The following is a 54,766-nucleotide window of genomic DNA, read 5'->3' on the forward strand; positions in this document are numbered from 1 at the left end:
TTTACGCGCAACGAAGGTGGAAATTATTCAGAAAAAACAATAAACGACTGTCTTAAAATGCAAAAAGACAGCCGTCTACACAGCCCGATGAGGGCGCCTTTTTAAATTGATATCCACCGAGCGTTATTCCGCCTGGGCTTCGATTGCTTCCATGTCGTCGTCCGACAGGCCGAAGTGATGGCCTATCTCGTGAATAAGCACATGGGTGATAATATCGCCCAGCGTTTCCTCATTTTCGGACCAGTAATCGAGAATGGCGCGCCGATAGAGCGTGATGCGGTTCGGACCTTCGCCAGTTTGCAAGCTGAAACGCTCGCCTATGCCCCGACCTTCAAAAAGGCCGAGCAGGTCGAAGGGCGTATCCAGCCCCATATCCTCGATAATCTGGTCTTCAGGAAAATCGGCGATCTGAATGACAATGTCGCCGCACAACGCGCGAAACTCCTGCGGCAGATGCGCAAGAGCTTCAATCGCGATGGATTCAACTTCGTCCAGCGAGGGCGAGAAACGTCCCGCCCAGTCGCCGCTTTGATCTTCTCGGGCCATTCCAGCCAATCGTGTCCTATTCAATTGCTCAGGCCACCGGGCTTAAAGGCCGCGTAAAACGCAGTGTTTGTCATCAGGCCCAGGGACGCAGTTCGGCGCGCTTGGCTTCGAACGTGTCGATGCTCTTCGCCTTTTCCATGGTCAGGCCGATATCGTCCAGACCGTTGAGCAGGCAGTGGCGCTTGAAATCGTCGAGGTCGAAGGAAATCGTGCCGCCGTCAGGGCCATGGATTTCCTTTGCGTCGAGATCGACGGTGAGGGTGGCATTGGCGCCGCGCGAAGCGTCGTCCATCAGCTTGTCGAGATCTTCCTGGCTGACCTTGATCGGCAGAATGCCGTTCTTGAAGCAGTTATTGTAGAAGATGTCGGCGAAGGAGGTCGAGATCACGCAACGGATGCCGAAATCGAGCAGAGCCCAAGGGGCGTGCTCGCGCGAGGAACCGCAGCCAAAATTATCGCCAGCGACCAGGATCTGGGCGTTGCGATAGCCAGGCTTGTTCAGAACGAAATCAGGGTTTTCGGAACCGTCTTCGTTGAAGCGCATTTCCGCAAACAGACCCTTGCTCAGGCCCGTGCGCTTGATCGTCTTCAGGTAATCCTTCGGAATGATCATATCCGTGTCGATGTTGACGATCGGCAGGGGAGCGGCGACGCCGGTGAGCTTGGTGAACTTATCCATGTCCTGAACCTGTCGGTTGGCTATTAGCTATATTGCGAACTGGTTTACATCAGCATTGCCGAGAGTCAACGTTTCAGGCCAAAACTGCCCAATAGGTCGCAACCTCCGGCGGATTTATCGAACCATCCAGACCGTTTCAAGGCGGTGCAGATGGTTCGATTGTTGATTGATGCGCATAATCCTGTCGGAAAAGCGCGTCAACCTTTCTGAATCATGCGCTGCAAATGCCGCATCCGCAATTATTGGACGTTCAATACCACGCCGCCACTCTCGCTGCCGGTCAAACGGCGGGATTTTCCGTCGCTGCCGACAACAATCGTAAAGCGTCTGCGGCGCATCGACATGTTCGGGGAAACGGCGACATCGATCACCGGGTCGAACTGCAATGTGATCCGCCAAAGATCGGGCTTGATGGTTTCCTCAACGCCGATAATGCGAGCGTCGAAGGGCGTGGTGTGAAACATGCCGGATGTGCGCTGGCCGACACGATAGGGGGCGGTGTCGTCCTGCACGGCAACCGGCGCGACTTCCGCCTTGCCGCCGGTGGCGGCAAGTGTATTCCAGTCGCGCGTGCCCGACTGACGGGCCACGAGATCAAGCGCCTTGCCGTGGCTGATGGTGATGCCTTCCTCACTCAAAGCTTGCCGCAAGCGGCGAGCCTGATGCTTGAAGTCAATAGTAGTGTGCCCAGCGGTCATAGCTGTGGTCATTGTTTTCGCTCCTGATTGTGAGCGGCGTTTTCATGAACGGGTGCCCGCATTGCCGTTTCTGCCGTCACTGGACAGGAACGTGTAGTCTGAATGCTTTACCGTGGCTTGAAACCTGCGGGCGGCTGGCGCATTCAACCGAAGGCTGGAAAATAGGCGGGCAGCGCCCGGATTTCAAGTCCCTGCTTTGGAGGGGTGTTTAAGCGGTGTCCGAGGCTTGCACCGTGCCGCGGTTCCGTGCACAAATCGGCTATGAAAACAATCGCTCGTCCTCGTCGTTCCGTTCTGTTTGTCCCGGCTGCCAATCCGCGCGCGCTGGAAAAATCGCTGATGCTCGCAGCCGATTGCGTGATCTATGATCTGGAAGATTCCGTTGCGCCAGAGGCAAAGCAATCCGCGCGCGAGGCGTTGGCTGCGCATTTTGCTGCCCATCCGAAACCAACGTTCGAGCGGATCATCCGCGTCAATTCCGGCGAGACTCCTTGGGGCAAGGATGATGTAGCCGCTGCTGCCGGCATGGGGGCTGACGCCATTCTCCTGCCGAAAGTGGAGCGTCCGCAAGACATTATCGATGCGGCCAACCGGCTTGATCGCAAGGATGCCGATCCATCTGTCGGCGTTTGGGCAATGATCGAAACCCCACGCGGCATTCTCAATGCAGATGAGATTGCCATGCTGGGCCATCGTTCGGCAGTGCGGCTCGCCTGTTTCGTTGTCGGCCCAAACGATATTGCGCGCGCAACCGGCGTTCGTCCGCAGGCCGGGCGTCCTTATCTTGTGCCGTGGCTGATGCAGATCATTCTGGCGGCACGGGCGGGCGGGTTTACCGTGCTTGATGGCGTCTTCAATGATTTCCGCGATCAGGTTGGGTTCGAAGCCGAGTGTTTGCAGGGTGCCGCGATGGGCTTCGACGGCAAGACGCTGATTCATCCGGGCCAGATCGAGGCTGCCAATCGCGCCTTCTCGCCAACGGATGAGGAAGTGGCGCATGCGCGGGCCGTCGTGGAGCTGTTTGCGCAACCGGAAAATGCGGATAAGGGCGTTGTGTCACTCGATGGCCACATGGTTGAACGCCTGCATCTGGAAATGGCCGAACGGCTGCTCGCGAAAGCATTTCCAGCAAAAACGTGAAACGATTTTGCGTTTGGAAATGCGTGATAACAAAGAACTAAAGCGGGCTTGAACGCTTAACAAAGGAAGACTGACTATGAAGCTCTATCGTTTCATCACCGGACCGGATGATTCCGCATTTTGTCATCGTGTTACGGCGGCGCTCAACAAGGGTTGGCAGCTCTATGGCTCGCCGACTTATGCTTTCAACGCGGCAACAGGCGTGATGCAGTGCGGCCAGCCGGTCGTGAAGGAAGTCGACGGCGTTGACTACACGCCGGATATCAAACTCGGCGAATACTGATGGCTGTCCGCCGCATCGTTGCCAATATCGCCACGGACGACCCGGCTGAGGCCAAGCGGTTCTATGGCGAGGTTCTGGGCCTCGATGTGGTGATGGATCACGGCTGGATCATTACCTATGCAGCCGATGCGCAAGCGCGCGTGCAGATCGCATTCGCGACCGAAGGCGGCTCGGGTACGCCGGTGCCCGATCTCTCTATTGAGGTGGACGATGTGGACGCCACGCTGGAGCGTTGCGTTAAAGCCGGGTTTGCAATCGAATACGGTCCGGCTGACGAGGAATGGGGCATGCGCCGTTTCTTCGTCCGCGATCCCTATGGTCGGTTGGTCAATATTCTCAGCCATAGGCAATAAAAAAAGGCCGGTTTCCCGGCCTTTTTCTTTAGTTCAATCCGCGCTTTTCAATCATCGCATCCGGTGTCGGCATCTTGCCCCGGAAAGCTTTGTACAGGTCTTCCGGGTCGCGACTGCCGCCAGCGGCATAGATGTGCTGCTTCAGCTTGGCTGCGAGTTCCGGATTGAAGGCGTCGCCGGTTTCCTCGAAGGCCGAGAACGCATCCGCATCCAGCACTTCCGACCACATGTAGGAATAGTAACCGGCGGAGTAGCCGTCGCCGGAGAACACATGCGTGAAATGCGGCGTGCGGTGGCGCATGATGATCGCATCAGGCATGGACAGCTTTTCGAGCGTCTTTGCCTCGAAGGAAAGCGGGTCGGCGATTTTCTCATTGCCGGTATGGAAAGCCATATCGACCAGTGCAGACGCGGTGAACTCAACCGTGTTGAAACCGGCATTGAACGAACGCGCTGCCAGAACCTTATCGAGCAGAGCCTTGGGCATTGCTTCGCCAGTGCGGTAATGCACGGCATATTTTTCCAGAACGGCAGGTACGGTCAGCCAGTGTTCGTAAAGCTGAGACGGCAGTTCCACGAAGTCGCGTGATACGGCGGTGCCGGAAACGGCAGGCCATGTCACATCCGACAGGAGTCCGTGCAGCGCATGGCCGAACTCGTGGAACAGCGTGCGGGCATCGTCGAGCGACAGAAGAGCCGGTTCGCCTGCCTTGGGCTTGGCGAAATTCATCACATTGTAGATGATTGGCTTCTGGCCGCCGTCGAGCTTGTGGCTGGATTGCAGCGCGCTCATCCACGCGCCGGAACGCTTCGATGTCCGGGCGAAATAATCGCCGAGGAACAGACCGCGTTCGCTGCCATCCGGGTTGAAAACCTGAAACACGCGCACGTCGGGATGCCATGCGGCAATGCCCTTCTTTTCTTCGAAGCGAACGCCGAACAGACGGGTGGCGACATCGAAGCAAGCTTCGATGATCTTTTCCAGTTGCAGGTAAGGCTTCAGTTCGGCCTCATCGAAAGCAAAGCGTTCGGCACGCAGCTTCTCAGCGTAAAAACGCCAGTCCCATGGCGCGACCTTGTGATTGCTGCCATCGGCGGCGATCAGGCGCTCAAGCTCGGCCTGTTCTTCGGCGGCCTTTGCGCGCGCCTTGTCCCAAACCGGTTCCAGCAGGTCCATGACGGCCTTTGGCGTTTTGGCCATGGTGTCATCCAGCTTGTAGGCTGCGAAATTGGCATAGCCGAGCAGATGGGCTTTGCGCTCGCGCAGTTCGACCATCTCGCGCACGATCTCGCGATTATCGGACTCATTGCCGTTTTCGCCACGTTTGGCCCAGGCGTTGAAGGCCTGTTCACGCAAGGCGCGGTTTTGCGAGAAGGTGAGGAACGGTTCGACGATGGAGCGCGACAGCGTGACCGCATAAGCATCCGGCTTGCCGCGTTCGCTTGCGGCACTCTGCATCGCGTTTTTCAGAAAATCCGGCAGTCCGGCAAGATCGGCTTCATCAGTGATGAATAGCGCCCAGCTCGACTCGTCTTTCAGCACATTCTGGCCGAAGCGCGCACCAAGACCGGCCAGCTTTTCGTTGATGCCAGCCAGTTCAGCCTTGCCCGTATCATCGAGCTTTGCGCCGGACCGAACAAAGCCCTTCCAGGTCTTTTCCAGAACGCGTTTGGTTTCCGTGTCGAGATCCAGCATGTCGCGATTGTCGTAGAGCGCGTCGATGCGGGCGAACAATGCCGGGTCCATCATGATGCGCGAATAATGGCGCGACATTTTCGGCGCGATTTCACGCTCCAGCGCCTGTATTGCATCGTTGCTATGCGCGCCAGCACGCATCCAGAAAATGGCCGACACGTGGTCTAGCGCCTTGCCCGTTAACTGCAGGGCTTTCAGTGTGTTTTCAATCGTCGCTTCGCCAGTTGCCTGGGTGATGGCTTCCACTTCGGCAAGGTCGGAAACAAGAGTCGCATCAAAAGCAGGCGCGAAATCCTCGTCTTTGAAGGCGGTGAAATCCGGCAGGCCCAGCGGTCCGTTCCAGTCTGTGAGCGCGTGATTATAGGTGGACTTGTCGGACATCATGTAACTCCGGATCAAAATGAATTCGATCATCCAGACTTAAGGTCTCACTGCCGGGCGGGCAAGGGTGTTCGACCGGCTTTTGCGGTTCAGGCGGGAGATGACAACGTTTGTCGCTTTGCCTGCAAAAACCTTTCGACTTCGTCTGTGTGGGGCTTGACTTTAGGGGCGACCAAGCGCACATCACGCTGGCTGTCCGAAATCTCTTTACGGCAGCAATCTTCAACCGGAGTTTTATTCTCTTATGCCCAGCGACAGTCACAGTCGATTGTGTCAGCCGTCAAGGTAGCCGTGTACTGATCGCTTGAGGTCAGCTTGCACGATCTGCCTTTGACGGCGGATCGACGGAAAGGCAAGCTTATGACCGACAACAACTTCTCTCCGGAAGTGCTCGATGTCGCCGACCTCCCGGCGGCTGCAATTGCTGCACGTATCGCCGATATGCATACGGGCGATGCCGTTGAGCTATTGAACGAGCTCGAAGATGATGACGCAATCTCCGTCTTCGGACAGCTCACCCATGAAGATGCCATCCGCCTGCTTGATCAGCCGGAACTGCATCGTACTGCCGAAATCGTAGCGGCGCTTGCGCCGGGGCTTGCGAGCCTCCTTTTGGACGGCATGTCAGCCGACCGCTCGACGGACGTGTTTCAGGAACTCGACGAGAGTGACCGTGCGCGGCTGTTCGCCATTCTGGCCCCGGAAACCAAGACCAATCTGAAAAAACTCATGGGCTACCCGCCGAATACGGCCGGTTCGCTCATGACGACCGAGTTCATCGCTGTGCCGTCGAACTGGAATGTGGCCGAGACGCTCGATCACATTCGCAAGGTCGAACGCACGCGCGAAACCGTTTACGCCATTTATGTCGTCGATCCGAAGACGCGCGCTCTGGAAGGCGTGGTCAGCTTGCGCCGCCTGATCATCCGTCAGCCGGAAGAGCCGATTCTGTCGATTGTCCGCGACGAAGAGCCGATCACCATTTCGCCGCTTACCAGCCGCGAAGATGTCGCGCGTCTGTTCCGCAAGCACGACCTTCTGGCCGTGCCTGTCGTGGATGAAAGCCGCCATATCATCGGCATTGTGACCGTTGACGACGTGCTCGACGCCATCACCGAAGATGCCAGTGAAGACGCCTATCGTTTCGGTGGTATGGAGGCGCTGGACAAGCCCTATATGCGCATCGGCTTTGGCGAGATGCTGAAGAAGCGCGCTGGCTGGCTGGGTGTTCTGTTTCTGGGCGAGATGCTGACGGCAAGCGCCATGCAGCATTTCGAAATGGAACTGGAAAAGGCGCTCGTTCTGACGCTGTTCATACCGCTCATCATGTCGTCGGGTGGCAACTCCGGTTCGCAGGCAACCTCGCTGATCATCCGTGCGCTTGCGTTGCAGGAAGTGAAGCTCAAGGATTGGTGGCGCGTCGCGCTGCGCGAACTGCCTACGGGCCTCGCTCTCGGCAGTTTCCTCGGCTTCATCGGCATTGTCCGCATCGCTGTCTGGCAGATGATCGGCATTTATGATTACGGCGAACACTGGATGCTCGTCGCTCTGACGGTTGGCATGGCGCTTGTCTGTATCGTGATGTTCGGTTCTTTGACCGGTTCAATGCTGCCCTTTGCGCTAAAACGGCTTGGATTCGATCCGGCCAGCGCGTCAGCGCCTTTCGTGGCGACATTGGTCGATGTGACGGGTCTGGTCATCTATTTCAGCGTCGCCATCGTCATTCTTTCCGGCACTTTGTTGTGACGCCCAGCGCCAACATGGCGCTGATACTGACAAAAAACTGACAGAATGACGGTGTAAAAACGCCGCTAAACAACGGTTTTTCGCGAGAAATAAGGGGCAGTGTCGCGCTGCCCCTTTCTAAAACGCAAAAAAACCTGTAAGAGCGCCGCATTGATTTTCCGCGCGGGTCTGTTGGCGCGGCTCCCAACTCATATAGAAGTGATCTCCATATGGAATTGCGTAATATCGCTATTATCGCACACGTCGATCATGGCAAAACAACACTGGTCGATGAACTCCTGAAGCAGTCTGGCTCGTTCCGCGACAACCAGCGCGTTGCAGAACGCATGATGGATTCCAACGACATCGAAAAGGAACGCGGGATCACCATTCTCGCCAAGGCGACCTCGGTTGTCTGGAAGAATACCCGTATCAACATCGTCGACACGCCGGGCCACGCCGACTTCGGCGGTGAAGTTGAGCGTATCCTCTCGATGGTGGACGGCGCTATCGTTCTCGTTGACGCCGCTGAAGGCCCGATGCCGCAGACGAAGTTCGTCGTTGGCAAGGCGCTGAAGGTTGGTCTGCGTCCGATCGTAGCGATCAACAAGATCGACCGTCCGGATGGCCGCCATGAAGAAGTCATCAACGAAGTCTTCGACCTTTTCGCCAATCTCGACGCGACCGACGAACAGCTTGACTTCCCGATCCTGTACGGCTCTGGCCGTAACGGCTGGATGGCGCTGAACCCGGAAGGTCCGAAGGACGAAGGTCTGGCTCCGCTGTTCGATCTCGTGCTCAAGCATGTTCCGGCGCCGAAGGTTGCTGAGGGCCCGTTCCGCATGATCGGTACGATCCTCGAAGCTGACCCGTTCCTGGGCCGCATCATCACCGGTCGTATTCATTCCGGCTCGATCAAGTCTAACCAGGCCGTCAAGGTTCTGGGTCAGGACGGTTCTCTGCTCGAAACCGGCCGTATCTCCAAGATTCTCGCATTCCGCGGCATCGAGCGTCAGCCGATTGATGAAGCACAGGCAGGTGACATCGTCGCTATTGCCGGTCTTTCCAAGGGCACCGTCGCCGACACGTTCTGCGATCCTTCGGTCAGCGAGCCTCTGGCTGCTCAGCCAATCGATCCGCCAACCGTGACCATGTCCTTCATCGTCAACGACAGCCCGTATGCGGGCACCGAAGGCGACAAGGTGACGAGCCGCGTCATTCGTGACCGTCTGCTCAAGGAAGCTGAAGGCAACGTTGCGCTCAAGATCGAAGAATCGAACGAAAAAGATTCGTTCTTCGTTTCCGGTCGTGGTGAATTGCAGCTCGCAGTTCTGATCGAAAATATGCGTCGTGAAGGCTTCGAGCTTGGCGTTTCGCGTCCGCGCGTCGTCATGAAAGACGGCGAAAACGGCGAAAAGCTTGAGCCGGTCGAAGAAGTCGTCATCGACGTCGATGAAGAATATTCGGGCACCGTTGTTCAGAAGATGTCTGAACGCAAGGCCGAAATGGTCGAGCTGCGCCCTTCGGGCGGCAACCGCGTTCGTATGGTGTTCTACGCTCCGACCCGTGGCCTGATCGGCTACCAGTCGGAACTGCTGACCGATACGCGCGGCACGGCGATCATGAACCGTCTGTTCCACGACTATCAGCCATATAAGGGCGAAATCTCCGGCCGTAACAACGGTGTTCTGATTTCCAACGACCAGGGTGAAGCTGTTGCTTACGCACTGTTCAACCTGGAAGATCGCGGGCCGATGATCATCGACGCTGGCGTCAAGGTCTATCAGGGCATGCTGATCGGTATCCATAGCCGCGACAACGATCTCGAAGTCAACGTGCTCAAGGGCAAGAAGCTCACCAACATCCGCGCCGCTGGCAAGGATGAAGCTGTGAAGCTCACCCCACCGATCAAGATGACGCTGGAACGCGCTCTGTCGTGGATTCAGGACGACGAGCTGGTCGAAGTGACGCCGAAGTCGATCCGCCTTCGCAAGCTCTATCTCGACCCGAATGAGCGTAAGCGCTTCGAAAAGAGCGGCAAGGCAAGCGTTGCCTGATTGCTCTCGATATTAAGTTGAAAACGGCGCCTTCGGGCGCCGTTTTTGTTTGCACGTTTAACGTGAATTTCAGCTCTTTTGCCGATCATGTCGTTTGATTGGGGGGCTGATGATATTCTCGCGTTATGAGCGTTTTGTTCTGACCGTCGTTGCGGCTCTCGGCGCAATCGATCTCGTACTCATTGCGGCAAAGGGTATTCGCGTCGACTGGGCAGGCTACTGCATGCTCAGCCTGATCGGCTTTGGCACCATCATGCTTGGCCTGTTCTATCGTCTGGTCAGACATGATGCGCGTATTTCAGAAACGCTCATTCTGACAGCGGGTTTCATATTGTTCACTCTGGTCGGTTCGGTCTTCAACTATATGTTGCTGCCGATCCATTTCCCGCGAATTGACGATTTCTGGGTGAGTGTTGACCAGCTGATGGGCTATCACTGGCCAAGTCTGGTCCTGTTCTTTTCCGAACGGCCCGGCTTCGCGAAGCTTCTGAAGATCGTTTATTTCACGTCTCTGCCGCAACTGGTCATCGTGGTGCTTCTGGTCGGCTTTACCGGACAATCCCGCAAGCTCGCGCATTTTCTCATCACCGGAATGATTGGCGCGCTAATCTGCATGGCGATATGGGCGTTTTTCCCGTCATTCGGAGCATCCGCCGTCTCGACGCTGCCCGCGAATGTCGAGGCAAAGCTTGGTCTTCCCGTTGGCCCGACCTACGCCGCAGAACTTGTTCGTCTTTCGATACAAGGTGTCGACTATCTGTCTCCAGCCAATGTGCTTGGCCTCATAGGCTTCCCGTCATTCCATACTGTGATGGCTGTGATGTCGGTGTTCTTCACATGGCAGATCGTGTGGCTGCGCTTGCCCGTACTGGCCCTGAATATGCTGATGGTGCCCGCTTTGCTTTTGCATGGCGGACACCATTTGAGCGACTTCCTCGGCGGGGTGGCTGTATTCGCCGTCGCCTGCCTTGCCGCCCGTTATGTGATCAACGCTCTCCGCGACGATAAGGCTGCATCAGCGCCTGCGGAACACGTGCGCGTCGCGCCATGACGATCAGCGCGATAATCGACATGATGTAAGGTATCATGAGGAAAAGCTGGTAGGGCACAGCCTTGCCATAAACCGTTTGCAGGCGAAGCTGAAACGCATCGAACAGTGCGAACAGCAATGCGCCCAGCAGCGCGCGGGCAGGCTTCCACGATGCGAAGACGACAAGCGCGATACAGACCCAGCCGCGTCCCTGCATCATGGTCGGGAAGAACGAGTTGAACGCCGAAAGCGTCAGAAATGCTCCACCCACCGCCATCAATGCGCTGCCGAACATGATCGTGAAAATACGCACGCGGATCGGGTTGATACCCTGCGCTTCCGCAGCATGGGGGTTCTCGCCCGTCATGCGGATGGCAAGGCCAAGCGGCGTACGGAAAAGCACATAGCCAAGCAGCAAAGCGAGCGGAATGGCGAGCCACGTCAGTGCGGTCTGTGTGCCCAATACCTGCCCGAGGAAAGGCACATCGGCAAGGAAGGACGGGTTCACCGGCTGGAATGGCGTGATTGTCGGCGGCGTTGAAGAAAGCGGCACCAGCAGACGGAACAGGAAATAGCTGAGGCTGGAGGCAAACAGCGTGATGCCAAGGCCGACCACGTGCTGCGACAGGCCAAGCGGAACGGTGAGAGCTGCGTGAAGCAGGCCGAACAATGCGCCGGAAGCGGCAGCCGCAAGAACGCCCACCCACAGGTCCGCCCCGTTAAAGACGGTCAGCCAGCCGATCATCGCGCCAAAGGTCATGATACCTTCGATGCCGAGGTTAAGCACACCAGCGCGTTCGCAATAGAGCGCGCCCAGCGTGCCGAAGATCAGCGGCGTTGCAATACGTAGGACCGAGACCCAGAGGCCCGCGGAGAGCAGGATATCCATCAACTCGTTCATCGGGCGATCCTGTATTGGGTGAAGAACAAGGCGACGAGCATCGTCAGAAGCGACAGCGCCACAGTCACATCGGCAATGAAGCTCGGAATGCCGATGGCGCGGCTCATGCTGTCTGCGCCAACGAACATGGCGGCGGCGAAAAGCGCCGAGAAGATCGCGCCAATCGGGTTCAGATTGGCAAGCATGGCGACAATGATGCCGGAATAGCCGAAGCCGGGTGAAAGGTCGGTCGTGACGTAGCCTTTCACGCCCATGACCTGAATTGCGCCCGCAAGGCCTGCCAGTCCGCCGGAAATGCAGGCAACCTTGATGAGTGTGCGACCGAGCGGAACGCCTGCAAAGCGTGCCGCGCCCGGATTGATACCGGCGGCCTTGGTTTCGAGACCGAACACGGTGCGCTTCTGCACATAGGCGATGATCAGCGCCAGCGCGATGGCAATCAGGATGCCGATATGCAGCCGCATACCCGTCATGATTTTCGGTAGTACGGCGGCATCCGGTACCGGTTCAGACTGCGGCCAGCCAAAGGCGAGCGGGTCTTTCATCGGACCTTCGATCATCATGGAAACGAACAGCACCGCGACGAAGTTGAGAAGCAGGGTTGTCACCACTTCATCAACGCCGAAGCGCAGGCGAAGCCCGAGAGGAATAAGCAGGAAAATCATGCCCGCAATCGCGCCGACAATCAGCAGCAGCGGAATGAGGAGAGGAGCAGGCAGTTGCAATTGCGTGCCCATGGCCACAACCGCCAGTGCGCCCATATAGAACTGCCCTTCGGCGCCGATGTTCCAGAGCTTGGAGCGAAAGGCGACGGCTGCGGCAAGGCCGGTCAGCATCAGCGGCGTGGCGCGTGTCAGCGTTTCACTGATCGAAAGCTTGTTGCCAAATGCGCCGATGGCAATCTGGCGGAAGGACTCCAGAACCGGTGCGCCGGCGGCGGCAATCAACAGGCCTGCCAGCACGAATGCAGTCAGAACCGCGACGACTGGTGCAGTGGCGACCAACGCCATGGGCCGGGTTTCGCGTCGTTCAATACGCATCAATTCAGCCCCTTCGTGGTATTTGTCTGCCATTCGCCGGCCATCATGAGGCCCAGTCTTTGCGCATTGGCTTCTTCTGCATCGATGGGTGGGGAGAGGCGACCTTTAACAATCGCTTGAACACGATCCGCCAAGCCGATGATTTCATCCAGATCTTCAGAAATCAGCAGAACGGCAGCACCCTTGGCGCGTGCTTCCAGAATGCGGGTGTGGATTGCCGCGACAGCACCTTCATCCAGTCCACGTGTCGGCTGCGCTGCAATGAGAATGCGTGGGGCAGTCTCCAGATTGCGGCCCAGAATGAGCTTCTGCATATTGCCGCCAGAAAGGAGGCGAATACGACTGTCCGGCGTGCCGCCGCGCACATCGAAATCCTTGATGATGCGATCAGTGAATTCGCGGGCCGCAGTGCGATTGACAAGAAGGCCGTTCGAGAATTCTGGATCGCGCACGCGCTCCAGAATGGCATTTTCCCACAAGGTCAGGTCGCCAATCGCGCCTTCGGCATTTCGGTCTTCCGGGATGCGCCCGACGCCTTCCGCCACAAAGCGGCGGGGATCGAATTTGGTGACGGTTTGCCCGAACATGACAAGCGCGCCGCTTGCTGGCTGGCTCAGCCCCGAAACGAGCCGTCCGAGCGCTGCTTGCCCATTGCCGGACACACCGATGATGCCCAATGTTTCACCGGCACGAACCTGAAAATTCAGTTCTGAAAGGCGAGCAATTCCGTCTTCCACAACTGTGACATTGCTGGCTTCCAGCAACGTCTCGCCGGGCGTTGCAGCCGCGCGGGCAGGGCGCGAAACGCGCCGCCCCACCATCAGTTCTGCCAGTTCTTCCTTGGAAGTTTCGGAAGCCTTGCGCTCGGCGACAAGTTTGCCACCGCGCAGCACGATCACCCGGTCGGCAGCCGACATAACTTCATGCAGCTTATGCGAAATGAAGATCAGCGACAGGCCTTGCCGCGCCATTTCTTTCAGTGTCGCGAACAGGCCTTCGGCTTCCTGTGTCGTCAGAACGGCGGTCGGTTCATCGAGGATCAGCACATCCGCATCGTTATAGAGCGCTTTCAGAATTTCCACGCGCTGCTGTTCGCCGACCGAAAGATCACCAAGCCGCACATCCGGATCGACCTTGAGGCCGAAACGCTCTGCAATCTGCGCGATCTTGGCCCGTGCTGCGCCATGCGAGGATTTGAGCTTCCACAGGCTTTCGGTTCCGGTGATGATGTTTTCCAGAACCGTGAGGTTGGGCGCGAGCGTGAAATGCTGGTGCACCATGCCGACGCCCGCATCAATGGCCGCACGCGGCTTGCCTTGCGGGATTTCAACGCCTTTCACGAAAACGCGCCCCTCATCCGGCACGTAATGGCCGAACAGGATGTTCATCAATGTGGTTTTGCCTGCGCCGTTTTCGCCGAGAAAAGCGAGGATTTCGCCGCGCTCCAGTTTCAGCGAAATATCGTCATTCGCGGTCAGTGCACCAAAGCGCTTGGTGATGTTTTGCAGTTCAAGAACTGTTGTCGTCGTCATTGGTTCAACCCCGCAACGGGAAATTTATGCTGCCAGCGACCATCCTCCTCCAGCCGCTGACCGGCGTTCAGAAGAAGCCTGTCAGCGCCCATCGGCGCGATAAGCTGCACAGCGACCGGTATCCCGTCAGCATCTTCTCCGAATGGCAGAGAAAGCGCCGGGAAACCCGAAATATTGGCAAGCGCCGCATAGGGTGCAAACTCGTTCATCTTCCGCCATTGCATGTCCACATCGCTATGGTTCATCGGAAACGAGCCCAATGGCAAGGGTGCACCGGAAAGCATAGGGGTTATCAGCACATCAATATCGCGGAAAATTTGCCATAGCATATGCGAAGCGCTGACAGCGCCGTTCATCGCACGATAGAGTGCGGTCGCGTCTAGCGCGCGTCCACGCTCCGCAACGGCGCGGGTCAAAGGTTCCAGCTTCTCCTGATCGATCGCCAGAAAGTCGATTGCTGCGGCAAGATTGACGGAAATGATACGGTCAAACGCCCGCGCACTCGAAGCCACAAGCGGGCTTAAATCCTGCGCTGGGATTTCGCGGATTGCATGGCCTTGCGCCTCCAGAAAACGGGCGGCATCGGTCACAGCCTGCATACGTTCCGGCGTAACGGGATAGGCTGCAAGGTCTTCGGTGACAAAGCCGATGCGCAGGCGCTCAGGCATATCCCCTGCGCTCATTGCTGGATCTGGCAGGAAGCCTTCGGTTTTGCCTTCGATGTGTGGAAGCAGTGTCCTGGCATCGCGGATCGAGCGGCACAGCGCGAACTCGCTGGCAATGCCCGCGAGATAATTGCCGAAATGCGGTCCAGCAGGAATCGCGCCACGGCTCGGTTTCAGGCCGATCAGACCGCAAGTAGCGGCTGGAACACGGATCGAGCCGCCTGCATCGGTCGCATGCGCAATGCTGACAATCCCGGCTGCGACGGCTGCGGCCGCGCCACCGGATGAGCCAGCAGGCGAAAGCGCTTTATCGAATGGGTGGCGGGCCTGAGGGCCGCTTGCCGGTTCGCTGGCGAGCGCAAGGCCAAATTCGGGCACGGTGGTTGTGCCGAAGAAGTTGAGACCGGCTTTGCGGAGGCGGCCGCCAAGCTCGGAATCCATTTGCGGCGATGCATTTTCGAAAGCGCGCGAGCCAAGCCGGATTGGCAGACCGGCGCAGGGGCCGCCTAGATCCTTGAACAGCGACGGAACACCTGCAAAAGGCGCTTTGTCCGTACTGGCGTCAAACGCCGCTGCGTTGGTGCGGCCAAGTTCAGGGTCGAGATATGCGATGGCGCCCAGAGGGCGCCATTTATCTGCGGCTTCAAGGGCGGCATCCATGGCCTCTCGTGCGCTTAAAACGCCTCCGGCAATCGCTTGCGCGAGCGCTGTTGCGTCCTGTTGCTTGCTATCGAATGCCACTTTATGCCGCCCTGTTATGCTGCTGTCTTACTTTGGTTCAGCCGGGTTCGGCTCGACCTTGAAGGTGCCAGCCTTGATCTCGGCGCGGCGCGCTTCCATCTTGGCTTCGGCTTCTGCCGGTGCGACGCCCTTGACGTAGACGATGTCGTTGCCGCCTTCCTTCATCAGGCTGAACGGCGTGTAGTCCTTGCCGGTCGGCTGCGCAGCCTTCACATCTGCAATCGCAGCATTAAGGATCGGGCGGAAGTACCACATTGCATTGGCAAAAACCGTATCCGGGTAGCGAGGCGTATAGTCGATCAGCGAGCCGATTGCCTTGATGCCGCGTTCCTTGGCGGCGTCGGCGGTGCCGATGCGTTCGCCGAACAGAATGTCCGCGCCGGAATCGATGGCTGCGAGACCTGCTTCACGGGCCTTCGGCGGATCGAAGAAGGTGCCGATGAAGGACGCGATGAATTTTGCATCCGGGCGGGTTTCCTTCACGCCTTCCTGGAAGGCGTTGATCAGCATGTTGACTTCCGGGATCGGCACAGCGCCGACCGAGCCGAAGGTGCCCGACTTGCTCATCGAGCCTGCGAGCATGCCTGCAAGATAGGCTGCTTCGAAGTTCCAGGTACCGAACACGCCAAAATTGTCGCCCTGCGGCTTGCCGGAGGAGCCCATGATGAAAGTCGTCTGCGGATAATCGCCCGCAACCTGACGCGCTTCGCGTTCGACGGCATAGGATTCACCGACAATAAGCTTGATGCCCTGTTCGGCATATTCACGCATGGCGCGCGGGTAGTCGCTCGCCGAAACTCCTTCGGAGAAGACATATTCGATGATGCCTTCGTCATTGGCCTGCTTCAGCGCTTCGTGCAGGCGCGAGTTCCAGGCGTTTTCAACTGGCGAGGCGTGAATGCCTGCAACCTTCAGCTTTTCGTCGGCTGCGAACACACGGGTGGAAATCGCAGTTGCGCCGAGAGCCGCAGACATCGCAAGAATGTCGCGGCGGGTAAAGTTCGATAATTTGGCCATTTGGACCCCTCATTAAGGTGGTGTTTGTGCGTGCATTCCATGCGCGACGGATTGCCCTGCGCCCCGATCAGGAGGAGCATGAGCAATGTCTCGTATTTCCGACTTATCTGCCTTTAATTCAAGCGCTTTTATCGGTCGCTTGAAAAACAGGCACTGGTTTGTCGTTACTTCGTGTTTAATCAGCCGATCGGTGCGTAATCGGCCCCATCGACCGAAGAAGGACGGCCTTCGAGATTGAGCGCGCTGACACGCTGGGGCGTTTCCGCAATGATCTTGCCGCGCTTCACGACCGTCAGGCGGTTTGCCTTGAGGCGCAGCGCTTCCAGCGGGTCGCGCGCCTGCAGGACGACGAAGTCTGCATTGCAGCCCTTTTCAAGGCCGTAGCCTTCCAGACCGAGCGCCTTGGCCGAATTGATGGTGAGGGAATTGAAGACCTGCTTCTTGCCTTCGATGGACGTCATCTGTGCAACATGGACCGCCATATGCCCCACTTCCAGCATGTCGCCGGAGCCCATCGAGTACCATGGGTCCATAACGCAATCATGACCGAAGGCGACGTTGACGCCAGCTGCCATTAGCTCCGGCACGCGGGTCATGCCGCGACGCTTCGGATAGGTGTCGGCGCGGCCCTGCAACGTGATGTTGATGAGCGGGTTCGGTATTGCGTTCATCTGCGCTTCCGCGATCAGCGGAATGAGTTTGGAAACGTAGTAATTGTCCATGGAATGCATGGATGTCAGATGCGAACCGGAGACGCGGCCCTGAAGGCCGAAACGCACAGTCTGGGCGGCCAGCGTTTCCACATGACGCGACATTGGATCGTCGGTTTCGTCGCAGTGAATATCGACCGGCAGGCCACGCTCGGCGGCAATGCGGCACAGCTCTTCCAGCGATGCCGCGCCGTCAGCCATGGTGCGCTCGAAATGCGGAATGCCGCCGACGATATCGAGGCCCATATCGAGCGAGCGGTTGACAAGATCGACCGCGCCCGGAGAGCGATAATAGCCGTCCTGCGGAAAGGCGACGAGTTGCAGATCGATGTAAGGCTTTACCTTCTCGCGAACTTCGATCATCGCCTCGGCGGTGAGAAGACGCGGATCGCTGACATCGACGTGGCTGCGAATGGCCAGCAGGCCCTGGCTGACGGCCAGGTCGCAATAGCGCAAGGCGCGCTCGACCATGGCTTCAACGGTCAGCATCGGCTTCAGCTCGCCCCAAAGTGCAATCCCTTCCAGAAGCGTGCCGGAACGGTTGAGACGCGGCAGACCGAGCGACAGGGTTGCATCCATGTGGAAATGCGGGTCGACGAAAGGCGGCGTCACGAGACGGTTGGAAGCGTCGATTTCCTTGGCAGCCTGATGTTCGCCCTTTGACGGTACGATATCGGCAATCTTGCCGTCCTTGACCAGAATGTCCTGCTTCTCGCGACCATCAGGGAGATTAGCGTTTCTCACAATCAAATCGAACATCGGCAGGCCTCTTAAGTCATTGCGGGAAGATCAAGGCTGTTAAAAAACAGCACATTTCTAAAATGCCTTATACCCTCCGCGCTGTGGGCGCAATGGTGAGCAACGCGTAAGGGGTCGTCATCTACACAGGAACATGATAGGCCGCAAAATCATAGTTGCAGGATTGCCATGTTCACGATCAGTCGCGTCGAAACCTATAGTCAGGAAATCAAGAAAAGTCGGTTTCTGGCCATTGCTGCGCCTGTTGCAAGCGAGCAGGCGGCGAAGGATTTTCTGAGCGAGCATTCGGACCTTGCAGCCAACCATAATTGCTGGGCATGGCGTATGGGGCAGAACTATCGTTTCAGCGATGACGGCGAGCCGAGCGGCACGGCGGGCAAGCCGATCCTGCAAGCGATTGACGGTCAGCAGCTCGACAATATTGCGGTGGTGGTGACGCGTTGGTTCGGCGGTATTCTGCTTGGCAGCGGCGGCTTGATGCGCGCCTATGGCGGCACTGCCGCGACCTGTCTGCGGCAGGCAGAAAAGACCGAGGTGATCCCGATGATCGGCTTTGCCTTCGCCTGCGATTTTTCTGACCATGCGCTTTTGAAGGCACGGCTGACTGCTGTGGACCATGTTGCAATAGCGCAGGAGAATTTTACCGGCAACGGCGTGGAAATAACGGGCGCAATGCCCATCGCCGCGCAGGATGATCTCTCGCGGCTTGTAACGGATCTGACGCGCGGCAAATCCGTGATCAAATTCGACGATTAAAAAGCAAAATGGCCGATCACAGGATCGGCCATTTTATCGTTGTTAAAGCAATCCGCCCTTGGACGAATATTGCTGGCGCTTGTTTTCGTACATCAGAAGATCGGCGCGCTTGGCAACAGCTTCGAGCGTTTCGCCCGGCGTGGTGGTTGCCGTGCCGATGGAAAGGTTGAGCTGCAGCTGCGAATAATACTGGTTGTTGATTTCGACCAGCCGCTTGATGTCTTCCACCATGGCTTCCGCGCCGCGCTCATCCACATAAGGCAGCACGATTGCGAACTCGTCGCCGCCGATACGTGCGGCATGGCCGGGCAGCTTGACGGCTTCGTTCAGCACTTCGCCGATACGGCGCAGCAATCCGTCGCCCGACGCATGTCCCCACAGATCATTGGCCGACTTGAGGCCATTCAGATCGATGATGATGATGGAGACGGGCAGGTGGCCCTTGCGTTCCAGCCGGTTGAGTTCATCCACGTAGAATGCGCGGTTGTGCAGCTTTGTCAGCACGTCGTGCTTGCCGAGATATTCCAGATAGGCTTCCGCCTTCTTGCGCGCGGTGATGTCCGTCAGCGCGACCTGCACCAGTGACCAGTCGTTTTCATGGCCGGGCAGGACGGAGAATTGCAACAGAACGTGGCGTTCGGTGCCATCCAGCGCGTAGTTGATCACTTCGCGACGCTGGAACAGGATACCGTTCCAAAGGTCAATCAGCTGTTCGCGGAAATGCGCTTCCATTTCACCGCGCAGAATCTGCGGTAGCGATTGCAGCAGTGTCGGCTTGTCGGGAGCCAGGAACAGCTCAAGCGTTTCATTGTTGATTTCCAGCACGCGAATTTCGCTCATGCACTGACGCACGAATTCGGGGTGAACATCGGTGAAGACACGGAAATCGACAATGCCGCGCTGGCGCACATCGTCCATCAGTTCCTTGATGCGGCTGAAATCTTCAACCCACAGCGAAACCGGCGAATGCTCGAACAGGCCTTGCGCATGGCGCTTGTGACGATCCTGCTCACGCATCGCGTTTTCGCGGGTCGTCACATCCTCGATCGACAGCAGGACACGGTCCCAGCTGTGCTCATGACCGGGCAGAATGCGGCCCTTGAGCTGGATATCGATGCGTCGGCCTTCCAGCGAATAGTTGATCGTGTTGCTGTAGAACGTATCGGAACCGTTCCAGAGCTGCACCATCTCATCGATATGCGGCTCCAGCATATCTTCACGGAACACGCGTTCCAGATTCGCGACCAGATGGTCGATGTCGTTTGCTTCAAAGAGCGAGAGGGTTTTGCGATTGACCGCCAGAACCCGGATATGGCTTGTGCAGATGCGAAGACGACTGGTGTCTTCCGTCAGAAAAGCCTTGAGGTCAGTAATGCCTTCTGACCGCCATGTGTCGAACTGCTTGCGAAGACCGCTATAGTCTTCAAGCCAAAGGGAAATAGGAGCCAGATCGAAGATGCTGGCTTTGTCGTTCACGGCGGTCTCGATATTCATTAGGTTCCCGCTTTTAACGCCACGCTTTTGAGTGAGGCGGCAATAAAATATCAGGGGCGCCTTATATTATGAAAGAGTTGTCTAGACCAGCGGCTTTCAAGACACAGCGAAGCAATATTTATGACATCAAATAAGAAAATGCCGTTCCTTTGTGAATGGAGGTGGTTTTGTCTTCTGGCTGTCTTTTCGATGGGAAGAGCGCCATCTGCTTAAAAGACGTGCGGTTTGTGCATTGGCGCTTATTGAAATTCACTATCGCCATCACCATTCTGGCTTTTGCGCATTACTCCACGCAAAGCGTGACCAATATCCTTGGCGGCGAGCAAAGTTTTTATAAGGTGTCTTGAATGAAGACCTGGAAACGGATCCATGAAACGTATTGAATTGATCATTGAGAACATCATTCTGGCCTCGCGCTGGCTATTGGTGGTTTTCTATCTGGGCCTTGCCATTGCGCTGGCGATTTACGCTGTATCCTTCGCGGGTAAGCTGTTCGACTTCGCCACCAAAGTCACGTCGTTGAACGACACCGATACGATCCTGAAAATACTGGGGTTGATCGATGCTGCGCTGATTGCCAGCCTTTTGGTGATGGTCGTCATCTCCGGTTATGAGAATTTTGTCAGCCGCTTTGATCAGGCGGGCGACGAGGTGCACTGGCTGGGCACGATCGATGCCGGTTCGCTGAAGATCAAGGTCGCATCGACAATCGTGGCCATCTCGTCGATCCATCTGTTGCAAATATTCCTGAATGCCACGACCTACACGTCGAACCAGCTGATGTGGTTCACGATCATCCATCTGGCCTTCGTCGTGTCGGCGCTGTTTTTAGCCTATATCGACAAGCTCACGGCCAAGGACAAGAACAAGGGTGATGCCAAAGGCAAGATTGAGCCCAATATCTAACCAGTCCTTGCGGCTATCAAAGAATTGGAAAAGCCCGGCATTGCCGGGCTTTCTATTTTTCTCTGCTCTAATAAAGGGAATTTGATCCCAATCAATGAAATCAAGCCGCTGGCATGGGTTGATAGCGCCGGGACGTGTTCCATATCGCCATTGGGATGCGTTGCATTGCCATTCATCAATCACTCAGGAAAGGATGAATCATGTCGGCTAACACCAAGGTTGCGCTCGTTACCGGTGCGGCACAGGGCATCGGTCGGGGTATTGCCCTTCGGCTGGCCAAGGACGGTTTCGATATCGCTCTGGTTGACCTCAAGGTGGACAAGCTCGCCGCTGTCAAACAAGAGGTTGAAGCTTTGGGTCGCAAGGCGTCCACGTTCTCGGCCGATGTCAGCAAGCGCGACGATGTTTACGCCGCTATCGATCATGCGGAAAAGGAACTGGGCGGCTTTGACGTGATCGTCAACAATGCCGGTATCGCGCAGGTTCAGCCGATTGCAGATGTGAAGCCGGAAGAAGTTGAGCGTATTTTCCGCATCAATGTCGACGGCGTGCTCTGAGGTATTCAGGCTGCGGCCGCCAAGTTCAAGGCGCGCAAGCAGAAGGGCAAGATCATCAACGCCTCGTCCATTGCTGGTCACGACGGCTTTGCCATGCTCGGCGTTTATTCCGCGACGAAATTCGCCGTGCGTGCGCTGACGCAGGCTGCGGCCAAGGAATATGCAAGTGCGGGCATTACCGTGAACGCTTATTGCCCCGGCATCGTCGGCACCGATATGTGGGTGGAAATCGACGAGCGGTTCTCGGAGATTACCGGCGCGCCGAAAGGTGAAACCTACAAGAAATATGTCGACGGCATTGCGCTCGGTCGCGCCCAGACGCCGGACGATGTGGCATCCCTCGTTTCCTTCCTGGCGAGTGCAGATTCGGATTACATCACGGGTCAGGCCATCCTGACGGACGGCGGTATCGTTTACCGCTGATCACAACGACCGAGGATATCCCGCGCTCGTCTGCGCGGGGTATCTGTCATTTACCCGAATGCGGCCTGTGTTAGACTGATCGTCCTCAAAGGAAAGGGCTGACCATGACACGTCTGACGGCAAAGGACTTCCCGCAGGAACTGCTCGAACTTTACGATTACTACGCGCACGGCAAGATCAGCAAACGCGAGTTTCTTGACCGGGCTGCAAAGTTTGCCATCGGTACGATGACGGCAACCGCCATTCTGGCTTCGCTTAGCCCCAATTACGCCATGGCGCAGCAGGTCGAGTTCACCGATCCCGATATTCTGCCTGAATATATCACCTATCCCTCGCCAGAGGGGAATGGCAATGTGCGCGCCTATCTCGTGCGTCCGGCCAATGTCCAAGGCAAGGTTCCGGCAGTCGTGGTGGTGCACGAGAATCGTGGTCTCAATCCCTATATTGAGGATGTGGCGCGCCGCGTTGCAAAGGCTGGCTTCATTGCGCTCGCGCCGGATGGCCTCACATCGGTTGGCGGCTATCCCGGCAATGACGAAAAGGGTCGCGAGTTACAACAGCAGGTTGATCCAACCAAGCTGATGAACGACTTTTTCGCCGCCGTTGACTTCATGATGAAAAGCGATCTGACCACCGGCAAGGTCGGCATCACCGGCTTCTGCTATGGCGGTGGTGTTGCAAATGCGGCTGCGGTCGCATTTCCGGAACTGGCTGCCGCCGTGCCGTTCTATGGTCGCCAGCCGCCGGTTAGCGAGGTTCCGCGCATCAAGGCGCCGCTTCTGCTTCATTATGCAGAGCTGGATAAGGGGATCAATGAAGGCTGGCCCGCTTATGAAGAAGCGTTGAAAAAGAACGGCAAGACTTACGAGGCCTATATCTATCCGGGCGTCAATCACGGCTTCCACAATGATTCCACGCCGCGTTATGACGAGGCTGCGGCCAAGCTTGCCTGGGACAGAACAATCGCCTGGTTCAAGCGCTATCTGGCGTGATCAGGATTTGGACCTGATTGCCTTGACGGCATGGACGATGCCGACAATGACGATCCCGATCAGAATGGCGAGCACGGCCTGCAGGAAAGAGGTTGCGATCCATTCGAGCACACCGGCAAAGCTGCTGCCTTCGGTCGGCAGATGGGCGACGATATTGTGGATGAATTCCTCGACGCTGTGAATGCCGATTGATGCCAGTCCGTGCACGATAATGCTGCCGCCAACCCAGAGCATGGCGACAGTGCCAACGGTGCTCAGCACCTTGAGCACGACCGGCATGCCCGCAACCAAGCCCTTTCCGAGACGTTTGCCGAACCCGGTATGGGCATTGCGGGCAAGCGCAACACCCATATCATCGATTTTGACGATAAAACCGACAACGCCATAGACGGCAAAGGTGATCAGCACCGCGACACAGGCAAGGATTGCTGCTTGTGTGTAGATATTCGAAGGGGGCAGACCTGCGAGCGTGAGGGCCATGATTTCGGCCGACAGGATGAAGTCCGTCCTGATTGCGCCGCTCACGGTCGTTGCTTCAATTTCCTTCGGGGTGGAGGCCTTGGTTTCGGTGTTTTCCTCATCCTTATGGGGAATGAAGAACTCAACCAGCTTTTCAGTGCCTTCGAAGGCAAGATAGGCGCCGCCGATCATCAGAAGTGGCATGATGAGACCGGGTGCGAAATAGCTGAGGATCAGCGCCAGCGGCAGCAGAAAAATCAGCTTGTTGCGCAGCGATCCTTTGGTGATTTTCCAGATGACCGGCAATTCGCGTTCCGGCTTAAGGCCGACAACATATTTCGGGGTCACTGCCGTATCGTCGATCACAATGCCTGCGGCCTTGGCGCTGGCCTTAGCGGTTTGTCCTGCCACATCATCCAAAGAGGCCGCCGCCATTTTTGCGATTGCTGCCACGTCATCGAGAAGTGCAAACAAGCCGGACGCCATGGAGGGCCTTTCTTTGTCATTGCGATAGAGACTAGAGTGGTTCCGGTCAAAACGGAATCGTGGAACCGCTCTATCTATTTGTTTTTACGCATTGTCCTACGCAAAACCGCTACGCACTTTTGCTGGAAATGCTCTAGCTAAACTTTCTAACGCCCCGGCGTCCATACCCTAATAGTCGGGGCTGTCTATTGTATTCTATCTGGAAACAATCTGTGTATGATTGTCAATATATCCAGATGCATTTCGATCATTATATCTTGCTGCAACACAACAGGAGAGATCGCCATGCTTAATCAGATCAAAGGCCTCCATCACGTCACATCGCTGGCAGCAGATGCCCGTTCGAACAACAAGTTCTTTACGGATGTACTGGGACTGCGCCGCGTCAAGAAAACCGTGAACTTCGATGATCCGAGTGTTTATCACCTTTATTACGGCGATGAAGTCGGCACACCGGGTACGGTCATGACCTATTTCCCGTTCCCCGGTATCCAGCGCGGTCGCGATGGTACGGGTGAGGTGGGTACGACTGTGTTTGCTGTACCGCAAGGTTCGCTGGGCTTCTGGAAAGATCGCTTCGCGCAGTCTGCCGTCAAGGTCGAATCGGAAGATGAAGCTTTTGGAGAAAAGCGCGTCTTTTTCCGCGGTCCGGATGGCGATAGTTTCGCTCTGGTTGAGGTGAAGGATGATCCGCGTGAGCCTTGGGTGCATGAAGGCATCGACGCCGATCACGCCATTCGCGGCTTTCATTCGGTCTCGATGCGTTTGCGTGACGAGGGTGCAACTTCGGAACTGCTCAAATATATGGGCTATCAGAAGCTGGATGCGAAGGACGGCATTACCCGCCTCATCATGCCGGACGGCAACGGGGCTGGCGTAATCGATCTTCAGACCTTGCCTTCTGTCGGACGCAACCAGCAGGGCGCCGGTTCGGTTCATCACGTCGCCTTCGCGGTCGAAAACCGCGAAAAGCAGCTCGAAGTCCGCAAGGCGCTGATGGATACCGGCTATAATGTTACGCCGGTGATCGACCGCGATTACTTCTGGGCGATCTACTTCCGGACCCCGGGCGGTGTCTTGTTCGAAGTGGCAACCAACGAACCCGGTTTTGATCGCGACGAGGATACCGCACATCTGGGCGAAGCTCTGAAGCTGCCGTCGCAGCACCAGCATCTTCGTGCTTATCTCGAAGAACATCTCGACAAGATTTAAGCACGCTTGAGGAGACCAATAATGACCAATCAGACCTACGTGCACCGGCTGAAGGCCGGTGCGGTTGGAGCGCCGCTGTTCATTGTCTTTCATGGCACGGGCGGCGATGAAAACCAGTTTTTCGGTTTGGCTGAACAGCTTTTGCCGGAGGCGACCATCGTATCTCCGCGCGGTGACGTGTCGGAATTTGGTGCGGCCCGCTTTTTCCGTCGGACGGGCGAGGGCGTCTACGATATGCAGGATCTTGCCCGCGCCACGGACAAGATGGCCGGGTATATCGCTGCTCTGGTCGAAGAATATAAGCCGTCGGAAGTGATTGCATTGGGCTATTCCAACGGGGCCAATATCATGGCCAATCTCCTGATCGAGAAGGGCAGGATATTTGACAAGGCGGTGCTTCTGCATCCGCTGATCCCGTTTGAACCGGCGGATAATCCGGGTTTGGAAGGCACGCAAATCCTGATAACGGCTGGCCGTATGGACCCCATCTGCCCGCCGGATTTCACAGAGGCGCTGGCGCGCTATTTTGAAAGCCAGAAGGCAGGCGTCAATCTTGTCTGGCATCCGGGCGGTCATGAACTGCGCCAGACCGAACTGACCGCTGTTCAGGAATTCCTCGGCTGATATCGATCACCGCCATTCGTCAGGATGGCGGTGATTTTTGCATTCATGCAACTCCAGATGCCGCACTTGATTTTATCAATATACATTATATGTAAGTGTATATTGATTTTGGATTTGCCTGATGAATATGGTCACGGACACCAGTCCCGGCATGTCGCGCCAGCAGATGGAAGATCGCGCAGGGGAAGTCGCCGAATTGCTGCGCACCCTGTCGCATCCGGCCCGTCTGATGCTGGCCTGTGCGCTGGCAGAAAAAGAATATTCGGTCGGCGAACTGGAACAAGGGTTGGGCATTCGTCAGCCAACCTTGTCGCAGCAACTCGGCGTGCTGCGTGAATCCGGCATCGTCGAGACCAGGCGTGAAGCCAAGCAGATTTTCTATCGCCTGACGGAAACCAAGGCGGCGCAGCTCATCGAGGCGCTGTATGGCATCTTCTGTCATGACGCGCCGAAGGGAGCTTTGTCATGATGACCTATCTCCAGTCGCTGGCGGGCGGCATGCTGCTTGGTGCAGCCGCAATTTTCCTTCTGATCTTCAACGGCCGTATCGCTGGTATCAGCGGTATCGTCGGCCGATTGCTGAACGGAAGCCAAGCCGCGCTCAATGCAGCATTCGTTCTTGGCCTCATTCTTGGGCCTGTGGTCTATGCCGCCTTTTTCGGGAGCTTTCCTGCCACAACCATCGTGGCTTCCTGGCCGGTCATCATCGTGGCGGGTCTTCTGGTTGGTGTCGGAACGCGTATGGGTTCCGGCTGTACATCCGGCCACGGTATCCTCGGTATGGCGCGCTTTTCCAAACGCTCTATCGCTGCAACGATCACGTTCCTAATTACAGGTGTGGCGGCGGCAACCATCGCGGGAGTTCTGCTATGAACAGGTTGGCTTACTACCGCCTCGCGGCAGCGCTTTTTGCAGGCGCATTGTTCGGGTTCGGATTGTCTCTATCAGGCATGATCGACCCGTCACGCGTGCAGGGCTTTCTGAACATAGCGAGCGGTCACTGGGACCCCAGCCTTGCATTCGTGCTCGGCGGTGCGCTGCTGGTCGCCATTCCGGGCGTAATGCTGCAACGCAAGCTGGCAAAGCCGGTGCTGGACGACAGTTTTCATCTGCCTGAAAAGACGCAGATCGACCGACCTCTGGTGGTCGGCTCGGCGCTGTTCGGTCTTGGTTGGGGATTGGCGGGGTTCTGCCCCGGACCTGCGGTCTCAGCCTTGTCTATCGGCTTGCCGCAGGTCTGGTTATTTGTGGCTGCCATGGCGGCAGGCATGATCATTCACGACAAGGTATTGAAGAGCTAAAGCCCGCGCGCGATTACCAGTCGCTGAACTTCGCTGGTGCCTTCATAAATCTGGCAGACGCGCACATCGCGATAGATGCGCTCAACCGGATAGTCGGCAAGGTAGCCATAACCGCCGTGAATCTGGATTGCGGCAGAACAGACTTCCTCCGCCATTTCCGACGCCACAAGCTTGGCCATAGACGCTTCTGTCAGGCAAGGCTTGCCCGCTTCGCGCAAGGCTGCGGCGTGCAGAACCATCTGGCGCGCCGTTTCAATCTTCGTCGCCATATCGGCAAGACGGAACGCAATGGCCTGATGCTCGGCAATCGGCTTGCCGAACGTGATGCGCTCCTTAGCATAGTCACGGGCGATCTCGAAAGCGGCGCGCGCCATGCCGACTGCCTGCGCGGCAATGCCGATGCGTCCGCCTTCAAGATTGGCAAGTGCGATTTTATAGCCTTCGCCTTCGGCCCCCAGCCTGTTTTCCACCGGCACCCACATATTGGTGAAAGCCAGTGCGCAGGTGTCGGACGAATGCTGGCCGAGCTTGTGTTCGACCGACATGACCTCGTAGCCGGGCGTATCGGTTGGCACGATAAAGGCCGAAATGCCCTTTTTGCCTGCCGCCGGGTCGGTAACCGCAAAAACAATCACCACACTGCCATTCTTGCCGGACGTGATGAATTGCTTGGAGCCGTCGATCACATAATGATCGCCATCGAGCCGCGCGCGGGTTTTCAGGGCCGACGCGTCGGACCCGGCCTGCGGCTCTGTCAACGCAAAGCCGCCGATCCATTCACCCGATGCCATCTTGGGCAGGAAGCGGCGCTTCTGGTCCTCTGTGCCAAAACGCAGGATTGGCGCGCAGCCGACCGAGGAATGCACCGAAACGATGGTCGAGCAAGCGCCGTCGCCTGCCGCGATTTCTTCCAGAGCCAGCGCATAAGCCACCATGCCAAGGTCTGAGCCGCCCCATTCTTCGGGCACAAGCATGCCGAGAAAGCCAAGTTCGCCCATTTCGGTCAGTTCCGCGCGCGGGAAAGCATGTTCCCGGTCACGCTGGGCAGCACCCGGCGCAAGACGCTCTTGCGCGAAATCGCGGACTGCGTCGCGGATCTGCTCCTGCGTATCGGTCAGAAGCATCACACAATCCTTTCAATGCCGATGGAAGTGGCTTCGCCGCCGCCAAGGCAGATGCCAGCCACGCCGCGCTTCAATCCATGTGTCTCCAGTGCGGCAAGCAGCGTCACCAGAATGCGCGCGCCGGAAGCGCCGATGGGGTGGCCGAGCGCGCAAGCGCCGCCATGGATATTGACCTTGTCATGCGGCAGGTCGAGATCGCGCATGGCCGCCATGGCGACAACCGCGAAAGCCTCGTTGATCTCGAACAGATCGACATCCTTGAGGTTCCAGCCGATCTTTTCCGAAAGCTTGTTGATTGCACCAATAGGCGCAGTGGCAAAAAGGTTCGGCTTGTCGGCATAGGTCGCATGGCCAACCAGCACCGCGCGTGGGGTCAGGCCGCGTTTTTCCGCTTCCGACGCGCGCATCAGCACGAGTGCCGCAGCGCCATCGGAAATCGATGACGAATTGGCCGCTGTTACCGTGCCGCCGTCGCGGAAGGCAGGGCGTAGAGAAGGGATCTTGTCGATCTTCGCCTTGCCTGGTTGTTCATCAACTGAGACCTGCACCTCAGCGCGACCTGATTTCACCGTGACGGGGGTGATCTCTGCCGCAAACAGACCGTCCTTGATGGCCTTCTGGGCACGGGTCAGCGAGGCAATGGCGAATTCGTCCTGCGCTTCACGGGTGAACTGGTAGGCTTCTGCACAATCTTCCGCAAAAGTGCCCATCAGGCGGCCCTTGTCATAGGCGTCTTCAAGCCCGTCGAGGAACATATGATCCAGAATCTGGCCATGTCCCATGCGATAGCCGCCACGAGCCTTGGGCAGCAGATAGGGCGCATTGGTCATGCTTTCCATGCCGCCCGAAACGATTACATCTGCCGAACCAGCCAGCAGAAGATCATGCGCCAGCATGGTGGCCTTCATGCCCGAGCTACACATTTTGTTGACGGTGGTGGCACCGGTCGACAGGGGCAGTCCGGCCTTGATTGAAGCCTGACGCGCCGGGGCCTGTCCCTGACCGGCAGGCAGGACGCAACCCATGAACACTTCTTCGACGGCTTCCGCGGCGAGACCGGCACCTGCCAGCGCACCGCTGACGGCGGCAGCGCCGAGATCGGTCGCCTGTGCGCCGGAAAAGTCGCCCTGAAAGCCGCCCATGGGCGTACGGGTTGCGCCGACAATGACAATAGGATCGCTGTTGGACATGATCGTTCCTCGCTTCCTGATGATTGGTTTACTTCGCAGCCATGCGCAGCGCGCCATCAAGACGGATGACTTCGCCGTTGAGCATCTGGTTTTCCGCAATGTGGCGCACAAGTGCTGCATATTCCGCAGGGCGTCCAAGACGCGACGGGAACGGCACCGATGCGCCGAGCGCGTCCTGCACTTCCTGCGGCATGCCTGCCATCATTGGCGTTTCGAAGATGCCAGGCGCAATCGTCATGACACGGATGCCATGGCGCGCCAGCTCGCGTGCGACGGGCAGGGTCATCGCTGCAACGCCGCCTTTCGAGGCGGAATAGGCCGCTTGTCCGATCTGGCCGTCAAAGGCGGCAACCGAGGCGGTGTTGATGATCAACCCGCGTTCGCCGCCATCGCCCGGTTCATTCTTCGCCATGGCTTCGGCTGCAAGCCGCAGCATGTTGAACGTGCCGATCAGATTAATCGAAATGGTGCGTGCGAAACTGTCGAATTTGTGCGGCCCTTCGCGGCCCAGCACCTTTTCGCCTGGCGCAACGCCTGCGCAATTGACGAGCGCATCGATACGGCCAAAGGCCTTGAGAGCGGCGGCGATGGCTGCCTGTCCATCCGCTTCGCTCGTAACGTCGGTGCGCTGGAAAAGTGCGGATGCGCCAAGCGCTTTCGCCGCCGCTTCACCGGCCTCAGCATTGACATCGAGAAGCGCGACCTTGCCGCCAGCTTCGACAACCATCTTGGCCACAGCCGCGCCGAGGCCGGAACCCGCGCCGGTGATCAGAAATACCCGATCTTGAATCTGCATAATTTTACCTCAGGCTTTTGTCTGTTGCTGTTTGTCGATTTCCGCCTTGCGCAGCAGAAAGCGCTGGATTTTCCCGCTTGGCGTCTTCGGCAGTTCGCTGACGAAATCGATCTCGCGCGGATAGGCATGGGCGGACAGCCGCTTCTTCACATGTTGCGCCAGCTCTTCGGCAAGTGCTGGCGTGCCCTCATGGCCGGGTGCAAGAATGACGAATGCCTTGACGATTTCCGTGCGCTGCGGATCGGGAACACCGACGACCGCCGCCTCGTTGACCGCCGGGTGCTCAAGCAGGGCGCTTTCCACGTCGAACGGTCCGATGCGATAACCGGATGAGGTGATGACATCATCGGCACGGCCAATGAAGCTGACAGAACCGTCGTCTTCGAACTCCACTGTATCGCCGGTGCGATAATAGCCGCCCGCAATGGCTGGTGTTTCCTGTTTGTAGTAGCCGGAAAACCAGAGTAGTGGCGATTTTGCAATGTCGATGGACAGAATACCCGGCTGGTTGGGGCCGAGTTCATTTCCGGCTTCATCCAGAACAGCGACGCGATAGCCCGGCATGGCATAACCCGCCGAACCCTGACGAACCGAATGTTCAAGGCCGTGATGGTTGTTGACCACCATGCCGAGTTCGGTCTGGCCGTAATGATCGTGGATAGGCGCACCGAGATTGGCATCAAACCAGCGGATCACTTCCGGATTGAGTGGCTCGCCTGCACTGGAAACCACGCGCAGACGTCCCTTGATGCGGGCGGCCGCTTCCGGGCCTGCCGCCATCAGCAGACGAAATGCGGTTGGCGAACCGGCCAGACTGGTCACGCCCAGACGTTCGATGATGTCGTAGGTGCTTTCGGCGTTAAAGCCGCCTTCGTAAAGCGTGGTGGCAATGCCAAGTTGCAGCGGACCTGTCACGGCATAGTAAAGCCCATAAGCCCAGCCGGGATCGGCAATATTCCAGAAGATGTCGTCGGACCGCAGGCCCACGGCTTCGCGCATATAGGCGCCGAAAGCGAGCAGCGCGAAAAGCGGAACCGGCACGCCCTTTGGCAAGCCCGCCGTCCCGGAGGTCGACATCATCATGAACAGATCATCGCCCTTGCGCATGACGGGCGGGCGATCGGTGGTGGCGGCAGCAAGGGCTGCGCGGAAATCGATATCGCCAGCAGGTGCCGTCTCGCCGGGGGCGAGTATCGTTGCGACCTGCGGGCAATTTTCGACTTCATCCAGCTTGCTGCGATTGGCAAGATTGGTGACGACCAGTTTCGCGTCGCTTGTCTTGAGACGATGGTCGATGGCCTTGGGGCCGAAAGCGGTGAAGAGCGGCTGATAAACGGCACCGATGCGCCATGCGCCGAGAATGGTTGCAATCAGTTCCGGTGTGCGATGCAGCAGCCCCGCAACGACATCCCCTGCGCCGATACCTGCGTCTTTCAGGACATTGCCGACCTTTGCGGAGAGATCGCGCAGTTCTTCAAAGGTGAGTTCGGTCAACTGGCCGTCAGCGGAAATCGCGCGCAGCGCTATGCGGTTCTCGCCGACGTAACGGTCGCAGCATTCGATGCAGCCATTAAGGCCGGTGTTGGGATTGCCCACGAGCTGTGTGATGGCATGATCGAGTTCAAACTTAGCCACGGCGTCATCATAACGCACACGCTGCGTGACAGCAGACGCTTCAGTCATTCCGGTATTCCTCCCAGACTTCTCACCGCAACGCCAACTCCTCTTGGAACGCTGCTATAGTGAGGTTAATCGCTCAATCATTGCAAACAATGACATTAGAGGTCTTAATTGCTGATCGTTTTTGCAATATAGATCAGTTCATGGAACGCCATAATATCACACCCGGCTTCGTCGAGGACGCTCTGGAAAGCGTGCGCCAGCGGGGCATCGATACAGCGCCATTGATGGCGGCAGTCGGCTTGCCGGACAGGTTGGCCGAGCCGGTCACGAATATCCAATATGGCCGCCTGTGGTGGCTGATTGCCGAGACCATCGATGATGAGTTCTTTGGTCTTGCTGCGCGTCCGATGCGGCCCGGTAGCTTCAATCTGCTTTGTCATGCCGTTCTGCATGCGGGCACTCTGGAGCGCGCCATGCGCCGTGCCTTGCAGTTTCTGAATGTCGTGCTGGATGATCCGCGTGGCGAATTGCGTATACGCGACGGCATGGCACATGTGGTGCTGACGGATGCGGGCTCGCCACGACCGGCCTTTGCCTATCGCGCTTACTGGCTGATCCTGATGGGCGTGGCTTGCTGGCTGGTGGGGCGGCGCATCCCTTTGCGAACGCTGGACTTTGCCTGCCCGGCACCAGAGGACCGGCAGGATTATCGTAAATTCTTCGGCGCACCGGTGCTATTCGATCAGCCGACAACGCGGCTGGTGTTCGATTCATCCTATCTCGCTTTGCCGATCATTCGCAGCGATGTGGCGTTGGAAAGTTTTCTGCGCGAGGCTCCGGCCAATATCCTGATCCGCTATCGTCACGACCACGATATCTCCTCACGGGTTCGCGCGCAGCTGAGCCACACTTCCGCGCAGGAATGGCCTTCATTCGAGGAGATGGCCGGTCAACTGAAAATGTCCGTACCGACGCTGCGGCGCAGGCTGAAAGCCGAAGGCCAAAGCTTCGGGACAATCAAGGATGAGTTGCGCTTCGTGACGGCACAACAGCTTTTGACAGAGGACAGGCTGACTGTTGCGGAAGTGGCCGCCGAACTCGGCTATAGCGAGCCCAGCGCATTTTATCGCGCCTTTCAGAAATGGATGGGACGCAGCCCCGGCACTTTCCGGAAAATAGAGCCGTCCGAATGAGGACTGGCTGATGCAGGCTTATCAGCATTAACTTTTTTGCGAGCGGAAGCGTTAATATCTGTACCCGGCGGTTCTCCGGTGTTAAAGCACCCGCGCAACAAGAACTGGCGGCCTCCCACCGCGCAAGCAGCTGACGTGCGTGAAAATATCGTATTGACGACAGATTTGCCTTCATTCATGTCGTAATCCGTCCGTTTGCTGTTCCAGCCTGGAAACCTTGACAATGACCGAACGTCTTTCTTTCGCCCGTGATCGCATCAATGTTCTTCTTCTCGAAGGCATCAACCAGACCGCCGTCGAGTATTTCAAATCCTCCGGCTACACCAATGTCACGCATCTGCCCAAAGCACTGGACAAAGCCGATCTGATCGAAGCGATTTCGCACGCGCATATTATCGGCATCCGCTCGCGCACGCAGCTGACCGAAGAGATCTTCGCTGCGGCGAACCGCCTGGTGGCTGTCGGCTGCTTTTCCGTTGGTACCAATCAGGTCGATCTGAAAGCCGCCCGCAAGCGCGGTATCCCGGTTTTCAATGCACCGTTCTCCAACACACGCTCGGTTGCTGAGCTGGTGATCGGCGAGATCATCATGCTGATGCGCCGCATTTTCCCGCGTTCCGTATCGGCCCATGCCGGCGGCTGGGACAAGACGGCGACGGGCAGCCGCGAAGTGCGTGGCAAGACGCTCGGCATTATCGGCTATGGCAATATCGGCTCGCAGGTCGGCAATCTGGCTGAAAGCCTTGGCATGACTGTTCGCTACTACGATACGTCTGACAAGCTGCAATATGGCAATGTGAAGCCTACGGCGAGCCTTGATGAGCTGCTGAAGATTTCCGATGTCGTCAGCCTGCATGTTCCGTCGAACAAGTCCACGTCCAAGCTGATTACCGAAGCCAAGCTGCGCAAGATGAAGAAGGGCGCCTTCCTCATCAACAATGCACGCGGCACGGTTGTCGATCTGGAGGCACTGGCCAAGGTTCTTCAGGAAGGCCACCTTGCTGGTGCCGCCATCGACGTTTTCCCGGTCGAGCCTGCATCGAACAATGACAAGTTCGTTTCGCCTATTCAGAATATCGAAAATGTCATTCTGACGCCGCATATCGGCGGTTCGACGGAAGAAGCGCAGGAGCGCATCGGCATCGAAGTCACGCGTAAGCTGATTGAATATTCCGATGTTGGTTCGACGCTCGGCGCTGTAAACTTCCCACAGGTTCAGCTGCCGCCACGTCCGACCGGCACACGCTTTATGCATGTGCACGAAAACCGTCCGGGCATCCTCAACAGCCTGATGAACATTTTCTCCACGCACGGCATCAACATCGCCAGCCAGTTTCTTCAGACGGACGGCGAAGTCGGTTACCTTGTGATGGAAGCTGACGGTGTGGGCGAAGCCAGCGATGACATTCTGAATGCCATGCGCGAAATCCCCGGCACGATCCGCGCGCGCCTGCTGTACTAACAGTCGAGACGCACGTTTAAATTCTATGACGGCATACTCCGGTGTGCCGTCATATTCGTTTCAAGGAACTGTTATATATGCCCGGCAAATAAGGACTTTTTGCCATGCAGTTTTTGAAGACATTTGAGCTTTTTCCCTTTTTCGACACGGTCATCAGCCTGACGGCGGCATTCATTTTTGGCACGCTGATCGGTGCGGAGCGCCAGTATCGTCAGCGCACTGCCGGCCTGCGTACCAATGCTCTGGTGGCGCTCGGCGCTGCCGCTTTCGTCGATCTCGCCGTGCGGATTGCCGGTGCTCCCGAGGCTACGCGTGTCATTTCATATGTCGTTTCGGGTGTCGGTTTTCTCGGCGCGGGCGTCATCATGAAAGAGGGCATGAATGTGCGTGGTCTCAACACCGCGGCAACCCTCTGGTGTTCGGCAGCGGTGGGCGCATTTGCAGGAACCGATATGGTCGCTGAAGCCGCATTGCTCACGGCCTTTATCCTGTTCGGGAATACGCTTCTGCGTCACCTCGTCAATCTCATCAGCCGCATCCCGATCCATGAGCGGGCATTGGAACAGACCTACGAAGTGCGTGTCATCGCTTCGCATGAGGGGATGGAAGAAATACGCGAATTGCTGGTCGAAAAGCTGGAAGACGCGAAATATCCTGTCAGCGATGTGGAAATAACCGATCGCAATGCGAAAACGGTCGAGATTCTGGCAACGCTGGTCAGCACCTCCATCGAGCCTCAAGAAGTTGAGGCGGTGACCGCTTTCATGGAAAAGCAGAACGGCGTTTTCTATGCCGGTTGGGAAGGCAGTTCGAAGGACTGACCGGGGTCAAAGCTACTCGCTTACCGGTCGATACGCGTGGAAAGCACGATGGACGACATGGTGCGTTCCACGCCTTCCAGCGCGCCGATCCTGTCGAGAACCGCATCTAGTTCCTGAATGGACGGTGCTTCCACCACCACAATCATATCGAAATGGCCGCTGACGGAGTGCAGCGTCCGCACCGTCATCATGCCGCGCAACGCGGTTTCAACCTTTGGTGCGAGTTTGGGTAGTGCTGTTACCAGTACGTGCGCTCGCACGAGATCGCGCTCGAATTCCGGTGCGATTCGAACGGTATAGCCCTCGATTACCCCCTGCTTTTCCAGCTTTTCAATGCGGCTTTGCACGGTCGTTCGCGAGACGCCAAGGCGTCTTGCAAGCTCGGCTGTGGAGGCGCGAGCGTTTTCACGGAGGAGGGCGATGAGATTCAGGTCTGCATTTGTCGGCATAGTGCATAATTATTACGGCATAATGTGCAAATAAACAACGTCATATCGTCGGTTCATACGCTTCTTTTTGCGCGAGACTGTGCGATTCTTGTTCATCAAATTGCATTCCAGTGAGACCAGAAAGGCCAAGGGGAAAACATATGAAACAGATCGTTGTCGTCGGCGCAGGTAAAATCGGTGCAACCATTGCCGATCTTCTGGCTTCCACAGGCGAATATGACGTCACCGTTGTCGATCGTTCGCAGGCACAGCTCGATGCGCTGGAAGCTGGCGCTGCCGTCAAGACACAGGCGCTCGACATTGAAGACGCAAAGGCGCTTGAAGCTGCCCTTACCGGCAAGTTCGCCGTGCTCAGCGCCGCTCCTTTCCATCTGACCACCCGTATTGCCGAAGCCGCTGCCAAGGCGGGCGTTCATTATCTCGACCTGACCGAAGACGTTGCCAGCACGCGCTGCGTGAAGGAACTGGCCCAGGAAGCCAAGACGGCTTTCATTCCGCAGTGTGGTCTTGCTCCGGGCTTCATCTCCATCGTCGCCTATGATCTGGCCAAGCGTTTCGACAAGCTCGACAGCGTTCGCATGCGCGTTGGCGCTCTGCCGCAGTACCCGTCCAATGCTCTCAACTATAACCTGACCTGGAGCACCGACGGCGTTATCAATGAATATATCGAGCCTTGCGAAGCCATCGTGAATGGCGAGCTGACGGAAGTTCCTGCTCTGGAAGAACGCGAAGAATTCTCGCTCGACGGCGTGACCTATGAAGCGTTCAACACCTCCGGCGGTCTTGGCACGCTGTGTGAAACGCTCGAAGGCAAGGTGCGCACGCTCAACTACCGCACGATCCGCTATCCGGGCCACGTTGCGCTTATGAAGGCGCTTCTGAACGATCTCGGCCTGCGTCATCGCCGCGAAGTCCTCAAGGACATCTTCGAAAACGCGCTGCCGACCACGCTTCAGGACGTCGTCGTGATCTTCGTGACCGTTTCCGGCACCAAGAATGGCCGTCTGGTTCAAGAAACCTACGCAAACAAGGTCTATGCTGCTCAGGTCGGCAAGATCGTTCGTTCCGGCATTCAGATCACCACGGCTTCGGCCATTTGTGCGGTGCTCGACATGCTGGCCAAGGGCGATCTGCCGCAGAAAGGCTTCATTCGTCAGGAAGACATCACGCTGGAAGCATTCCTCGCGAACCGCTTCGGCAAGGCCTATGCACAGGACGACCATTCCACGCGTCTGGTTGCCTGATTTATTTATTGGGCTGATGGATTTGGGCCTGTCGCGTTTTGGCGTGACGGGCCCATTCGTGTATCTGGCTACAGGGGCTTGCCACCAGGGTTATGAGAAACGGGCGAGCATTCGCCTCATGCAACGGCAATCCGGTCACAGCCGGAATTGCACAGGACTATGAAACAGGGAAATCATGTTGAAATCAGTTTTGCTGGCCGGTCTGGCCACCGTCGTTATCGCCTTGCCGGTTCAGGCCAAGGAATGGAAGGAAATCCGCATCGCCAGTGAAGGCGCCTATCCTCCGTTCAATTACATGTCGCCTGAAGGCAAGCTCGTCGGCTTCGATCTCGATATCGCCAATGCTCTGTGCGAAGCCATGGAAGCCAAGTGCACGGTCGTCGCCAATGATTGGGATGGGATGATCCCCGGCCTGCAGGCCAACAAGTTCGACGCCGTGATTGCGTCGATGGCCATCACGCCGGAACGCGAACAGCAGGTTGCCTTCACCGAGCGCTATTACACGACCCCGCTTGCGGTTGTTGTGCCGAAGGATTCGGAACTCACCTCGCTTGAGCCATCTGCATTCAGCGGTAAGACCGTTGGTGCACAGGCTGGCACCACGCAGGGCAATTATGCCGATGACGTGTATGGCAAGGCTGGCGCTGACGTGAAGCTCTATCCGACCGCCGACGAAGCCAATGCCGATCTGGAAAGCGGTCGCGTCGATGCGATTGCAGCCGACAAGTTTCTCGCTGCCGACTGGCTGAAGAAGCAGGGCGCTGATTGCTGCAAGTTCCTGAGCGATATTCCGGGTTCTGAAACGAAAATCGCCGTGGCGCTGCGCAAGGGCGATGACGATCTGCGTGAGCAGTTCAATGCCGCGATCAAGAAAATTCGCGAAAACGGCACCTACGATACGATCCGTCAGAAGTACTTCCATTTCGACATCTATTGATCGCAAAATATCATCGGACGCCGTCAAAACGCCACTTGATGTTGGCGGCGTCCGGTGCTTCAGTCAGACTGAAGCGGATGGGGTTCGCACGCTGCACAAAATTGCGGATTCCCGCCGGGGCTAATTAAAGCAGTCAACAAAAATAAGCATTTAAGGGGAAACCACCATGCTGAAATCTATCCTTGCCGCTGGCCTTTTTGCCGGTCTTTCCACTGTCGTCGCGGTTCTTCCGGCACAGGCGAAGGAATGGAAGGAAATCCGCATCGCCACGGAAGGCGCATATCCGCCCTTCAACTTCGTCGCTGCTGACGGCTCTCTTCAGGGGCTGGATGTTGAGATTGGAAATGCGCTCTGCGCTGCCATGCAGGCCAAGTGCACCATCGTCGCCAATGACTGGGACGGCATGATCCCCGGCCTGAAGGCAAACAAGTTCGACGCGGTTCTCGCTTCCATGAGCATCACCGAAGAGCGCAAGAAGCAGGTTGCGTTTACGGACAAATATTATTCGACGCCGCTCGCAGTCGCTGTTCCGAAGGATAGCCCGATCAAGTCGGTCGACGTTGAAGCCATGAAGGGCAAGACGCTTGGCGCGCAGGGTTCCACGACGCAGGCGACCTATGCGGAAGACGTTTATGCCAAGGGCGGCGCCGAAGCCAAGCTTTACCCGACTGCCGACGAAGCCAATGCCGACCTCAAGAGCGGTCGTCTGGATGCGGTTGTGTCGGACAAGTTCCCGCTCGTTGATTGGCTCAAGGCTGACGGTGCTGATTGCTGCAAGCTGCTCGGCGACATTCCGGGAACCGAAACCGCAGCTGGCATTGCCGTCCGTCAGGAAGACAACGATCTGCGTGAACAGCTCAATGCAGCGATCAAGAAAATTCGCGATGACGGTACCTATGCTACCATCGTGAAGAAGTATTTCGACTTCGACATTTATTGATCTCTACACGCAGCTAGAGCGGTTCCTATTGTAACGGAATCGTCGGAACCGCTCGCACTTTTGCTGGAAATGCTTAAGTGTTGCTACGAGCAGAAACGCGCCGGCTTAGGGTCGGCGCGTATTGCAATTTGAATGCCGGAAATACCGATGCAAAATCAGGATGTTATCGTTCTAGGAGCCGGCATTGTCGGCGTTTCTGCCGCTCTTCATCTGCAGGCACGCGGGCGCTCCGTCTGTCTGGTCGACAAGGGTGAGCCGGGGCAGGGAACGAGCTTTGGCAATGCGGGCCTCATCGAACGCTCCAGCGTTATTCCCTATTCCTTTCCACAGGGCTTTGGCAAACTGCTGCGCTACGCCACGAACGTGCGCACCGATGTTCGCTATTCTCCGCTTTATGTTCCGCGCATGGCGCGCTGGCTTTTCCGTTACTGGCGGGAATCGTCGCCTGAACGTCTGGAGATTGCCACGCAAGCCATGTTGCCGCTCGTCGAAGCAAGCGTGCATGAGCATGATGCTCTGGTGGCCGAAGCGGGCTGCGAAAAACTCATTCGCAAGCAGGGCTGGATGGAAGTTTTCCGCAACCAGCCCGCCTTCGATGCCGCAGTGCGCCGTTTACCCAATTTGCAGCGTTTCAATCTTTCCTATGACATTCTGGATGCTGGCGCCTTGCGCGCACGCGAAACTGCATTGGGCGAAGTCGCAGGCGGTATTCATTGGCTCGACCCGAAAACCGTCGTCAATCCGGCTGGGCTTGTGCAGGCTTATGCCGATTTGTTTCTTCGGCGCGGTGGCAAATTTGCGCATGGCGATGCTGCAACGCTGACCCAGAACGGCGATAGCTGGCAGGTTACGACGCAGGAAGGGCCGGTCAAGACCCGTGACGTCGTCGTGGCGCTTGGACCGCAAGCGGCACCGATTTTCCGGCGCTTCGGTTATCCTATACCCCTTGGCATTAAACGTGGCCATCACCTGCATTTCGCGATGCGGAACAACACGCGGCTGGGCCATACGGTGGTGGACGAGGAAGCGGGTTACGTATTGGCGCCGATGGTGCAGGGCGTGCGCCTGACCACCGGTATCGAATTCGCATCACCTTTGGCTGCGGCCAATCGCATACAGCTCGGGAAGACGGAAAAGATTGCACGGCGTCTGGTACCGCAGCTCGGCGAGCCGGTGGATAGCACACCGTGGCTCGGTCTGCGCCCGTGCCTGCCAGACATGCGGCCAGTGATCGGCCCGGCGCCGCGCCACAAGGGACTGTGGTTCGATTTTGGTCACGCCCATCACGGGTTGACGCTGGGGCCTGCAAGCGGACGGCTTATTGCGGAAATGATGACGGGCGAGAAAACCTATATCGATCCGATGCCATATTCGGCAGAGCGCTTCCTGTAATCGTTGAATATTTTGTGACAGGGTTGTCAGGAGTGGTGAAGCGGGGCTATCACTTTACTCCTCGCATTATTCCGCATTTCTGCGGGCCAATTGATCCGGAAAATCCTCGTGAAAAAGAAGTCCTTGGGCCGTACAGGCCTCTCTGTCACCGAAATTTGCCTCGGAACCATGACCTGGGTGTGCAGAACACCGAAGCTGATGCGCATGAGCAGCTGGATATTGCTGTTGATGCGGGCATCAACTTCATCGATACGGCGGAAGGCTATGCCATTCCGATGAGCGCCGAAAGCTACGGCAAGACCGAGACCTATATCGGGAACTGGTTCAAGGCTTCGGGCAAGCGCGACAAGGTCATTCTCGCCAGCAAGATTGCAGGCGGCGGTCGTCAGGAATGGATTCGCGGCGGTGCGCGCCCAAGCCGCGGCAGCGTGCGCGAAGCGGTTGAGAACAGCCTGAAGCGCCTCCAGACCGATCACATCGATCTTTACCAGATTCACTGGCCGATGCGTTCGCATTACCATTTTGGACAGGGCTGGAATTTCGATTTCAGCAAAAACGATGCGAAGTCGGAATTGCAGCACATGCACGACACTTTGCTCGGCCTCGACGATATGGTTCGCGAAGGCAAGATCCGGCACGTCGGTCTTTCCAACGAAACCGCCTGGGGAACGATGCGCTGGCTGCGTATGGCCGAAGAAGAAGGCCTGCCGCGTATGGCGTCGATCCAGAACGAATATGGGCTTTTGCAGCGCCAGTTCGATTTCGACATGGCTGAAGTGTCGCTCGCGGAAGATGTCGGCCTGCTCGCCTATTCGACGTTGGCCGCGGGCGTGCTGACGGGCAAATATCTCGGCGGCAATGTTCCGGCGGGTTCGCGCGCAGCAGTGACTGACGGTGGCCTGTGGCGCGACAATTCCCATTCGGAACCGGTCGTTCGCGCCTATATCGACGTTGCGAAGAAACACGGCCTCGATATTGCGCAGATGGGCATTGCCTTCTCGCTGACCCATCCGTTCATGACATCGGTAATCATCGGGGCGACGACGGTCGAACAGCTGAAGACTGATATTGCCGCCCATGAGCTGAAATTGTCGGACGAGGTGCTGGCCGATATTGCGGATGTTTACCGCAACCATCCACGCCCGCTCTGATCTCATTCAGTGCTGCTGAACTTGAAAAGCCCGCCATTGAATGGCGGGCTTTTTCTTGGACTTATCCCGCCAGATAAATCTCGTTTTTGACGATCCACTGGTCGATTGGCGTCATGCTGGAAGAGCTGACGATCACCATACGGTCGAAACGCAGGCTGCGACCGGACAGTGCCTCCGAAAGCCGTTTCATCTCGTCGTGCTTTTCGGGTGTATCCGGAACGCCATAGGCGAGAGACACATGTGGGACGAAACTCGCCAGATCGTCCAGGCCCGAAATGCCGATTGTATCGCGCTTAAAATCCATCAGCGACGGTGTTTTCTCCAGCGCCGCATAGAACGAACGAAAATAGGATTCTGTTGCCGCTATGCCTTCGATCCTGACATCCAGCGGCTTGCGCCCCATTGCAAGGCTGAGGATCAAGGGCTGCAACTCTTCAGCCGAACGCTCCATATCCGGGATCAATGTTGCATGCGGTTCGAAAACCGGGGTGTTGAAGCGAAGTGCCAGATCGCGAACTATCGTTTCGAGGAACTGCAGGTCGCCCCGCGCCGGGCGCAGCCAGACGGAATGAAATGTCATGTGGTCAGGCACCCTTTGCGCCCTTGGTATTGTCTGTTTTCAGTGGCCGCACACTGCTGCGCAAAATGAGCGGCATATCCAGCACAACCGTCTGCGGCGGCTCGTTGGGTGCATTTTCCCGTTCATCGAGCAGACGAACAATCTCCGCCGAGAGGCGTTCCGCATTCTGATCAAATGTCGTCAGCCGATACGCACCCCAGCGCGCCTCGGCCACATTGTCGAAGCCGATGATCGAAAGATCATCGGGAATGCTGAGATTATAGACATCGCGCGCGCAGTCCATCAGGCCAAACGCCATCAGATCATTGACACACAACACGGCCTCGACACGGTCCTTGTCGCCAAGCAGCAGGGAACCGGCGGCAAACCCGCTGTCATAATCGGTCAGTTCACCACGCTGGATGACGACCGGCAGACCGAGATTGTTTGCCTTTGCCACAAAGGCTTGCTCGCGTTCTACAAGGCTGTAACTGCCGACATTGGACGTAATCAGGCCGAGTTTTTTGAAGCCGCGCGCCGCGAAAACATCGACGGCGGTTTCCGCCGCAAGCTTGTTATTGGCGTGGACGTGGTCTGCTCCGGCTTCTGTTCTGCCGACGAGAATGAGCGGCTGGCCGTTTCGCTGTGCCAGCTCGACAAATGATGAGGACGGCATGCCCGACAGGACCACTGTCGCTTCCGCCCGATAACGCAGCAGCGCTTCGTGGGCCGCAGAAAGGTTTTCGCCGTGCTGGCCGGTTGGGATCAGCACCGGCACATTGCCGCGGGCTGCAAGGCGTCTGGAAAGGGTTGCGATCTGACGTGCGCGGAAAGGGCTGTCGGGATCGGCGGCGATCATGCCGACGATGCGGCTGCGATGGGCGAGAAGGCCACGGGCAAGATCATTGACCTGATAGCCAAGCTTGTCCGCAGCTTTGAGAACTTTCTCGCGGGTGGCAGCTGAAACGCTCGCGCCCGGTGTGAAAGTGCGGGAAACGGCGGAACGCGAGACGCCAGCCTCCTGCGCCACTTCATGCGCGCTGATGAAGCGTGGGCCACCATTGGCATCCTGATCTTGCTGAGCCATTTCTAGCGTCCCACTTTCGAAAGAACATCGGCGCGGAGGAACCGCTCGACAACGAACATGAATGCAATCGACGGCACAAGCAGTATCAGCGCGCTGATCGATGCAATCTGATAATTGCCGCCGGAGCTTGCCGTATAGAGCAAGAGCGGCAGGGTGGAAATGTCCGGCGCGCCCACGAAATAGGTGCCGGTAAACTCGTCCAGCGATTCCAGGAAAACGAAGATCGCGCTTGCCAGCAGTCCCGGTGCCGCAATTGGCAGTGTGATGTCGAAGAAGGTTTTCAGCGCAGATGCGCCCATGGAACGCGCCGCCTCTTCAAGTTCGCTGTCGATGGCCGAGAAAGCAGCGGTTGCAATCCAGACCGCATAAACGAGCCCATGCGTGACATGCACCAGTACAACGCCGATGATCGTGCCGTTGAGGCCAAACGAATAGAACATTTGCGCGATGTTCACATAGACCGGCAGGTTCGGAAAGGCCTGCGGGATCAGAAGCGTCAGCAGGATCAGGCCACGAAACGGCAGTTTCAGCCGTGCCAGCGCATAACCGGCCGGAATGGCCAGACCAAGCGAGACAATTACGGTCAGGATTGCGATGAGGACGCTGGTTCCAAGCGAAGACAGCGCGTTGCCGCGTGGCGAAAACACATTGGCCCAGAACGAAAAGCCGTATTGCAGCGGAAGCGTGTGGGGGAAATACCAGCGCTCCGCCACAGCCCACAAGAGGAGGTTGGCCAACGGGCCGAAGATTGCGAAGGCCAGAAGGCCGAGGATGATACCGCGCGGAATCCAGCGCCAGTCGAAGGCAGTGCTCATTTGCCGTGCTCCTTCATGGTCTGGCGTAGATAGATCCACGCCACCAGACTGGTCATCAGCAGCGAAATCGTGCCGAGCGCGTTGGCGACCCCGTAATCGCCATAGGCATTGATGCGGAAGGCCATATTGGCGGTGATCATGGTGGGCGATTGCGCGTTGATCATCAGCGGTACCGACAATACCGACATCATGGTCACGAAGCTCAGAATGAGGCCCACGAGCAACGTCTGGCGTACTTGCGGCAAAACGATCTCAATCAGGATGCGAAGGCGTCCTGCACCCAGATTGCGGGCGGATTCGATGGTGCTCCTGTCGAGCGACGCCATGGCGCCTGCCAGAAGCAGGGTGACGAAGGGCGTCTGTTTCCAGACAAATGCAATGGTAATGCCACGCCAGTCGAGAAAGCTCATCGCCTGCAAAGGCGTCAATATGCCGGTTTCGAACAGGAGGCTGTTCATCAGACCATTCTTGGCGAGAAAGGTCCGCAATATCTGGCCAACGACGATAAACGGAATAAACAAAGGCCAGCGATAGAGCCACCGCAGCACGGCGACCGCGCGCGGATTGGAACCGAGCGTCAGATAACCACCGATCGCGATGGAAAGCAGCGCGATCAGTACTGAAGACAGCACGACGATCAGCAGCGTGAACAGAATGTCGCTTGAATAAAGCTCGAATGTCTTGGTGAAATTGCCGAAGCCCCATTCTCCGGAAACATAAAATGCACCGGTGAGGGCGCCGAACAACGGCACGATAAACAATACCACAACGATCGCCAATGCAGGGGCAACCAGTAGCAAACCCGTCAGTCTAGGCGACATTCGAGACCTCATGAAAACGATGGAATACCGGATGCGCCAGAGATGGCGCATCCGGCAATGCGGTTATCAGTTGCCAACCTGACGTTCGTAGGCTTCGAGAATGGCGGTGTTGTACGGAGCAATCGGGAAGGACTTGCCGAACTTGGCCAGATCGTCAGCCGTGATATCGGTGAAAAGCTTGTTCCAGGTGTCGGCATCAAGTTCCGACTTGACGTTGTCGGCGTCGATACCCGGATACCAGTTGAAACGCTTCACGATGCCTTCAGCCTGAACCTTGGGGCTGGTTGCCAGCGCCACGAACTTCTCTGCCAGTTCCTTATGCGCGCTCTTTTCCGGAATGACATAGTGCATCGGCTGGCCCGGCATGCCCGGCTCCGGCAGAACAAGCTTCATCTCCGGAGGCAGCTGGCCATTGGCCTTCCACGAATAGAACATATCCACCCAGACCGGACCCATTGCGATTTCGCCGCGGCTCAGCATGTCGAGTGTTCCGGCATTGCCCGGCGTCAGGGTTGCATTCTTGGTGAATTCCTTCAGAGACGCGAAAGCCTTGTCCCAGTTCTTGGCTTCGCCTTCTTCGAATGGTCCCTGCTGAAGCTTGTTCGCATCGCCGCCATAGGCATAGATCCAGCCCATCACGAAGCTGACGCCCGAAGCGCCGCCCTTGATGCCGTTATAGCCAAACTGCTTCGGGTTTTCCTTGGCCCAGGCGACGAGTTCGTCGTAGCTCTTCGGCGGGGTAGCGACGAGCGCCGGATTATAGGCAAGCGCGGTCTGGCTGTTGAACATCGGCATGACATAGCCATCAACATTGGTGCCGAGCGCCATCTTGGCATTGTCGCGGGTTACCAGTTTGCCGGTTTCGATCTTGCCACGATAATTTTCAAGGAATTTGCCGGTGACCATTGGTCCGACGAATTTTTCATGGACAACAGCAACGTCCGTATCCCACTTTTCGACGCCAGCCTTGGACTGGGCTTCGAAACGCTCGAGAATCTTCTGCGAGCCGGCGTCACCCGGGCCCGTGCCGACAACACGCACAGTCGTGCCCGGATTTTCCTTCTCGAACAAAGGTCCGAGATACTGGTTGACGTAATCGACCATGTTCTGGTCGCCAGCGGTAAGCACCGTCAGTTCGTCGGCAGATGCAGGGACAACGGTAAGACCGAGTACAACTGCTGCTTTCAGGGCCGTTCTCATGGAAAACTCCTGTTAAATCCGGATGGACCGGTTTTGTGGATTGCGATTGGGATGTTGAACACCCTGTTGCTTCATCGGGAATTTTAGGAGGCTGCGGGCCGTTTGATGCCCGCAGTACTGACAAAGGCCGAGCCGAAACGCTGCCCGGCAATGCGGTTGCGAGGCTATTTGTCGAAGAGAAAAAGCGCCTGTTCCGGTATGCGGATTTCGACGTCTGATCCCGGTTGATGGCTTTCCTGCGCATCGACCATGATGTGGCGGTCGCCAATACGGACCATGTGTCGCCAGAGGCCGCCGGGATAGCTGGTCTGCTCTACCGTGCCTGCAAGAACGAGCGCGGGTCCATTGCGGTTAGGGGCGGCACCCGGACTTGCGAGCTGCGCGGCTTCGCTGCGGAAACGCGCGGAGGCAATGCCATCGGAAAGATTTCTCCTTCCGGCTGGAATGGTGCTCGCCTTGTTATGTGTGCCCGCCGCGATTTCAATCTTATCCGCTTTGACGGAGACCGGCAGTTCGATCAGGTTTTCCGCGCCCATGAAGGCGGCGACAAAATCAGACGCCGGGTGATTATAGACTTCTTCAGGCGCACCGGCCTGGGCAATCTCGCCATTGTTGAGAATGACGATCCTGTCGGCCATCACCATGGCTTCTTCGCGATCATGGGTGACGTGCACAGCCGTAATGCCCAAGCGGCGTTGCAACGCGCTGATTTCATGGCGCACCGACAGGCGAATACGCGCGTCGAGATTGGAGAGGGGCTCGTCAAGAAGCAGGATATCCGGCTGGATGGCCAAGGCACGGCCAAGCGCGACGCGCTGGCGTTGGCCGCCGGACAGGGCCGTGGGCTTTCTTTCCAGCAGCGCATCGAGGCCTAGCAGACGGGCAACTTCCAGCACCTTTTGCTTGATCGTGTCTTTTGCAATGCCACGAATGCGCAAGCCATAACCGATATTTTGCGCAACGGTCATGTGAGGCCATAATGCATAAGACTGGAACACGAGCGCCATGCCGCGCTTGTCTGGCGGCAACCGGGTTACGTCCGTCCCATTGACCTTGATTGCGCCGCTACTGGGTGTATTGAAACCTGCGATTGCACGCAGCAAAGTTGTCTTTCCACAACCGGACGATCCGAGCAGAGCGACGAACTCACCCTTGCGGACTGACAGATCAACCCCTTTGAGAACCTCATTATTGCCGTAACGAACGCGCGCGCTCGCCACCTCCAGAAAAGCTGGCATAGGCGTCTCCTCCCCAGGATCGCCGGCTGTTTTTATTTTTTCTGCACAGCCGTGCAATTCAGATTGAAACATCTTTGTGAGACCTCGACAAGCGGCAAAATTGGTTCGAGTAGAGAAACAGCTACGATACGCTGCCCCAACATCGTGGATCGTTGTTTAATGGGGATTTATTACAGCGGTGTGACGCAAGGTTGTCATTGTGGACAGCTTTGCATTCTGTCCTTATCGACAGAATGCATCCCCTTAAAGTCAACGGGAAGTAGCCTTTTCATATGAGAATCCGTCGCGACAAGGGATTGCTGAGCCAGCAAAATGCAATGGCGTGCAATAATGCGGCGTCTCGCAGATTTCTAAAAATTGCGTCAAAACACTGGCCTGCGAACCACGAGTGCAACAACCAAATCAGCAATCGCGCATAAACTGTCAGGCTTCAATAATTCGGTTGCATAAACTTTCAATTACAACTAATGATTGATTTGCGGCATTCACGCGGTTTTTGAGGGAAGGCCGTTTTGATTTTCTGAAACGCAGGGGGAATACAGGTTTCGAGTCCGTTCAGTTAAACCCGTGGCGCTCCCGATATTTATTCTTTTTTCCGGTTTGATGATTGAGGATAATATGAGCATAGTCATGAAGAATAATTCAATGAATTTATCGACTTATGATCCATCGCCCGTAATCAATTCAATGCAGCTGGCATCGCTGGGTGGCGGTGAAAAGCAAAATATAGATTATGGTTTTTCAGACACCGGCGAGAGGACGTATCAGTCACTCGAAACCATAGCCATCATCGTTCTTGAAATGGTGCGCGGGCTGAAATGGAAGCCGTTCGAAGGGGCTGAGGAAATCATTAACTGTCCAGCAGGGATGACGTTCATCATTCCCGCTCATATGAGCTGCGCAGTCGTGTGGCCCAAAAATACGGCTCATCTGACAGTTACGCTTGATGATTCCTTTTTCTCCGCAGAAGAGGGGGAAGAAGCGTCTCACAATTGGACACCACTGCATTTTTCCAACAGACAATGCCTGCAACTGGCGCAAATTTTGTGGGGCGAGCTGCAAGTCTCACCGCATGTGAGCGGCGCTTATATGGATGCTTTCCGTACAGTGCTGACGGGTGTGCTGGTGCGCAACGCATCAATCGCCCGGGGCAGCAACAAGCAGCAGTTCGGGCTCAGTAACTATGCCTGTCGCCAGATCGAGAACTATCTCAAGGAACATTATCGCCAGCAGGTGTCCGTACCTGATATGGCGTCATTGATCGGTATTTCAGCGGGCCATTTTGCAACCTGCTTTCGTGCGAGCTTCGGTCTCACACCGCATCAATATCTGATGCGGCTTCGGCTGGACGAAGCCGAACGGTGCCTGCGCGAGACCGATATATCCTTGAGCGAGCTTGCCGCCACGCTGGGCTTTTCCAGTCAGAGCCACATGACGACCGCGCTGCGCAAATACCGCCATCTGACACCGGGTGAAGTCCGTCGGCGTAGTTATGCGCAGCGGCGGAAGAATCTGTCCTGAAACATCAACTGACGGACGGACTCGCAGTGGCCCGGCTTCTCGCTGGGCCATATCGCTTTTATGGAGCTGATACTGATTGTTACCGGACGTTGTTAACGAGGCAGAAAGACGTCAGCTTCCCGCACCGCCATTTGCATTCGACGAAGCGTTACGCCGAACCCATTTCCGCCAGATGTAGATTTCGCTGCGTCGACGAATGCGACGAACGCGATGAGAATCGTGAGAAAGCACAATCAATCCCAGCGGCAGCATCCAGAAGCCGAGCACCGGCAAGAAGCCAAGTGCGCCCCCAGCCACCAGAGAGCCGCCCAAAACGCGCCGCATCATCACCGATTGAGGAATCGGGATTCGCCGACCAAGAATCAAAATGACCTTGCGAGGTGCTTTTTGGTTGGTTTCTTCGTTCACTGGACCAGGTCTCTCCACGGCTGCTAGATATTTTTTACGTCTGAATGTCCCAGAGAATATAGGGTTTCGTGAGGCAGATGCAAAAAGTTGGAAAAAATTCAATTTTGCCCTTTGCAAACCTGAAATCCTTTTGCTATACGCCACCTCGCTGACGCAACGAGCACCTGTTCCCCGGTAGCTCAGTGGTAGAGCAACCGGCTGTTAACCGGTTGGTCGCTGGTTCGAATCCGGCCCGGGGAGCCACTTCAATTTCTGAAGTCGCTAAAATCTCAATCACTTACATTCCGCAGATCAAGTTTTGCTTTAGAAGCAAAGCAAGACGCAGTTGCGTTTCAACAGCTCCGATCTGGCAAAACTCATCCGTCTTCAAATTGTTATGTGGAGACTGCGAATCGGTCCGACGCGGTGACGCATTGGAGAGCAACGCTGCTTTTCATGTTCTTTTCGAAATTAATGGATCAGAGCGGGCGTAGGCGCGCGTTCAGGCGATTTCCTGCATTGCCTGCTCGAAACCATCATTCACGATCCAGCGGGCTGCGTTGGGGCTGGAGAATGCCTTTGTGCTGAAAAGAGCAGGTCCGGCTTGAGATCCCCCATGCCGACATAAGGATTAGCGTGGTTCGCTAGGATCCAGAGGCTGATCGTGCCAGTCAGCACATAAAGGACCAGCGCGCGCTTTCCAGCGAGCGGACGGTCTGCATGAACGGCAGCAATCGTGATCGCTGTCAGCAAAGTCAGGAACAGGACGAGATACCACTTGGATTCGTCAATCGATGAGCTGGCGACGGCCAGCCGCTCATTGCGCGCATCCTGAAGCTCGTCAAAATCGTTGACGAGCTGCGAGACAATCGGGCCGGGCAGGCCAGAAAGTGCAATCTTTTGGACGATTGCGCGAATTCCCAGAATCGCGTGGTCGACGTCTAATGTAGAAACGGTGTTGTTCTGCTGTCCCCATTCGTCGTCGATGACGATGGTGCGATAGTTCAACACCGCTGTTTTCAGTTCCGCGTTGTCGAGAACGATGGGGTTCGCCGTGTCGAGCAATCGATGAATGGCGGAACGTTCCTTGCTGACGGAAAAATCGGCGCGAGAATTGAGCGACCAAGCGTCAGCAGCCACAAAGCCCATGGAGAGCGCCCATGCCGTCGCAATCGTGCCGAGAAATGCTGGGGCGGGTATGGAGAAGATATCGTGCTTCGCGTGCCTGCTCAGATATCGTAATGCGCCATAGCCGACGCTATACAGTATAATGGCAAATGCGATGAAAAATAAAAATATGGCATAGGTGGGAAGTTCTATAAGTGTAGTGAGCATTGTTTATTCCTCCGCCATACCCCAGAATAGTGGGACCAATAATAACTGCTGGTTTGGCGCTGGCAATCGAGTGTAAAAACAATGAACAGAAAGGTCGTTGCAGACGACCATTACAAACAAATCTCCGGGGAGAAGCTTCGATGATTTATCCGGTGCAGGACAGCTATGGCAATCGTATCGGCACAATCATGCCCGAAGATGCCGAGAACCCCGAGGAGCGTTGGGTCGCCTATGCGATCCATGACCAGCGTAAGGCTTTTGGTAGCTGGCAGGCCGCACGTGACTGGATCGAACAAAGAGCTGCTAATGACGATAAGAAATAAGCAATATCAGCCGAAATTTTCTCGGATTTTCGGCGGTTAACCTATATTAGCTGTTTAGGATGCATTAGAAGCGAGAAAGACTATAGTTTTTTGAAATGGTCTTTTCGCTTGGGAGAGTTTGAATGCTACGGATTGCCGCTCTGAGTGTTTCCTTGCTTTTTCTTTCATTGCCCGCGACAGCGGCGTCCAATAAATGCGCCAATGCGCAAGACCAAGCCACGATGACCCAGTGCGCAGGCGATGATTTTTCTGCTGCCGACAAGAAGCTGAATACCAGCTTCAAGGAAATCCAGAAGCGTCTTGCCGATGATGCAGACAGCAAGAAGCTGTTTGTCAAAGCCCAGCGCGCCTGGATTGCATTCCGTGATGCTGAATGTGATTTCACGACCGCAGATTCATCGGGAGGCACCATCCATTCGATGCTCGTTGCCTCTTGCAAAACCGATCTGACCAAGCAGCGCAACGAACAATTCCAGAAATATCTGAGCTGTGAAGAGGGCGATATGAGCTGTCCGGTTCCTGCCGCGAACTGATGCTGCGCCATATTTCAGGCGACAACCGGGCGCACAATTCTCCTTGGAAGGAACAGGCAAAGTTGTAATGATCATAAGCCTGTCTTCCGAATCCAAGGAGGATATGCCGTGAAAACGATGTTTCTAGCACTCGGATTGGTCGCGCTGTCGACCGCTGGCGCATTTGCTGCCGAACCTGCCAAAATGATGGACAGCCCATCCGGCAAAATGCTGGTCACGCCGAAAGGCATGACGCTCTACACCTTCGACAAGGATATGGGCGGCAAATCGTCATGCGATGCCCAATGTCTGAAAATGTGGCCTGCATTTCATGCAGAAAAGGCCTCGAAAGCGGACACAGATTTCTCGGTCGTCAAAGCAATGGATGGCAAGGATATGTGGGCCTATAAAGGCATGCCGCTTTATCGTTACCATGAAGATATGAAGAAGGGCGACGCCAAGGGGGATGGCAAGGGCGGCGTGTGGCACGTCGTTAAGTAACGAAGGGCGCTACGGCGCCCTTTTCGGAACCGATGAACCTCATAAAGATCGTCAGTGGATGACGACGGCATAGAGCAAGGCCACAAAATTAACGAGCATGAAGCCCGTTCCCATATAGGGCATGGCTTTTGAGAAAAAGAGCTGTAGCTTGGCCATAGACCATCTCCGCAATTAAATGATTGCGGTATCCTAAAAGCTATTTAAATCTCTGATCTGGCGGTAAGGTTTCCCGTTGTTGCAATTTGTAACGACAAGTTGCTCTCTAGCTGAGCTATCCGCGCTGAAACCAAACGGTTCCACTTATCGTAGGCTCTGACGGCATCAGTTGCCGGTCGGTGCGGTTCCTCCGGAAACGCCCTTGTCTGGAACAGGCATCTTGTTGCCGTCCGGATTGGTCACCATGGTCAAGGCCGCCAATGCCAGCAGAATGGGCGCAGCAAGGACGACCACTCTCAGCACGACGCAAACGGCGTGTTTAACGCGTCTCCATGGTGAGGCTTGTCTCATGCGCTTATTGTTGCACAGCCTGTCCTTTCCAACGAGTTAACAGATCGTAAGGTTCTAATATTCTCGCGATCACAATTGCCGCACGATGATTTGGGGACAGATGGAGGGCATCTGCGCGCTCTTTTGCATGGCAAAGGAAAACACCAAGGATTTTTTACACAAAGGCCTCGAATCGCTTGACGAAGCGGGCAGGGATCAATATTGGAACTGCGCAGAGCACAACCAATTGATTTGGAAACGCTCTCAGGAAGGCCTCGTGGCGGAGTGGTTACGCAGAGGACTGCAAATCCTTGCACCCCGGTTCGATTCCGGGCGAGGCCTCCATCTCTTATCCAAAATCGCTATAAGCACTTGATACTCAATGATTAATTTATTGAGTGTGGCAATCAATTCACTCTGCACCCCCTCCGGTAGCGGATGGTTTCTGTCTGAACCGCTGTACATGCGAAGCAAGCGGTTAGCACGGTGCTGGTCGGAAGACAGGTGCAAGCCTATTGTTGCTGCGCTTGCGGCTGGGGTTCATTCGTTTGCGGCTGAGGCGTCTGTGTAGGAGCGGGGGCAGGTTCTTCTGTAAGAACTTCATTTGTCTTGGCCTTGATTTCTTCTGCTGTCTGTTGGCTGATCAGACCTTGCGATGCGGCGAAGCCTACGACAATTGCAACGATTGCGCCGACGAGCGCGGCTTTGAGCTTCGGTGACATAAGGTGCTCTCCTGCCAATATGGTTTATGTCCCGCCCGGACTTCTATTATCGACCTTATGCTACAGCCATGTAAAGATTCAATATTGTTGATCACATCCAAATAGCCTTCTCATGCCGAAATACGACAAGTGCCGTATAGCATAGAAGCCAATTCTGACGTTTGCTCTACCTGGATTGTGTAACAACGCCGACATGATCAGATTGTATTTCGGCGTCATGCTGGCGAGACCAGCAGAGGAGGGATAATGAAGACCATAGCTTTGTTAGCTGTTGGTGCATTCATGGTGACGGGGACTGCGTTCGCAGCAGTGCCAGCGAACGGAAACATAGACACTCAGACAGTAAAGTCCGAAAAATCTGCTGCTACCATCGTTGCGAGCGGCAAGAACAGGGTTGGATCTTTGGGAGGTTCGGGATCGGGCCTCGCCGGTGGCAAGACCGTTTGGGGCGGATGAGAAATTTGCCCCGTTTACGCGGGGCAGACGCTCATTCATGCTTTGCTGCTATGATCCCCAGTACATCACGCATTTGCCGTACATACGGTTCTTTGCATGGCCACGCGAGCGTTGTGTCAGGTCACGTCATCCTGGGCTATAATGCCGCCTTCGCCTTCGAGGATGGCGATGCGTTTGGCTTCCGAAGCCGTGAATTTCAACCGAACGCCAACGCCGCGCTCGTCTTCAGGGATAAAGACCGCACCTAAGTCTTCCAGAGCCACTTGCAGCTTGTTGATAACTTCGGCTGAAGGCTTATCGATTTTCCGTTCGAAGTCTTCGATAACCGACGCGTCCACTTTTGACAGCTTCGCAAGATTATCGCGCGAAATCTCAACGAGTGCGCGGCCCGCTCGACATAGTGGTCCTGTGAGCATTCTACCCTCCGTGTCTGTATTTATCGGGATTGAACCGCAAGTCTCGTGCCGAAACAAGTTAGTTTCCGCGCTAAACCGAGCGGTTTGAATTCCACTCAGGTAGCAACCACTCAATCTTCATCGTCGCGATCTGGCGGTGTCTGTGTGCGGGCGAGGTTGCCTTTCGAGAAGGTATAGCCCGTTTCCACTGCATTCAGCCCGAACTTGTTGCGCAGGCGATCAATCGCGGTTTCAGCCACAGCGCGTTTGGTGGCTTGTGTGTCGACCAGATCGGGCGGATCGGCTCGCTCGCTCGATGAAAGCTCGCTGACGCCAATCCCAAGCAGTCGGAATTTGGTTCCGTCCAACTCCTTTTCCAGAAGCTGCAATCCATGACGGAAAATGCGGTCGGCCAGCTGGGTCGGGTCGGAAAGCTGGCGATTGCGGGTGCGCAGTTTGAAGTCCTGTGTTTTGAGCTTGAGCACAACCGTGCGTCCGGCAATTTCGCCAGCCTTCAGGCGACGCGATACTTTTTCGGCAAGCGCGCGCAAAACAGGAACGAGATCAGCAGCTGTCGAAAGATCGGTGTTGAAGGTTGTTTCTGCCGAAACGCTTTTCATATCGTGATCAGGCTCGACACGCCGGCTATCCTGTCCACGCGACAGGCGATACAGACGCTGGCCCATGGTGCCATAGGCCTTCATCAGTGCGCCTTCATCCATGGTCTGAAGCTGACCGATATTGCGGATGCCATCGCTTTCCAGCTTGGCTGCAAATGCCTTGCCTACACCCCAGATCATACTCACTGGCTTGTCGTGCAGAAAATCCAGCGCTTCGGCTTCGCCGATAACAGAAAATCCGCGCGGCTTCTCCAGGTCGGAAGCCACCTTGGCGAGATATTTACAATAGGACAGGCCGATGGA

Annotated in this window: 56 protein-coding genes, 2 tRNA genes and 2 pseudogenes (1 of these 60 cut by a window edge); 30 read left to right on the forward strand and 30 right to left on the reverse strand. The window is 56.5% G+C overall.

What is annotated here, in order from left to right; translation table 11 throughout:
• Positions 1-123: 123 nt before the first annotated feature.
• The 3 genes from ACTJKP_RS17935 to ACTJKP_RS17945 form a co-directional block, all read right to left on the reverse strand.
• Complete coding sequence (locus ACTJKP_RS17935) at positions 124-546, reverse strand: metallopeptidase family protein (RefSeq protein ID WP_078336901.1); 423 nt, start codon at positions 544-546, stop codon at positions 124-126.
• 73 nt (positions 547-619) lie between these two features.
• Complete coding sequence (leuD, locus tag ACTJKP_RS17940; protein ID WP_078336902.1) at positions 620-1,225, reverse strand: 3-isopropylmalate dehydratase small subunit; 606 nt, start codon at positions 1,223-1,225, stop codon at positions 620-622.
• A gap of 239 nt (positions 1,226-1,464) precedes the next feature.
• Positions 1,465-1,935: a glyoxalase superfamily protein gene (locus ACTJKP_RS17945; RefSeq protein ID WP_440631642.1), complete on the reverse strand. Its 471-nt coding sequence runs from the start codon at positions 1,933-1,935 to the stop codon at positions 1,465-1,467.
• A gap of 249 nt (positions 1,936-2,184) precedes the next feature.
• Here ACTJKP_RS17945 and ACTJKP_RS17950 point away from each other — a divergent pair, with 249 nt between their 5' ends.
• The 3 genes from ACTJKP_RS17950 to ACTJKP_RS17960 all read left to right on the forward strand — a co-directional run bounded on the left by ACTJKP_RS17950 (position 2,185) and on the right by ACTJKP_RS17960 (position 3,699).
• Positions 2,185-3,063 carry an HpcH/HpaI aldolase/citrate lyase family protein gene (locus tag ACTJKP_RS17950; RefSeq protein WP_440631643.1) on the forward strand — a complete coding sequence of 293 codons (879 nt, stop codon included), beginning with the start codon at positions 2,185-2,187 and terminating at the stop codon, positions 3,061-3,063.
• 76 nt (positions 3,064-3,139) lie between these two features.
• On the forward strand, positions 3,140-3,346 hold the full coding sequence (locus tag ACTJKP_RS17955) for a DUF1737 domain-containing protein (RefSeq protein ID WP_078336905.1): 207 nt from the start codon (positions 3,140-3,142) through the stop codon (positions 3,344-3,346).
• Entirely contained in the window at positions 3,346-3,699 is a 354-nt protein-coding gene (locus ACTJKP_RS17960) for a VOC family protein (RefSeq protein ID WP_440631644.1), read from the forward strand. Before ACTJKP_RS17955 ends, ACTJKP_RS17960 begins: the two co-directional genes overlap by 1 nt.
• A 28-nt stretch (positions 3,700-3,727) precedes the next feature.
• Here ACTJKP_RS17960 and ACTJKP_RS17965 read toward each other — a convergent pair whose 3' ends face one another.
• Positions 3,728-5,776, reverse strand: a complete 2,049-nt coding sequence (locus ACTJKP_RS17965) for a M3 family metallopeptidase (protein ID WP_440631645.1) — start codon at positions 5,774-5,776, stop codon at positions 3,728-3,730.
• A 360-nt stretch (positions 5,777-6,136) separates the two neighbouring features.
• On the opposite strand from ACTJKP_RS17965, the gene mgtE reads away from it, so the two are divergent.
• The 3 genes from mgtE to ACTJKP_RS17980 all read left to right on the forward strand — a co-directional run bounded on the left by mgtE (position 6,137) and on the right by ACTJKP_RS17980 (position 10,609).
• Positions 6,137-7,522, forward strand: coding sequence for a magnesium transporter (gene mgtE, locus ACTJKP_RS17970; RefSeq protein ID WP_078336907.1), 1,386 nt, complete (start codon positions 6,137-6,139; stop codon positions 7,520-7,522).
• 209 nt (positions 7,523-7,731) lie between these two features.
• Positions 7,732-9,558: a translational GTPase TypA gene (gene typA / locus ACTJKP_RS17975; RefSeq protein WP_078336908.1), complete on the forward strand. Its 1,827-nt coding sequence runs from the start codon at positions 7,732-7,734 to the stop codon at positions 9,556-9,558.
• 109 nt (positions 9,559-9,667) lie between these two features.
• Positions 9,668-10,609: a phosphatase PAP2 family protein gene (locus ACTJKP_RS17980; RefSeq protein WP_440631646.1), complete on the forward strand. Its 942-nt coding sequence runs from the start codon at positions 9,668-9,670 to the stop codon at positions 10,607-10,609.
• On the opposite strand, the gene ACTJKP_RS17985 is transcribed toward ACTJKP_RS17980, so the two are convergent.
• The 6 genes from ACTJKP_RS17985 to ACTJKP_RS18010 all read right to left on the reverse strand — a co-directional run bounded on the left by ACTJKP_RS17985 (position 10,545) and on the right by ACTJKP_RS18010 (position 17,953).
• Positions 10,545-11,489 carry an ABC transporter permease gene (locus tag ACTJKP_RS17985; protein ID WP_078336910.1) on the reverse strand — a complete coding sequence of 315 codons (945 nt, stop codon included), beginning with the start codon at positions 11,487-11,489 and terminating at the stop codon, positions 10,545-10,547. The two genes, ACTJKP_RS17980 and ACTJKP_RS17985, sit on opposite strands and share 65 nt — an antisense overlap.
• Positions 11,486-12,529, reverse strand: a complete 1,044-nt coding sequence (locus tag ACTJKP_RS17990) for an ABC transporter permease (protein ID WP_440631647.1) — start codon at positions 12,527-12,529, stop codon at positions 11,486-11,488. The genes ACTJKP_RS17985 and ACTJKP_RS17990 overlap by 4 nt, the downstream gene beginning before the upstream one ends.
• Positions 12,529-14,061, reverse strand: a complete 1,533-nt coding sequence (locus ACTJKP_RS17995; protein WP_440631648.1) for an ABC transporter ATP-binding protein — start codon at positions 14,059-14,061, stop codon at positions 12,529-12,531. Before ACTJKP_RS17995 ends, ACTJKP_RS17990 begins: the two co-directional genes overlap by 1 nt.
• A complete protein-coding gene (locus ACTJKP_RS18000; protein ID WP_440631649.1) occupies positions 14,058-15,467 on the reverse strand; it encodes an amidase in 1,410 nt (469 codons plus the stop codon). Before ACTJKP_RS18000 ends, ACTJKP_RS17995 begins: the two co-directional genes overlap by 4 nt.
• Positions 15,468-15,494: 27 nt before the next feature.
• Positions 15,495-16,484 (reverse strand): BMP family protein, encoded by a 990-nt coding sequence (locus ACTJKP_RS18005; protein ID WP_113533437.1) that lies wholly within the window; start codon positions 16,482-16,484, stop codon positions 15,495-15,497.
• 179 nt (positions 16,485-16,663) lie between these two features.
• Entirely contained in the window at positions 16,664-17,953 is a 1,290-nt protein-coding gene (locus tag ACTJKP_RS18010) for an amidohydrolase family protein (protein WP_440631650.1), read from the reverse strand.
• Positions 17,954-18,121: 168 nt separating this feature from the next.
• On the opposite strand from ACTJKP_RS18010, the gene ACTJKP_RS18015 reads away from it, so the two are divergent.
• Positions 18,122-18,709 (forward strand): IMPACT family protein, encoded by a 588-nt coding sequence (locus ACTJKP_RS18015; RefSeq protein ID WP_078336915.1) that lies wholly within the window; start codon positions 18,122-18,124, stop codon positions 18,707-18,709.
• A 42-nt stretch (positions 18,710-18,751) separates the two neighbouring features.
• On the opposite strand, the gene ACTJKP_RS18020 is transcribed toward ACTJKP_RS18015, so the two are convergent.
• Positions 18,752-20,203 carry a diguanylate cyclase domain-containing protein gene (locus tag ACTJKP_RS18020; RefSeq protein WP_440631651.1) on the reverse strand — a complete coding sequence of 484 codons (1,452 nt, stop codon included), beginning with the start codon at positions 20,201-20,203 and terminating at the stop codon, positions 18,752-18,754.
• 167 nt (positions 20,204-20,370) lie between these two features.
• Here ACTJKP_RS18020 and ACTJKP_RS18025 point away from each other — a divergent pair, with 167 nt between their 5' ends.
• The gene (locus ACTJKP_RS18025; RefSeq protein WP_440631652.1) at positions 20,371-20,550 is read left to right on the forward strand and encodes a hypothetical protein; all 180 of its coding nucleotides are present in this window, start codon (positions 20,371-20,373) and stop codon (positions 20,548-20,550) included.
• 22 nt (positions 20,551-20,572) lie between these two features.
• Entirely contained in the window at positions 20,573-21,109 is a 537-nt protein-coding gene (locus ACTJKP_RS18030; protein ID WP_440631653.1) for a TIGR00645 family protein, read from the forward strand.
• Here the strand turns inward: ACTJKP_RS18030 and ACTJKP_RS18035 are convergent.
• Positions 21,106-21,285 carry a hypothetical protein gene (locus ACTJKP_RS18035; protein WP_440631654.1) on the reverse strand — a complete coding sequence of 60 codons (180 nt, stop codon included), beginning with the start codon at positions 21,283-21,285 and terminating at the stop codon, positions 21,106-21,108. The genes ACTJKP_RS18030 and ACTJKP_RS18035 overlap by 4 nt on opposite strands.
• Before the next feature lie 24 nt (positions 21,286-21,309).
• On the opposite strand from ACTJKP_RS18035, the pseudogene ACTJKP_RS18040 reads away from it, so the two are divergent.
• Positions 21,310-22,089 (forward strand): annotated as a pseudogene (locus tag ACTJKP_RS18040) (acetoin reductase).
• Positions 22,090-22,193: 104 nt separating this feature from the next.
• Positions 22,194-23,081, forward strand: a complete 888-nt coding sequence (gene yghX, locus ACTJKP_RS18045) for a YghX family hydrolase (RefSeq protein ID WP_440631655.1) — start codon at positions 22,194-22,196, stop codon at positions 23,079-23,081.
• On the opposite strand, the gene ACTJKP_RS18050 is transcribed toward yghX, so the two are convergent.
• The gene (locus ACTJKP_RS18050) at positions 23,082-24,026 is read right to left on the reverse strand and encodes a DUF808 domain-containing protein (RefSeq protein WP_440631656.1); all 945 of its coding nucleotides are present in this window, start codon (positions 24,024-24,026) and stop codon (positions 23,082-23,084) included.
• A gap of 285 nt (positions 24,027-24,311) precedes the next feature.
• On the opposite strand from ACTJKP_RS18050, the gene ACTJKP_RS18055 reads away from it, so the two are divergent.
• The 5 genes from ACTJKP_RS18055 (at position 24,312) to ACTJKP_RS18075 (ending at position 27,163) form a co-directional block, all read left to right on the forward strand.
• Positions 24,312-25,238, forward strand: coding sequence for a VOC family protein (locus tag ACTJKP_RS18055; RefSeq protein WP_440631657.1), 927 nt, complete (start codon positions 24,312-24,314; stop codon positions 25,236-25,238).
• 21 nt (positions 25,239-25,259) lie between these two features.
• Positions 25,260-25,862, forward strand: coding sequence for an alpha/beta hydrolase (locus tag ACTJKP_RS18060; protein WP_440631658.1), 603 nt, complete (start codon positions 25,260-25,262; stop codon positions 25,860-25,862).
• A 127-nt stretch (positions 25,863-25,989) separates the two neighbouring features.
• Complete coding sequence (bigR, locus tag ACTJKP_RS18065; protein ID WP_440631696.1) at positions 25,990-26,331, forward strand: sulfite-sensing transcriptional repressor BigR; 342 nt, start codon at positions 25,990-25,992, stop codon at positions 26,329-26,331.
• A complete protein-coding gene (locus ACTJKP_RS18070) occupies positions 26,328-26,735 on the forward strand; it encodes a YeeE/YedE family protein (protein WP_440631659.1) in 408 nt (135 codons plus the stop codon). Before bigR ends, ACTJKP_RS18070 begins: the two co-directional genes overlap by 4 nt.
• On the forward strand, positions 26,732-27,163 hold the full coding sequence (locus ACTJKP_RS18075; protein ID WP_440631660.1) for a DUF6691 family protein: 432 nt from the start codon (positions 26,732-26,734) through the stop codon (positions 27,161-27,163). The genes ACTJKP_RS18070 and ACTJKP_RS18075 overlap by 4 nt, the downstream gene beginning before the upstream one ends.
• Here ACTJKP_RS18075 and ACTJKP_RS18080 read toward each other — a convergent pair.
• The 4 genes from ACTJKP_RS18080 to ACTJKP_RS18095 are packed head-to-tail and all read right to left on the reverse strand — an operon-like array spanning position 27,160 to position 31,956.
• Positions 27,160-28,287 carry an acyl-CoA dehydrogenase family protein gene (locus tag ACTJKP_RS18080; protein ID WP_440631661.1) on the reverse strand — a complete coding sequence of 376 codons (1,128 nt, stop codon included), beginning with the start codon at positions 28,285-28,287 and terminating at the stop codon, positions 27,160-27,162. The genes ACTJKP_RS18075 and ACTJKP_RS18080 overlap by 4 nt on opposite strands.
• Positions 28,287-29,477, reverse strand: coding sequence for an acetyl-CoA C-acyltransferase (locus tag ACTJKP_RS18085; protein ID WP_440631662.1), 1,191 nt, complete (start codon positions 29,475-29,477; stop codon positions 28,287-28,289). The genes ACTJKP_RS18080 and ACTJKP_RS18085 overlap by 1 nt, the downstream gene beginning before the upstream one ends.
• Positions 29,478-29,505: 28 nt before the next feature.
• The gene (locus ACTJKP_RS18090) at positions 29,506-30,273 is read right to left on the reverse strand and encodes a 3-hydroxyacyl-CoA dehydrogenase (RefSeq protein WP_078336927.1); all 768 of its coding nucleotides are present in this window, start codon (positions 30,271-30,273) and stop codon (positions 29,506-29,508) included.
• Between the two features lie 9 nt (positions 30,274-30,282).
• Positions 30,283-31,956 (reverse strand): acyl-CoA synthetase, encoded by a 1,674-nt coding sequence (locus ACTJKP_RS18095; protein ID WP_440631663.1) that lies wholly within the window; start codon positions 31,954-31,956, stop codon positions 30,283-30,285.
• 140 nt (positions 31,957-32,096) lie between these two features.
• Between ACTJKP_RS18095 and ACTJKP_RS18100 the strand changes: the two genes are divergently transcribed.
• From ACTJKP_RS18100 to ACTJKP_RS18110, 3 genes are all read left to right on the forward strand, one after another.
• The gene (locus ACTJKP_RS18100; RefSeq protein WP_440631664.1) at positions 32,097-33,089 is read left to right on the forward strand and encodes an AraC family transcriptional regulator; all 993 of its coding nucleotides are present in this window, start codon (positions 32,097-32,099) and stop codon (positions 33,087-33,089) included.
• A 223-nt stretch (positions 33,090-33,312) separates the two neighbouring features.
• Entirely contained in the window at positions 33,313-34,551 is a 1,239-nt protein-coding gene (gene serA / locus ACTJKP_RS18105; protein WP_440631665.1) for a phosphoglycerate dehydrogenase, read from the forward strand.
• A gap of 104 nt (positions 34,552-34,655) precedes the next feature.
• Positions 34,656-35,372 (forward strand): MgtC/SapB family protein, encoded by a 717-nt coding sequence (locus ACTJKP_RS18110; protein ID WP_280993004.1) that lies wholly within the window; start codon positions 34,656-34,658, stop codon positions 35,370-35,372.
• Between the two features lie 20 nt (positions 35,373-35,392).
• On the opposite strand, the gene ACTJKP_RS18115 is transcribed toward ACTJKP_RS18110, so the two are convergent.
• Entirely contained in the window at positions 35,393-35,821 is a 429-nt protein-coding gene (locus ACTJKP_RS18115; protein ID WP_078336932.1) for an Lrp/AsnC family transcriptional regulator, read from the reverse strand.
• 140 nt (positions 35,822-35,961) lie between these two features.
• Between ACTJKP_RS18115 and ACTJKP_RS18120 the strand changes: the two genes are divergently transcribed.
• The 5 genes and pseudogenes from ACTJKP_RS18120 to ACTJKP_RS18140 all read left to right on the forward strand — a co-directional run bounded on the left by ACTJKP_RS18120 (position 35,962) and on the right by ACTJKP_RS18140 (position 41,485).
• The gene (locus ACTJKP_RS18120; protein WP_440631666.1) at positions 35,962-37,065 is read left to right on the forward strand and encodes a saccharopine dehydrogenase C-terminal domain-containing protein; all 1,104 of its coding nucleotides are present in this window, start codon (positions 35,962-35,964) and stop codon (positions 37,063-37,065) included.
• A 175-nt stretch (positions 37,066-37,240) separates the two neighbouring features.
• Positions 37,241-38,002 carry an ABC transporter substrate-binding protein gene (locus ACTJKP_RS18125; protein WP_440631667.1) on the forward strand — a complete coding sequence of 254 codons (762 nt, stop codon included), beginning with the start codon at positions 37,241-37,243 and terminating at the stop codon, positions 38,000-38,002.
• 178 nt (positions 38,003-38,180) lie between these two features.
• A complete protein-coding gene (locus ACTJKP_RS18130) occupies positions 38,181-38,942 on the forward strand; it encodes an ABC transporter substrate-binding protein (RefSeq protein WP_374843064.1) in 762 nt (253 codons plus the stop codon).
• Positions 38,943-39,083: 141 nt separating this feature from the next.
• Positions 39,084-40,334 (forward strand): NAD(P)/FAD-dependent oxidoreductase, encoded by a 1,251-nt coding sequence (locus tag ACTJKP_RS18135; protein WP_440631697.1) that lies wholly within the window; start codon positions 39,084-39,086, stop codon positions 40,332-40,334.
• Between the two features lie 108 nt (positions 40,335-40,442).
• Positions 40,443-41,485, forward strand: a pseudogene (locus ACTJKP_RS18140) (aldo/keto reductase).
• A gap of 61 nt (positions 41,486-41,546) precedes the next feature.
• On the opposite strand, the gene ACTJKP_RS18145 reads toward ACTJKP_RS18140, so the two are convergent.
• From ACTJKP_RS18145 to ACTJKP_RS18170, 6 genes are all read right to left on the reverse strand, one after another.
• Positions 41,547-42,065: a 2'-5' RNA ligase family protein gene (locus ACTJKP_RS18145; protein WP_440631668.1), complete on the reverse strand. Its 519-nt coding sequence runs from the start codon at positions 42,063-42,065 to the stop codon at positions 41,547-41,549.
• 4 nt (positions 42,066-42,069) lie between these two features.
• Positions 42,070-43,131 (reverse strand): LacI family DNA-binding transcriptional regulator, encoded by a 1,062-nt coding sequence (locus ACTJKP_RS18150; RefSeq protein WP_440631669.1) that lies wholly within the window; start codon positions 43,129-43,131, stop codon positions 42,070-42,072.
• Positions 43,132-43,133: 2 nt separating this feature from the next.
• Positions 43,134-43,946, reverse strand: a complete 813-nt coding sequence (locus ACTJKP_RS18155) for an ABC transporter permease (RefSeq protein WP_440631670.1) — start codon at positions 43,944-43,946, stop codon at positions 43,134-43,136.
• Positions 43,943-44,767: an ABC transporter permease gene (locus tag ACTJKP_RS18160; protein ID WP_078336939.1), complete on the reverse strand. Its 825-nt coding sequence runs from the start codon at positions 44,765-44,767 to the stop codon at positions 43,943-43,945. Before ACTJKP_RS18160 ends, ACTJKP_RS18155 begins: the two co-directional genes overlap by 4 nt.
• Before the next feature lie 66 nt (positions 44,768-44,833).
• Positions 44,834-45,967 (reverse strand): ABC transporter substrate-binding protein, encoded by a 1,134-nt coding sequence (locus tag ACTJKP_RS18165; RefSeq protein ID WP_440631671.1) that lies wholly within the window; start codon positions 45,965-45,967, stop codon positions 44,834-44,836.
• Between the two features lie 164 nt (positions 45,968-46,131).
• Complete coding sequence (locus tag ACTJKP_RS18170; protein ID WP_440631672.1) at positions 46,132-47,205, reverse strand: ABC transporter ATP-binding protein; 1,074 nt, start codon at positions 47,203-47,205, stop codon at positions 46,132-46,134.
• A gap of 630 nt (positions 47,206-47,835) precedes the next feature.
• On the opposite strand from ACTJKP_RS18170, the gene ACTJKP_RS18175 reads away from it, so the two are divergent.
• Entirely contained in the window at positions 47,836-48,726 is an 891-nt protein-coding gene (locus ACTJKP_RS18175) for a helix-turn-helix domain-containing protein (protein ID WP_440631673.1), read from the forward strand.
• Between the two features lie 111 nt (positions 48,727-48,837).
• On the opposite strand, the gene ACTJKP_RS18180 is transcribed toward ACTJKP_RS18175, so the two are convergent.
• The gene (locus ACTJKP_RS18180) at positions 48,838-49,053 is read right to left on the reverse strand and encodes a hypothetical protein (protein WP_280993289.1); all 216 of its coding nucleotides are present in this window, start codon (positions 49,051-49,053) and stop codon (positions 48,838-48,840) included.
• Positions 49,054-49,302: 249 nt separating this feature from the next.
• Here ACTJKP_RS18180 and ACTJKP_RS18185 point away from each other — a divergent pair.
• A tRNA-Asn gene (locus ACTJKP_RS18185) sits at positions 49,303-49,377 on the forward strand.
• Positions 49,378-49,653: 276 nt separating this feature from the next.
• Here the strand turns inward: ACTJKP_RS18185 and ACTJKP_RS18190 are convergent.
• On the reverse strand, positions 49,654-50,448 hold the full coding sequence (locus ACTJKP_RS18190; protein WP_078336943.1) for a DUF4239 domain-containing protein: 795 nt from the start codon (positions 50,446-50,448) through the stop codon (positions 49,654-49,656).
• A gap of 140 nt (positions 50,449-50,588) precedes the next feature.
• Here ACTJKP_RS18190 and ACTJKP_RS18195 point away from each other — a divergent pair, with 140 nt between their 5' ends.
• The 3 genes from ACTJKP_RS18195 to ACTJKP_RS18205 all read left to right on the forward strand — a co-directional run bounded on the left by ACTJKP_RS18195 (position 50,589) and on the right by ACTJKP_RS18205 (position 51,784).
• Positions 50,589-50,771: a hypothetical protein gene (locus ACTJKP_RS18195; protein ID WP_078336944.1), complete on the forward strand. Its 183-nt coding sequence runs from the start codon at positions 50,589-50,591 to the stop codon at positions 50,769-50,771.
• Positions 50,772-50,893: 122 nt separating this feature from the next.
• Positions 50,894-51,304, forward strand: a complete 411-nt coding sequence (locus tag ACTJKP_RS18200; RefSeq protein ID WP_440631674.1) for a lysozyme inhibitor LprI family protein — start codon at positions 50,894-50,896, stop codon at positions 51,302-51,304.
• A gap of 108 nt (positions 51,305-51,412) precedes the next feature.
• The gene (locus ACTJKP_RS18205) at positions 51,413-51,784 is read left to right on the forward strand and encodes a COG4315 family predicted lipoprotein (RefSeq protein ID WP_138784694.1); all 372 of its coding nucleotides are present in this window, start codon (positions 51,413-51,415) and stop codon (positions 51,782-51,784) included.
• A gap of 321 nt (positions 51,785-52,105) precedes the next feature.
• Here ACTJKP_RS18205 and ACTJKP_RS18210 read toward each other — a convergent pair whose 3' ends face one another.
• The gene (locus ACTJKP_RS18210) at positions 52,106-52,234 is read right to left on the reverse strand and encodes a hypothetical protein (RefSeq protein ID WP_440631675.1); all 129 of its coding nucleotides are present in this window, start codon (positions 52,232-52,234) and stop codon (positions 52,106-52,108) included.
• 307 nt (positions 52,235-52,541) lie between these two features.
• On the opposite strand from ACTJKP_RS18210, the gene ACTJKP_RS18215 reads away from it, so the two are divergent.
• A tRNA-Cys gene (locus ACTJKP_RS18215) sits at positions 52,542-52,615 on the forward strand.
• 167 nt (positions 52,616-52,782) lie between these two features.
• On the opposite strand, the gene ACTJKP_RS18220 is transcribed toward ACTJKP_RS18215, so the two are convergent.
• The 3 genes from ACTJKP_RS18220 to ACTJKP_RS18230 all read right to left on the reverse strand — a co-directional run.
• Complete coding sequence (locus ACTJKP_RS18220) at positions 52,783-52,992, reverse strand: hypothetical protein (protein ID WP_440631676.1); 210 nt, start codon at positions 52,990-52,992, stop codon at positions 52,783-52,785.
• Positions 52,993-53,564: 572 nt separating this feature from the next.
• Positions 53,565-53,864, reverse strand: coding sequence for a hypothetical protein (locus tag ACTJKP_RS18225; RefSeq protein WP_078336949.1), 300 nt, complete (start codon positions 53,862-53,864; stop codon positions 53,565-53,567).
• A gap of 110 nt (positions 53,865-53,974) precedes the next feature.
• A protein-coding gene (locus tag ACTJKP_RS18230; protein WP_440631677.1) for a DNA polymerase IV crosses the window boundary here: on the reverse strand, positions 53,975-54,766 show its 3' portion. Its footprint extends 546 nt past the window's final position; the window shows 792 of its 1,338 coding nt (coding positions 547-1,338); its start codon lies off the right edge, out of view; the stop codon is at positions 53,975-53,977.

It is taken from the genome of Brucella sp. 22210, assembly GCF_052045675.1.
Classification (GTDB): domain Bacteria; phylum Pseudomonadota; class Alphaproteobacteria; order Rhizobiales; family Rhizobiaceae; genus Brucella.

What these genes read in the sequence shown, in the direction of transcription:
- ACTJKP_RS18220 (WP_440631676.1), bottom strand. Translation starts at nt 52,992, where the DNA reads ATGTCACCGAAGCTCAAAGCCGCGCTCGTCGGCGCAATCGTTGCAATT.
- ACTJKP_RS18200 (WP_440631674.1), top strand. Translation starts at nt 50,894, where the DNA reads ATGCTACGGATTGCCGCTCTGAGTGTTTCCTTGCTTTTTCTTTCATTG.
- serA (WP_440631665.1), top strand. Translation starts at nt 33,313, where the DNA reads ATGACCGAACGTCTTTCTTTCGCCCGTGATCGCATCAATGTTCTTCTT.
- ACTJKP_RS18100 (WP_440631664.1), top strand. Translation starts at nt 32,097, where the DNA reads ATGGAACGCCATAATATCACACCCGGCTTCGTCGAGGACGCTCTGGAA.
- ACTJKP_RS17980 (WP_440631646.1), top strand. Translation starts at nt 9,668, where the DNA reads ATGATATTCTCGCGTTATGAGCGTTTTGTTCTGACCGTCGTTGCGGCT.
- typA (WP_078336908.1), top strand. Translation starts at nt 7,732, where the DNA reads ATGGAATTGCGTAATATCGCTATTATCGCACACGTCGATCATGGCAAA.
- ACTJKP_RS18145 (WP_440631668.1), bottom strand. Translation starts at nt 42,065, where the DNA reads ATGACATTTCATTCCGTCTGGCTGCGCCCGGCGCGGGGCGACCTGCAG.
- ACTJKP_RS17945 (WP_440631642.1), bottom strand. Translation starts at nt 1,935, where the DNA reads ATGACCACAGCTATGACCGCTGGGCACACTACTATTGACTTCAAGCAT.
- ACTJKP_RS18165 (WP_440631671.1), bottom strand. Translation starts at nt 45,967, where the DNA reads ATGAGAACGGCCCTGAAAGCAGCAGTTGTACTCGGTCTTACCGTTGTC.
- ACTJKP_RS17985 (WP_078336910.1), bottom strand. Translation starts at nt 11,489, where the DNA reads ATGAACGAGTTGATGGATATCCTGCTCTCCGCGGGCCTCTGGGTCTCG.
- mgtE (WP_078336907.1), top strand. Translation starts at nt 6,137, where the DNA reads ATGACCGACAACAACTTCTCTCCGGAAGTGCTCGATGTCGCCGACCTC.
- ACTJKP_RS17955 (WP_078336905.1), top strand. Translation starts at nt 3,140, where the DNA reads ATGAAGCTCTATCGTTTCATCACCGGACCGGATGATTCCGCATTTTGT.
- ACTJKP_RS17950 (WP_440631643.1), top strand. Translation starts at nt 2,185, where the DNA reads ATGAAAACAATCGCTCGTCCTCGTCGTTCCGTTCTGTTTGTCCCGGCT.
- ACTJKP_RS18090 (WP_078336927.1), bottom strand. Translation starts at nt 30,273, where the DNA reads ATGCAGATTCAAGATCGGGTATTTCTGATCACCGGCGCGGGTTCCGGC.
- ACTJKP_RS18080 (WP_440631661.1), bottom strand. Translation starts at nt 28,287, where the DNA reads ATGCTTCTGACCGATACGCAGGAGCAGATCCGCGACGCAGTCCGCGAT.
- ACTJKP_RS18020 (WP_440631651.1), bottom strand. Translation starts at nt 20,203, where the DNA reads ATGAATATCGAGACCGCCGTGAACGACAAAGCCAGCATCTTCGATCTG.
- ACTJKP_RS18180 (WP_280993289.1), bottom strand. Translation starts at nt 49,053, where the DNA reads ATGATGCGGCGCGTTTTGGGCGGCTCTCTGGTGGCTGGGGGCGCACTT.
- ACTJKP_RS18035 (WP_440631654.1), bottom strand. Translation starts at nt 21,285, where the DNA reads ATGAATGGCAATGCAACGCATCCCAATGGCGATATGGAACACGTCCCG.
- leuD (WP_078336902.1), bottom strand. Translation starts at nt 1,225, where the DNA reads ATGGATAAGTTCACCAAGCTCACCGGCGTCGCCGCTCCCCTGCCGATC.
- ACTJKP_RS17935 (WP_078336901.1), bottom strand. Translation starts at nt 546, where the DNA reads ATGGCCCGAGAAGATCAAAGCGGCGACTGGGCGGGACGTTTCTCGCCC.
- ACTJKP_RS18115 (WP_078336932.1), bottom strand. Translation starts at nt 35,821, where the DNA reads ATGCCGACAAATGCAGACCTGAATCTCATCGCCCTCCTCCGTGAAAAC.
- ACTJKP_RS18070 (WP_440631659.1), top strand. Translation starts at nt 26,328, where the DNA reads ATGATGACCTATCTCCAGTCGCTGGCGGGCGGCATGCTGCTTGGTGCA.
- bigR (WP_440631696.1), top strand. Translation starts at nt 25,990, where the DNA reads ATGGTCACGGACACCAGTCCCGGCATGTCGCGCCAGCAGATGGAAGAT.
- ACTJKP_RS18110 (WP_280993004.1), top strand. Translation starts at nt 34,656, where the DNA reads ATGCAGTTTTTGAAGACATTTGAGCTTTTTCCCTTTTTCGACACGGTC.
- ACTJKP_RS18120 (WP_440631666.1), top strand. Translation starts at nt 35,962, where the DNA reads ATGAAACAGATCGTTGTCGTCGGCGCAGGTAAAATCGGTGCAACCATT.
- ACTJKP_RS18195 (WP_078336944.1), top strand. Translation starts at nt 50,589, where the DNA reads ATGATTTATCCGGTGCAGGACAGCTATGGCAATCGTATCGGCACAATC.
- ACTJKP_RS17965 (WP_440631645.1), bottom strand. Translation starts at nt 5,776, where the DNA reads ATGTCCGACAAGTCCACCTATAATCACGCGCTCACAGACTGGAACGGA.
- ACTJKP_RS18125 (WP_440631667.1), top strand. Translation starts at nt 37,241, where the DNA reads ATGTTGAAATCAGTTTTGCTGGCCGGTCTGGCCACCGTCGTTATCGCC.
- ACTJKP_RS18075 (WP_440631660.1), top strand. Translation starts at nt 26,732, where the DNA reads ATGAACAGGTTGGCTTACTACCGCCTCGCGGCAGCGCTTTTTGCAGGC.
- ACTJKP_RS17960 (WP_440631644.1), top strand. Translation starts at nt 3,346, where the DNA reads ATGGCTGTCCGCCGCATCGTTGCCAATATCGCCACGGACGACCCGGCT.
- ACTJKP_RS18010 (WP_440631650.1), bottom strand. Translation starts at nt 17,953, where the DNA reads ATGTTCGATTTGATTGTGAGAAACGCTAATCTCCCTGATGGTCGCGAG.
- ACTJKP_RS18085 (WP_440631662.1), bottom strand. Translation starts at nt 29,477, where the DNA reads ATGTCCAACAGCGATCCTATTGTCATTGTCGGCGCAACCCGTACGCCC.
- ACTJKP_RS18190 (WP_078336943.1), bottom strand. Translation starts at nt 50,448, where the DNA reads ATGCTCACTACACTTATAGAACTTCCCACCTATGCCATATTTTTATTT.
- ACTJKP_RS18030 (WP_440631653.1), top strand. Translation starts at nt 20,573, where the DNA reads ATGAAACGTATTGAATTGATCATTGAGAACATCATTCTGGCCTCGCGC.
- ACTJKP_RS18160 (WP_078336939.1), bottom strand. Translation starts at nt 44,767, where the DNA reads ATGTCGCCTAGACTGACGGGTTTGCTACTGGTTGCCCCTGCATTGGCG.
- ACTJKP_RS18155 (WP_440631670.1), bottom strand. Translation starts at nt 43,946, where the DNA reads ATGAGCACTGCCTTCGACTGGCGCTGGATTCCGCGCGGTATCATCCTC.
- ACTJKP_RS18050 (WP_440631656.1), bottom strand. Translation starts at nt 24,026, where the DNA reads ATGGCGTCCGGCTTGTTTGCACTTCTCGATGACGTGGCAGCAATCGCA.
- ACTJKP_RS18060 (WP_440631658.1), top strand. Translation starts at nt 25,260, where the DNA reads ATGACCAATCAGACCTACGTGCACCGGCTGAAGGCCGGTGCGGTTGGA.
- ACTJKP_RS18150 (WP_440631669.1), bottom strand. Translation starts at nt 43,131, where the DNA reads ATGGCTCAGCAAGATCAGGATGCCAATGGTGGCCCACGCTTCATCAGC.
- ACTJKP_RS18170 (WP_440631672.1), bottom strand. Translation starts at nt 47,205, where the DNA reads ATGCCAGCTTTTCTGGAGGTGGCGAGCGCGCGCGTTCGTTACGGCAAT.
- ACTJKP_RS18005 (WP_113533437.1), bottom strand. Translation starts at nt 16,484, where the DNA reads ATGGCCAAATTATCGAACTTTACCCGCCGCGACATTCTTGCGATGTCT.
- ACTJKP_RS18175 (WP_440631673.1), top strand. Translation starts at nt 47,836, where the DNA reads ATGAAGAATAATTCAATGAATTTATCGACTTATGATCCATCGCCCGTA.
- yghX (WP_440631655.1), top strand. Translation starts at nt 22,194, where the DNA reads ATGACACGTCTGACGGCAAAGGACTTCCCGCAGGAACTGCTCGAACTT.
- ACTJKP_RS17990 (WP_440631647.1), bottom strand. Translation starts at nt 12,529, where the DNA reads ATGCGTATTGAACGACGCGAAACCCGGCCCATGGCGTTGGTCGCCACT.
- ACTJKP_RS18015 (WP_078336915.1), top strand. Translation starts at nt 18,122, where the DNA reads ATGTTCACGATCAGTCGCGTCGAAACCTATAGTCAGGAAATCAAGAAA.
- ACTJKP_RS17995 (WP_440631648.1), bottom strand. Translation starts at nt 14,061, where the DNA reads ATGACGACGACAACAGTTCTTGAACTGCAAAACATCACCAAGCGCTTT.
- ACTJKP_RS18225 (WP_078336949.1), bottom strand. Translation starts at nt 53,864, where the DNA reads ATGCTCACAGGACCACTATGTCGAGCGGGCCGCGCACTCGTTGAGATT.
- ACTJKP_RS18055 (WP_440631657.1), top strand. Translation starts at nt 24,312, where the DNA reads ATGCTTAATCAGATCAAAGGCCTCCATCACGTCACATCGCTGGCAGCA.
- ACTJKP_RS18095 (WP_440631663.1), bottom strand. Translation starts at nt 31,956, where the DNA reads ATGACTGAAGCGTCTGCTGTCACGCAGCGTGTGCGTTATGATGACGCC.